Source organism: Actinobaculum suis (genome assembly GCF_900618115.1).
GTDB classification, from domain to species: Bacteria; Actinomycetota; Actinomycetes; order Actinomycetales; family Actinomycetaceae; genus Actinobaculum; species Actinobaculum suis.
On sequence record NZ_UYIO01000001.1, the window covers coordinates 173,015 to 230,685 of the forward strand.

Sequence of the window (57,671 nt, forward strand, 5' to 3'; positions counted from 1 at the left end):
GCCGGAGGATCCTTGCCCGCGGAATGCGAGCTAGGTAGATACGTTCGGGAGGTGGAAATAATGGCCGCTGTTCCAAGTTTCGGCGTGAATACCACAGGGTCACTGGGCGCGATTTTGCCTGGGTGGACGAAACTTTTTTCCGGAAAAATCCGCGATATTTATCGGCCTGCTTCCTCAGGCCCGTATGCCGGTTCCGATGTTTATTTGATTGTGGCAACGGACCGGATAGCCGCCTTCGACCGCGTGATTCCCACGAAAATTCCCGGTAAAGGCAAAATCCTCACGCAGCTTTCGCTGTGGTGGTTCGAAAAAACTGCCGATATTGTTCCCAACCATGTGATCGCGGCAGATAACTCCCCGGGAATTGAAGACCGCGGGATGCTAGTGCGCGGCTTGCAAATGGAACCGTACGAAATTCAAGTGCGCGGCTATGTTTCTGACCGCGTATTGGGCGAATACACCCGCTATGGCACGATCGATCTGAACCCGGTCCCGCCCGGCTTACGTTCCGGAGACCCTTTTGCAACGCCCATTATTGGGGTTCATCTGAAAGGGCCGCTCGGGGAGCGGGACACGCCGATTCCTTGGGATAGTTTCCAGGAACGTGTGGGGAGCAAGTGTGCGGAGCAGATCGAAAGAATAGCGCTGGCCTTGTATGAGCGCGGCCATGATATTGCGGCTTCGCGCGGGCTAATCCTGGCAGACGCCAAATTCGAATTTGGGCGCAATGCGGATGCTGGGAGCGACAAACTTGTGTTTGCCGATGAAGCTTTCACTCCCGATTCAGCCCACTACTGGTTGCGGGAAGATTATGAGCGGCTCCGCCAGAACGGCGAAGTGTTGCGATCCTACGATAAAGAAGTGGTGGGGAAGTGGCTGGCTAGCCCGCAGTCTGGCTGGAACGTGCGTTCGGGTACCCAACCGCCACCAATCCCGGCGGATGTGGTGGCCGATACCTTCGCGCGCTATGCGCGGGTATATCAAATGCTTACCGGCACCCCTTGGTCCCGGTAAAAGCAGCGCGCTTTGGTCCCGGTAAAAGCGGTGCGCTGGGCTCAAAGCAGTGCGCTGGGCTCAAAGCGAGACGGGTAGACGGCGGCGCGAACAGGTAGCGTGGTTGGGAACCGGCGAGCGTGGGTGGGAACCGGTGCGCGTGCCCGTGAATTCTTACGCAATGGAAAAGGTCAGGTAGGCTTTCACTAGCTTCAAAAGCGCGGCAAAATCCGCGTCTGTACATAATCTGTGAGCCGTGGTGGAAACCCCGGGAAAATACATGCTGGATAAAGCTAGGAAAACCAGGGGTTAAGTAAACCTAGAACTTACCGGCCGGAAAGGGAGTGGAGGAATAATTCGTGCTTTTGCTGAGCGCGGGCAGGCGTCCGAGTTTCGAGATTTGCCGGGGGTCGGGCGGCTACGCCGCGGTAGTATCACGCAGTCGGAACGCGTTAGAAGGACGCGGCCGTGGAAACCAACGGAAGGGAAATGCTGATGAAAGATAGCGTCCGTCAGGTCTACGAATCGATTGTCAAGGACAATCCGGGAGAACCGGAGTTCCACCAGGCAGTCGAGGAATTTATTGAAAGTATTGAGCCGGTTCTCGCCGCGCGCCCCGAGTACCGCGAATATGAAATTTTGCGGCGAATTGTGGAGCCGGAACGCACGATTATGTTCCGCGTTCCCTGGGTGGACGACGCCGGGAAGATCCAAGTGAATCGTGGCTACCGCGTGGAATTCAACTCCGCGCTGGGCCCGTACAAGGGTGGCTTGCGTTTCCACCCTTCCGTGAACCTTTCTATTTTGAAGTTCCTTGGGTTCGAGCAGATTTTCAAGAATGCGCTCACGCGCCAGCACATTGGTGGTGGCAAGGGCGGATCGAATTTCGATCCGAAGGGCAAATCCGATAACGAAGTGATGCGTTTCTGCCAGTCCTTCATGACGGAACTGTACCGCCATATTGGGGCGGATACGGATGTGCCGGCCGGTGATATTGGGGTTGGCGGCCGCGAAATCGGTTACCTGTTTGGCCAGTATCGGCGTCTTACTAACCGGTTCGAGGCCGGCGTGCTCACCGGGAAGGGAATCAGCTATGGCGGTTCTCTGGCCCGCACGGAAGCAACCGGGTACGGGGCGGTCTATTTCGCGCAATCCATGCTGGAAGACCGCGGCGAATCTCTGGAAGGTAAGCGGATAGCCGTTTCTGGTTCCGGAAATGTGGCCCTGTATGCGATCCAGAAGGCGCAGCAGTTGGGTGCCACCGTGGTTACCGCTTCGGATTCGAATGGCACGGTTTATGAACCGAGCGGGATCGATTTTGAACTGCTCCAAGACATCAAGGAAAACAAGCGCGGCCGGGTGGCTGACTATGCGGCGCAGCGCGGAGCAGAATATCGGGAAGGGGCACGCCCCTGGGATGTGCCGGTAGATATTGCCATGCCCTGTGCCACCCAGAACGAACTCGCGGAAGAAGCCGCAACCACGCTGATCAAGAATGGCGTGCAGGCGGTGGTGGAAGGTGCAAATATGCCCACCACGCTGGCCGCTACCCACATGTTCCAGGATGCGGGCGTACAGTTCGCGCCGGGCAAGGCCGCAAACGCGGGCGGGGTTGCTACTTCCGCACTGGAAATGCAACAGAACTCGGCGCGGCAATCGTGGGAGTTCGACGCCGTAGATGCTCGGCTCCATGCGATCATGGATGATATTCACGCTTCGGCTTTGGCAGTCGCGGATCGCTACGGGCATCCGGGCAACTACGTGGTAGGTGCCAACGCTGCCGGCTTCGAAGCCGTGGCAGACGCGATGATCGTCCAGGGCGTTATCTAAAACCTGCCCTAACCATGGCTCGCGGGGCCGGGAAGCTCACCGCTTCCCGGCCCCGCCGGCATATAAACACGCTAGCCGCCTAGAATATGTGGCATGGCTTCTCAACGCGCGCATAAACCACGGAAAATTGATGCGGCTACCGGCACGGCTATTTTGCGGCAGGCGGCCGCGGGCGAGGAATTAACAGCTTCTGCTCGCCGCACGGCAGTGCGTTTTGCACTGGAAGAAATCGCGGCTCTGCATCCCGGTAAATCGGTAGAAATTCGCGTGCCCTACGCGGGAGCCGTGCAAGCTATTGCGGGCCCGGCGCACCGCCGCGGCACCCCACCAAATGTGGTGGAAATAGATGCCGACACTTTTATTGCGCTCGCGATTGGCACCCAAAACTGGGAGGAAGCCAAAGCTGCCGGCAAAATCGACGCTTCTGGCATTCGCGCAGATCTTTCCCCGTACCTGCCACTTTTCCGGCTCTAGCCGGCTGAGTGCCGTCCCGGCGCTGCTCAGGCGCGTGCCGCGCGGGTACCAGGCGCCGAAAACCTGCAAGCGCCGGACTGGTCTACTCCTGGGATGCTAGCCGGCTGAGTGCCGCCCGGGCGTTACCCAGGCGCGTGCCGCGCGCGGAGACTACCGAGCTGCGCACCGCGTGCCGCCCACGGGTACGAGAAAGGGGACCCGGTAGGGTCCCCAAAATAACGCCGGGAGCTTAGCGCTCCAGATCAGGTGCGGGATTACCGGCTCTTCTGATCCTTCGAGTCGTCTTCGGCGTCCTCGTATTTATCCGCCCAAGGATCATATTCCGCGTAGTCGTCGTAATACGCCGCGTACGGATCGCTATCCTCCTGGGTCTGCTCGGTATTCGAAGCCCCGCTCTGCTGACGTAACTCACGCTCGAGCGCCGCGTAATCGGTGTCTGGCGTGTAGTACTTGAGATTTCGGGCTACCTTACGCTGCTTAGCCTTCTGACGGCCGCGCCCCATTGGCTCGACCCCCTTCATCTCACTGGGGGCGAGAATCGCCCCGCGTTTACTCTTTCGTGACCTTATCCTAGCGTCCACTATCGGATCGGACCATAAATCATGACGTATATCTATGTGAGCCAAAGGTGAACGCAAATATCTACTTTACACTCGTAGCATTGCTAATGCGAAACCGACAGGCCAGCCTATCGCCGGCCCCGGTCAAACCGCGGATGGGACGTAAACATGCCTCTCCCGCATCCGCGAGCTACCAGCCGCACGCATCGTTACCGCTACCGGTCTCGCCGCAGCAAAGCCTTAGCGGCGCCGGAGCAAAGCCTTAGCGGCGCCGCAGCAAAGCCTTATCGGCGCCGCAGCAAAGTTAGTGCGCCCAAAGCAGCTACGCCCAGGCCTGCAACCACGGCCAGCGCCGTCGGCTCCCCGCGCTTTACGTCGTTGACCAGGCGCTCCGCTTCCGCTTGTAGTGGGTTCGGAGTGGCGGCATTTTCCGTGGTGAACTCGCCGGTTTCCCAATCAAAAGCGTAGGCCTTGGTTTCCCTATCGCCGTCCAAACCCAGATCACCAGCCAGTTCTTCGACCTTGCCGCGCAGTTCCGAAGTTTTTTCCTGGGCGGCCTGCCGCCAAGCGGTGGTTTTTTCCTTGGCGGCGTTGCTCAAATCGGCCGCCTTCTGCTTGGCAGCCTGGCTCAAATCTGCCGCCTTCGAAATGGTGGAAACTGCCAGCCCGCTTGCCTTGCCCCGCGCGTCGTTGGCGAACTGGGAAATGGAAGCTTGGGCGGCGCCTTTGGCTTGGCGCAAGTTTTCCCGCGGGTCTAGCCGGTTCACCAGTTCATTCACGGTGTTTTCGAGCTCGACGCGGGTGCGTGCCAAATCCTGTTCGATCTCTTCCGGGGAACGATTGTCCTGCGTGCTCACTTGGAAATTCCCTTCTTGATAGCATCCACGTCCTTGGCAACTCCGCCCACGGGATTCGCCTTATACTTGCCTGATTTCTTGAACTTGACGAAGCCTATTGCCGCCAAAATCGCGACTATAACGAGCAGAATACCTGCCGTAATGAAGAATCCGGCCCACCAATTATTGCCGCACAGTGCCGCGAAAAGCGCGGACAGCCCGAGGAGTACGAAAAGCAGCAGGTACAGTGCCAACACTCCGGCGCCGGCGAGCAGCACCCCCGCAATACCCAAGTTCTTGACCTTGTGCGTCAACGCTTTCTTCGTGTAGGTCATTTCGTCGCGCACCAGGGAGGAAAGCTGCGCCGTCATCGCCGCTACAAGTTCTCCGATGGTGCGGCGTTGTTCGCCCGCAACTTCCTCGCGCGCTTGGGCGCTGCTGGTTGTGGTGTAGCGAATTCCCGCGCTGGATTCTTCCCCGGAAACGTTGTGCGCTCCGGTACTTTCTGTGTTACTCACTTACTTTCCCCTCACTAGCCCAATATGGCGCTAGTTAAAAATTCTAGGCTTTCCCGCGCTGAAACTCGACGTCCGGAGCTAAATCGCATCCGCCCCGAACTGCGCCCGAGCCGTTTTCCGCGCGGCTCGAAACTTCCCTCCTCAGCATATCTTCCACCGCCGGGTGTACAGCTGCCGTTCCGAGTTTTGTTCCTTTGGGAGGCAGGGTGGCGTTTCTTTAGGAGGCTGATGGAAGGCTGATGGAAGGCCGATGGAAGGCCGATGGGAGGCTAACGGGGGCCGACGCCGAAGCACGCCGGCCAGAACCCTTCCTGGCGCCCAGGTGGATTCCGGCCGGCCGCTACCTAATTCCTAGAGCTAGCGATATGGCTAGCAGCTGCGCATTAGCTATATCTACTAGTCACGAGCGCGGATGAACCACGCCGTGGTATCGGCAGGGATTTGCGCACTGGCAGCTTCGGCGAGCGGTTGCGAGCTGAGCACCAAGGTCCACTCTTCCCCGGGGAAGGGGATGGGTGTATCGAAAGCGGTGATGGCAAGCAGGTCTGGCCGGGCGGCCGCGGCCTGCCCGGCGCGGTTGCAGAAGGCAATGCCGGCCGGCGCGTACTGCTCCGAGCAGTCTGCCAGGCTGCCGCTTCCCAGTTCCCATTCCTTCCGCAAGGCAAGCAGGCGGCGGAAGAATGGCAGGCCGGTAGCGGCGCTGGGCACGGCAGTAAGGCCGGCAACTTCCTGGGCGTCTACCGTGTAGCGCTCCCATTCGGCGGGCTGTGGAAGCCAGGTTTCCCCACTGGCGGAGAAACCGAAGCCGGGCTGGTCAGAGTTCCAGGGCAGAGGTACGCGGCAGCCATCGCGGCCGGCTTCTTCTCCACCGGTGCGGAAGAATGCCGGGTCTTCGCGCACTTCGGCCGGCAGGGCCGTATGTTCGGGAAGTTCGCGTTCTTCCCCCTGGTAGATGTAGTACGAGCCGGGAAGCATGGCGGTGAGCAAATGCCAGGCGCGGGCGCGGCGGGCGCCAAGTTCCACATCCGGTTGCGGATCGGTGGCCGCAATCCCGTTGGGGCCCTTGCCGGTTTCGGCAAGCCCGAGCCGGGTAGTGGCCCGCACGGTGTCGTGATTGGAAAGTACCCACGTGGTAGGTGCGCCTACCGAATCTGCGGTGCGGAAGGATTCTTCCACTACGCGGCGCAGTTCTGCCGGGTCCCAACGAGCAGCCAAATAAATGAAATTGAAGGCCTGCTGCATTTCATCATGGCGAATATACCGGGAAAGGCGCTCTTCATCGCCCACCCAAGCTTCCGCCACGAGCATCCGGTCCCGCCCGTATTCATCGAGTACAGACCGCCATTCGCGGTAAATATCGTGCACGCCATCTTGATCGAACATGGGCGGATTGCCGGCGTCGCCACCGGCGTCGAAACTACTTTCTTCCCCTTCGACCATCCGCACCCGGGTTTCCCAATCGGGGAGGGCCGGGTCTTTTACAAGCCCGTGGGCTACGTCTACCCGGAAACCATCGACGCCGCGATCGAGCCAGAACCGCAAAGTGTCGCGGAACTCGGCGTGAATAGCAGGGTGTTCCCAGTTGACGTCGGGCTGGCCGGGATCGAACAGGTGCAGGTAGAACTGTTCATCGTTTTCTGCCGGGGTGCCTTTCACCCACGGAATGTCTTTGACCTGGCTCCACGCCGGCCCGCCGAATACGGAAATCCAATCCGTGGGAGGCTCGGTACCGTCCGCGCCGCGGCCTTCGCGGAACCAGAACATTTCCCGTTCGGGCGAACCCGGCCCGGCAGCAATCGCCTTGCGGAAAAGTTCGTGTTCCCACGAGGTGTGGTTCGGAACGATATCCACAATTACTTTGAGGCCGTGCGAATGGGCGGTATCGATCAGGTTTTGGGCGTCTTCCAGCGTGCCAAAAAGCGGGTCTACCTGGCGGTAATCGGAGACGTCATAACCGGCGTCGCGTTGCGGGGACTTGTAAAAAGGCGAAAGCCAAATAGCGTCGACGCCGAGGCTAGCGATATAAGCAAGTTTGCTAGTAATTCCCGGTAGGTCGCCCATGGCGCCGCGGGAGGAGGCGAAGGAACGCGGATACACCTGGTAAACAACGGCGTCTTGCCACCATTGTGTACGCGGGCGCGCGGAATGAAGCTCTTGCATTTTACTCCTTTGTGAATGAGAAGCTTTCTGATTCTGAGATGAGGATTCTTCTCAGAGTGCGGAAGCGAATGCCGGCCCTGACCACGCCGCCAGTTCAACTTTGCCTCCCTCAGATTACCAATTTCAGATCAAGGTGCGGAACTGCGCTATCACGGCAGGCTAGGGCCCGTCCATGCACGGCCGCGCCCGTCCGCGCCCGGCCATGCTCCTAAATGCTGGTGCAAGGCGCGGTGGAGCCGCGCACGATCAGTTCGGCGTTGAATTGCATGGGGTTGGGGTCTACTTCTTTGCCGCTGATTTCGGCTACCAGGGTGTTTACGGCGTAGCGGGCGATGGAACGCACGGGTTGGCGCAGCGTGGTGAGCGGGGGATTGGTGACGGCCATGAGCCGCGAATCGTCGAAGCCGACCACGGAAAGATCTTCCGGTACGGAAAGGCCGGCCGTGCGGGCCGCGTGGGCCGCGCCCAAAGCCATCAAATCCGAACCGCACAGCATGGCCGTATAGCCGCGTTCCAGCAAAGAATTTGCCGCCGAAATCCCGCCTTCGAAAGTAAAGAAGGTATTGATTACGCGGGGAGTGGCTTGCGGGGCAAACTTTGCCATTGCCTTCCGGTAACCCTGTTCTTTGCGCCGGGAGGGAATGAAGCGTGCCGGGCCCATTACCAGCCCGATCTTGGTGTGGCCCAAGCCGGAAAGATATTCGACGGCTTGGAACATTGCATCGGCGTCGTTCGTAGAAACATCGGGCGCATTAATGTGCGGGTTGGCGCCATTGATCGTGACGAACGGAGTATCTCCGCGCAAACGCTCATAGCGGCCAGGATCGGCTTCCGTATCCGCATGCAAACCGGAAACGAAAATGATCCCGGAAACTTTTTGCCGCCGCAAAATCGCCACGTACTCATCTTCCGTGGTCCCGCCCGCATATTGTGTACACAGCACCGGCACGAAACCTTCCCCAATCATGGCCGCCTCAATTTCTTGGGCGAGGGCGGGGAAAACCGGGTTGGTAAGTTCCGGAACTAGCAGGCCAATGAGCCCGCGTGTGGTGCGGGTCAAACTTTCGGGCCGTTCGTAGCCGAGCAGGTCGATCGCGGTAAGTACGCGCGCCTCAGTTTCCGGCGAAACCGGGCCGGAATCGTTGAGGACGCGGGAAACTGTAGCGATGGAAACATTGGCCTGCGCGGCAATGTCCACCAATCTGATCTTTTTTCTCATCTAGTTCGTCTTTACCTTTTGACTCCGGATACTTAACTCCGGATGCGCCTGCGGTACGTGTTTCTGGGGTGCCGAAAATCGCGTTGCGGATTTTCCGTACCCGCGGATTTGCCGTGACTGCGGATTTTCCGTGCTGGCGGGATTCTCCGTGCCGGCGAATTTTCCGAACCTGCGGGATTTCGTGTTGCCGGAACTGCGTGTGCGCAACACTGGCAGTGCCGCGCGGCGCGATAGCCACACTGGTACCGTCTTCTGTAAAGTTTATGAAAAAGAGGCGGCTTTGCAAGTGGTGTCCATAATTCTCGACGCCGAAAAAGCAAGGTCACGGCGAAAATTCCGCCGAAAGAACCGGGAAGTGTTACTGAAAACTAGCTGGCCCGCGCCTACTTCACAGGCAAAATGTAACGCTTCCATAACAATCGTGAAACGCCGCTGAAAAAAGCTGAAAATCGCTTGTAAAATTTTGGGGAGGGATCTAGTCTCACTCTTAGCAAGTACCGTAAAGAGGCGGTGCGATGCGTGCGCGATTCGAGGAGGAAAACCATGCGCAAGAGCATTTTCGTGGCGGCTGCCAGCGCAGTGGCACTCATGCTGAGTGCTTGCGGAGGCGGTTCTAGCACTAATTCCACGGCGAAAACTAGCGAAGCACCAGCGGCCAGCCAGTCCGCTGCATCTACCGGCGTCACCCTTACAGTGTGGTCGGATTCGAACCGCGAAGCGGCTCTCAAAGATGCCGCGGCTAAGTTTGAGGCACAAACCGGTAACCACGTAGATGTTGTGGTCCGCGAATTTGGCGATATTCGTGCCGATTTCTCCACCCAAGTTTCCAACGGGGAAGGCCCGGATATTACGGTAGGTGCCAATGATTGGCTGGGTGAATTTGCGGCCAATGGTTTGGTTTCCCCGATCGAACTGGGCGATAAGCAAGACCAGTTCGATGCCACCGCCGTCAAGGCTTTCACCTACAACGGCCAAACCTACGGCGTGCCCTACGCCATCGAAAACGTAGCGATTATCCGCAACAAGGCACTAGCCGATTCCACGCCGGAAAAGTTTGAAGACATGATCGCCAAGGGCAAGGCGGCCGGCACCAAGTACCCCTTCGTTGTGCAGACCACCGATAAGGGCGATCCTTACACCTATTACGCCCTGCAGGCTTCCTTCGGCTCTTCGGTGTTTGCCACCGGGGACAAGGGCGAACTCACCTCCGATCTGACCCTGGGTGATGCCAAGGGCGAAGCTTTTGCGAAGTGGCTCGGCGAACAGGGCAAGGCCGGCGTGTTTGAAACGGCCATGACGTACGACGTCGCCGTGGATGCTTTCAAGACGGGGCAAGCTCCCTACATCCTGGGTGGCCCGTGGATGGTCAAGGACTTCAAGGATGCCGGAATTGATATTTCGGTAGACCCGGTACCTTCGGCCGGCGGCGAGAAGGCCGTACCGTTCGTGGGCGTGCAGGGCTTCTACGTTTCTTCGGCTTCGAAGAACCAGATCGTGGCAAACCAGTTCCTCACCGAATACATGGCCACCGAAGAAGCCCAGCTCGCTATTTATAAGGCGGGCGACCGCTTGCCGGCACTCACCTCGGCGGCGAAGAAGGCTGCGGAAGATCCGGCCACCGCTGGTTTCGCGAAGGCCGCGGAAGGCGCCCAGTTCATGCCGAACATTCCGGCAATGAACTCGGTGTGGACGCCGTGGGGCGTGGCGGAAGCCAAGATTATTGACGGTGCTGATCCGGTTTCTACCTGGCAGTCCATGGTCTCCGAAGTCCAAGCCTCCATCGCTAAGTAGTAGCTAGCGCGATGGCACACCATCAGGGGCGCGGCGCGGCCTAGGCTGAGCCGCGCCCCTGGCGCTAGTGGCGCTAGTGACGCTAGATACGGCTAGAAAGTGGAACGGAACTATGCAGCAAACCAAGCAACCGGCCCGAAAAAAGCGGCCCGCGGAACGGAAGGCCCTGAAAATTCAGGCGCCGGAAGCTCGTAATTGGTCGGCGGGCTTCGTAGTGAAACTGGTGCTCGTGGGGCTGGTAGACGCCCTGGGCATCTACGTGTTGACGCAAACGTTCACGGCCCGTTCGTGGACGCTCTTTGCCATCGTGGCGGTCCTGCTCATCGCCATAAATTACATTTATTTCTCTCGGCGTACCCTCGCTTCTAAATACCTAATTCCAGGGCTCGTTTTCCTGCTTATCTTCCAAGTGTTCGTGATCCTATATACCGGTTATATTGCGTTCACGAACTACGGGGATCGGCATATGCTCACCAAGGAAGCGGCCACGAATTCCCAGCTGGTGCGCTCTTCGCAGCGCGTTCCCGATTCTCCGCAATACCCGCTCAAAGTGGTGGAACAATCCGGAGACTTAGGTTTTGCCGTACTCGAAGACGGCAAAGTGCTGGCAGGTACGGAAACCAAACCGCTCGAAGAAATAAAAGGCGCGCAGGTAAACGGCCAGCAGATTACGGAAGTGCCGGGTTACCAGGTACTTACCCCGCAAGATATTAGCGCCCGGCAAGCCGAAATCATGGCTTTGCGGGTGCCGATTTCGGAAGATATAAACGAGGGCGCGATCGGCACCCAGAATGCTTCCACCGGTTTCGTCTTCCGCTCCACCATGAGCTACGATCCGGCTACGGAAACCATTACCGACCACGCTTCCGGGAAAACCTATAAGGCCGACGATTCGGTTGGTTTCTATGTTTCCGAAGACGGTCAAACCCTCGATACCGGGTGGCGCGTAACCGTAGGGTTCGATAACTTCAAGGATGCCTTTGGCGATTCCCGCTATGCCACGCCCTTCCTGCGGGTGTTGGTGTGGACATTCGCTTTCGCTTTCCTTTCGGTAGCCACCACTTTCCTGCTGGGCATGTTCTTAGCGATCGTGCTCAATAAGGAAGGGATGCGCGGGCGCAAGGTGTACCGCACCTTGATGCTTTTGCCTTACGCTTTCCCTTCGTTCATGACGGCTTTCCTCTTCGCCGGCATGTTCAACTCGAAATACGGGTTCTTCAACGAGGTACTGTTTGGCGGCGCAGAAATCCCGTGGCTTACCGATCCGTGGCTGGCACGCGTGTGCGTGATCGCGGTGAACTTGTGGATGGGCTTCCCCTACATGTTCCTGATCTGCACGGGTGCTTTGCAGTCGATCCCCGCGGATTTGAACGAAGCGGCAGAAATCGATGGGGCTACCGGCCTGCAAAGGTGGCGTTACGTTACCTTGCCGCAGCTCATGATCCAAGTAACGCCCCTGCTGATCTCTTCCTTCGCCTTCAACTTCAATAACTTCAACCTGATCTACATGTTGACCAATGGCGGCCCGCGTTTCGACGACGCCCAGGTGCCAGTTGGCGCTACCGACATCCTCATTTCGATGGTGTACCAGATATCCGGCATGTCCGGCGAAGCTACCCGTAATTACGGTTTAGCTTCGGCGATGTCGCTCCTCATCTTCGTGATCGTAGGAACGATTTCGCTCATCAGTTTCAAGAAGTCGAATTCTATGAAGGGGGCGGAGTAAATGCGCGGTACGAATGCGGCAGAAACGGCTGGCGGAGCAGGTGCAGTTTCGGGCACCGGTGCGGCTGGCGGTGCCGGTATAGCCACCACTGCGGGCACGACGCCGGAGCTGACTACTTTGCCGAAAGAAACTGAGGTGGCGCAAAACCACCAAAAGTTCGGTACGTGGTTCCGGCGCATGGGGTTCCGGCACGTAGTGGGGATAGTGGCGGTCATCTACTCGGTGTTCCCGATTCTCTACGTGCTTTCCGCGGCGCTCAATCCGAGCACCAAAACCACCTTGACGGGTGCGAACAAAATGTTCTCGGAGGTTTCGCTAGCGAACTTCACCGATCTTTCCAATTCCACCCTGTTTTGGACGTGGTTCGGTAACACCTTGATCATCGCTATATGTTCCGCCCTCGGTGCGGTGGTAATGGGCGCGGCCGCGGCCTACGCCTTCTCCCGTTTCCGGTTCAAGGGCAGAGAAATCGGGCTCATGGGCCTGATGGTGGTGCAGATGTTCCCGCAACTGCTGGCCTTCGTGGCGATTTTCTTGCTCCTCACCCAGTTGGGGCAGATCATCCCGCAGCTCGGTTTGGATTCGAAACTCTCCCTGATTTGCGTGTACCTGGGCGGGGCGCTCGGTTCTAACACGTTCCTCATGTACGGGACTTTCAATTCCATTCCGAAATCTTTGGATGAGGCAGCAAAGATCGACGGCGCCACGCACGGCCAGGTGTACTGGAGGATCATTTTGCCACTCGTAGTACCCACCTTGGCTGTGGTAGCCCTGCTGGCTTTCATCGGGGCTTTCAATGACTACGTGCTGGCATCCACCATTTTGACCAGCCAAGACAATTGGACCCTTTCCATCGGCATGAACCTGTGGGTGGGCGGAAACGAAAAGCAGTGGGGTTGGTTCGCCGCCGGCGCGGTAATCGCCGCCCTGCCGATCCTGCTGCTCTTCCTCTTCCTGCAGCGTTACATCGTTTCCGGCCTCACCGGCGGCGCCGTAAAAGGCTAAGCCGCAGAGGCGGAGCAGGGCTCAGCCGCAACGCGGAACATCGCTGCCGCAGAGGCGGAGCAGAGCTCAGCCGCAAGGCGGAGCATCGCTGCCGCAAGGCGGAGCATCGCTGCCGCAAGGCGGAGTCGAGTTCTGCTGCAAGGCGGAACATGTAACTACGCTCAGCGCCCCGGGTTTCCCGGGGCGCTGGGAGTTAAGGCGCCTATTCTGCTAAGAGTTCGGAAGCTTCGCCGGAGTAGGTAATAACCAGTTGATCGCGGGCGCGTGATGCTGCTACGTATAGCAGGGCGCGCTCGCGATTTTCTGCTTCATCGCGCTCCACGTCCCCCAAACCTTCCCGCAGGAAAGGTACATGCCTTTCATCCACGCCCATCATTATCACGTGCGTGAATTCCAGGCCCTTCGCGTTGTGCATGGTCATAAAGGAAACATCGCGGGTATCTACGCCGTGATTGGCGATTCCAGTCCGCACCGTGGTAACTAAGCGGTTCGTACGCACGAGCACACCAATCTGCACGGAAGGATTAGCACCGGTTGCGCCCGCTGCTGCGCTACCTGCATCGTTAGTTGCCGCACTAGTGTGGCCGAGCCAGCGGTTGATATATGCGGCGGCGAGGGAGATTTCTTCGGGCAAGCCGGTGCAGGCAATGATTTGTGGTTCGGGCCCGGAACGGGCGGAACGGTAGCCGGCCAGGTTTTCGCTTTCCCCGGCAGAATCGCGCCAATCGCCACCTTCCAGCAAACGTATCGCGTAGCTCAGGTTTTCCCGCGTAGTCCGATAGTTCAAAGTGAGCCGGCGGGAAGAACCACGCGTATGGATCCCATAGTGGGAAAGCGTGAGCTGGCGGCCGTAAATTCGCTGGTGGGAATCTTCCGCCAAGAAAATATCATTGCGCCCTTCCCGCGTGGCCGCCCGCAAGAACCGCCAATGCGGGGCCGAAAAATCTTGGGCTTCGTCTATCAAAGTGTGGTCGAAAAGTGGTTTGCCGCGCACCAGCCGGGCCGCCAAAATTGCCATCCCGCTCCACGGTAACCGCCCGCTTTCGCTACACAGCCGCAGGTAGGCTGCGCACGTTTCCCACACGCCTTTGCGTTGGCGCCGGTTCAGAGCCCGGCCCCGGCCCGTACGCTTCACCCGCGCATATTCCGGCCACGTAGAAATTTCGTGGCCGAACACAATATCTTCCAGTTCACTACGCAAAAAATCGGTGCTTTGCAGTTCCGGGTTTTCCAATTGCGGGGTGAAAGCCACGGCCTGGTGCCAGAGCTGTTCTTCCGCCTTCGCGGATAGCACTCGCGGCTTATCCCGGAAAGTCACCCCAAATACGCCTGCGCTCGCCGCTTCAATTTCTGCCCGGTTGGCATTATCGACCACGTACCGGGCCACGGCGTCCACCCCCATAATCGTCAGACCGGGCGCGCCGGGCGCGGTAGCACGCGGATATCCGGGCGTGAGGCGGCTCATCTGGTCTTGGAGAGAGTTGGCGAGCGCGCGCGTGAACGTGGTAAGTAAAATCCGCGGGTTTTCTACCGGGCTTTCGCGCAAGAGCCTATCGGTACGGTGAAGTACGACGACGGTTTTGCCAGTCCCGGCACCCCCGGAAACCTTGCTGAGGTTGCCTTCCACTATCCCGCGCTGCGAGGGATGCAGGAAGGTGAGCCAATCGCCGAAATTTTTAGTATCCAGAACGCGGCGCAAAGCTTCCTTATCGTCCTTTTCGAGGAACGTGTAGTGGGCCTGCGCGGCGGGCAGGGCAAAGGAATCAATCACGGCCTGCGAGTTCTGGGGATCTTGCACATCCGGCGGCGTAGCAGACGTTTCGATGCCGAGGGATTCGAGGGTTTCTTCCAAGCTGAGCCCGGCCAGTAGGGAACTAATGGCGTCTTGTTCCCAGGCGGGGCGGGAAGCCAAGATCGCGGTGAGTTCCGGGGCTTGCGCGGAATTAGTGCGCGCCACGATTTCGCGCACGGCCTGGGCGGTAGCCAGGTCGATACCGATACGCTCATGCATAACTTCCGGCTCCGGCAAAGTATCCACCAAACGCGGGCCGGCCGTGGTAGCCGGTACGGTAGCCGGTATGGTAGCCGGTACGCCGGAGGCCGCGGCCGGCCCGGCGGGTGCTTCTACCTCGGTGATTTCTGGGACGCCATTTACCGGGTTGATGGAGATAACAACTCTTTGGGCAATATCGCGCGCCTCTGCTACCGGAAACAGAGCCTCATACACGTATTTTCGGCCGCCGTCTTCCCCCACGAGCTCAAAGACGAGGGAGCGGTAGTTCTCGCTAATAATGCCCAGGCGGGCGCGCGGATCGGCCGCACCCGGCACCTTCTCCATCTGTATTGGGGTTCCAGCGGCGCGGCGTTCTTCCGGCGTGCGCTGGAGCGAAACCAAATAGTTCATGGCCAAAGTGCGGACATCTCCACGTGTATCAGAAGAGACTTTTTTGCCCAAGATAACCTGCCCAGCAGGCGGTTCATAGATTTCCATCACTGCCCCATTCTCGGTAGGGAATCCGGGATATCCCCGCTACTAATCTGCTCCAAGCTGTACCACTGCGCGCCCTGCGTATCCGCGCCCTGCGTATCTCCGCCTTGCGTATCTGCATCCTGCGCGCTTGCGGCCTGCGTATTCGCGCCCTGGGCGCCCTGTGCCCCTGCACCTTGTGTGCCGGCGGCTCCCTGCGTATCTGCGCCCTGCGTGCCTGTACCTTGTGCGGCGGCGGGTTCGGGCGTGTACGCGGCGCTGGCGGGAATGTCTTCCGCGGCAAAGGCGAGGAAAATCCGACCCAGCCAAGAAGCTACGGTGGGGATCCCGCCGATTTCTTCGCCAATCATTTCTGGTGCGGCCACGCCGGCCCGGCGCAAAGCATCCAAAGCTTCCACCACATCCGGCTCGCCTTCGTACTCGGCAAAAGCGGCGTCCCAGGAATCGGATTCTGGTTCGGGAACCGGGGCAAGATCTGGCATAAAGGCCGCGCCCTGGGTGAAAAGCTCGGCGCCGTCATCAAAGCGCACGGTAATAGAATTAGTAGAAGTGTAGAACAGGTTCAGCAGGTGGTGGTAGATAGCCCAGTCTTCCTGTTCGAAAGCATCCGCGATCGAACCATCACTGTTCACGCCTTCCAGGGAAATAACCACCGGGCTGCCCGAGGTGTTGTTACTATTCTCCTTCTTTGGCAAAACCACGCGGCGTTTCCAAGCGGGTAGCGGGCTGGCCCCGCCGCCCTGCACGGAGTCCAGGTTGCTGCTGACCAGGGCTTCTAGCTTGGTGCGGGTGGCTATTACTTGGCGCCGTTGCAAGTTCGGATTGCGCAAGAGGTCAAATAATTGGCTGAGCGGATCGGCGGTAATCACCTGCTCCAATTCTTGGTTGCCAATAACGTTCGGATCGGGATTGTTTTGCACGTCGTAATACCATTCGGGGCGATGGTTGGCAGTATTGCCCCCGGTTTCGCGTACTTCTTGATACCAGTCCAGATCGGCCCAGGTGATCGTCCACGGGATAATCCCGTAATCGTGCAGGGCGTGCCGGTTGCGAATATCGTCCGCAAAAGTTTCCTGCTTGTGGAAAGCATATCCGTCCGTAAATACGGCAATCTGGATCGGTTCACGATCCCCCGAAGCCCAATCGGTAGCTTCGAAGAAGAAATCCGGCTGCACCAGAATATTCGAATCGCGCAATATTTCCTGTTCTCGCATGTGCCAAGTGCTGGTTTGGCCCGGGAACTGGAAAGTAATAGTGCGCTGCCCGTGCGAATTGATAGTGCTTTGCGATGCAATATTGCGGTCTTGCAAACCTTGCCGGAAGTATTCGCGGAAACGCACTTCCAGTTCCGAAGCTGGATCTGGTTCTGGTTCTTCTTCCAAAATGGTTTGCTCATCCCAGCCTTCTGCCGGCGGTTCGGTATCCAGATCCGCCGCCGGATTATCGGTAAGCAACTTGATTAGTGAAGCTTGGGCAGAATAACGGGAAGTGTTGTGGATTTGCCCGTGCAAAGTATAGGGCAGCAAACAGTTCGTGCAGCATCGCCGGCCATCTTCCCCGCAATCGCAATTCCGCAACCGTTGCCAGGTGGAATACAGCAGGTTCCACACGCCGCCAGGTTGTTCAAACTGCATCAAATAGCCCGTACCGCCCGGCACCACATCATGCAAAAGTAGCGCATCAGTAACCCCGGTACTGGCCTGGCTGGGCACCCGCACCGCGGAAATATCTAGATTATCCGGATCTCCCCCAATCACTTCCCGGAAGCCGAGCCGCAAAGCCGCAATCAAAGACGGCAAAGCCTCATTATCCCCGCGCGTAATAAACTTGGGGATCCGCAATAGCACACCTTGCGTGGTCAACTCCCGACCCAAAAAGATAGTGCGTGGCTCCAAATTTAGTTCGCTACGCAAAGAACACCACGGCCGGTGGTCATACCAGTGGTTAGTACGATCATTGGAATCTTCATGCCCGCATTCGGGGCAAACCCGAAAGCCAGGAGCTTCATATTCCTGCCCGCTAATAGCGATTTTTTCGCCGCTCCCGCGCCCCAAATTCAGCCACCGCAAATCCACTTGCGGAAGTACTTGCACACCAAAACCCTTATTCGTGTACCAGTTGCGGCTCACCCGCGCCGAATCAAAATTACAGGTGAGTACCGTATGGAAAACGGTTACCCGCCGCTCGTCACGATCATCGCCGATCGCATTACGAATCCCATCGGCATCCGCGGAAACTTTCCGGAGTTGGACCACCGCGGCCCGCTGGCCGGCGTCGTTCCACTTCGTATCCCCGCACGCCGGGCACACCCGACTCACGTTCGTACCGGTATCGCGTTCCGAATAGCTACAACTCGGGCACAGATGCCACTGTTCAATACGAGAGCTTTCCGGCCCCAAATCCACCGCGGTAATATCTGCACGAATACCCTGGGCATAGAAACTCGCCCCCGGGGCCAGCTCTTGCAAAGCTTGGGCCGCCCCGCGCGTGTAATCGCGCCGTTCAATCTCCCGCTTTTGGGTCTCCTCATCAACCCGCGAAATGCCCACGGAAAGTTCCACCGAATCGTCAAGCAAAGTGAAGTTCGGTAGCAACCCGGTGCGTTCCATACCGGAAATCCAATACTCTTCGTTCCGGTCCACACGTAACCGCATGGCGTGGCGCAAATTCGCATTCGCGGTACGGTACTCAATTTGGGCGCCCGTTTCTTTACCTGCGGCAGCAGCACCTTCCTGGCGTTGCAAAGTAGCCTGTTCACTGGCGCTCAAAGGTTCGAGTTCGGCGCACAATTTTTTGAGCTGCTCGATGCGTTCGGTAAGGCTGCGTTGCTCTTCCGCCCAGTCCAGTTGCTGGGCGGTGAGGGTGCCAATGAGATCGCGCGGGCCATTCCCGGTAGCCCAAGCCCGTAAACGCTGCGCATCTTCCGGGGTAATAAAATCGCTGAGGGTAGCCAAAAAATCGTTGAGCACGCCCTCAATCCCCGCGCCAATACGTTTCTGTATTAGCGGCACCAAATTATTTTCCGCGTACCCAAACACGGAGGGGCTGTGCCGCACGCCCGGTTTTTCCATAGTGTCTAGCAGCCGGGCCAAAAATTGCCGTTCCACAATTGCGGTGGCCCGCAAAAACGCCGTCGGCGCGGTAACGTCACCATCAATCATGGAAAGCGGCCACGCAATTTTCGGCAAAGTTTCCCCGCGCCCCCGCGAAAGCGTAACCGCCAGCGAATTCCCGGTTTTTCGCCCGGCTCGCCCCACCCGCTGCTGGTAGTTTGCCACCGTCTTCGGCAAAGAAGAAAGGAAGACGGTAGAAAGATCCCCAATATCAATACCCATCTCCAAAGTGGGGGTGGCAACCAGCACGTTCGGGGCATCCGGCGCGGCCGGTTCGTTCTTCTTGCCCTTGAACTGGGTTTCCAGGTGGGCGCGTTCTTTTTCGGAAAGCAAAGAAGAATGCTCGGCGGCCATAACGGTACGCGGCGAACGCGAAGTGTACAGATTTGCGTAGTAGCCATCCGCAATATTTTCCTGCCGCAAATAGCCGTCACAATCAGCCACGGGGCAAGCCATGCCCACCAAATCCGGCACCTTCGAAGCGGCCACGGCGAAGGCGGAACGGCACGTATCGCATTCCAGCCCCGGGCGCGGGCGCGAGGCCCCTTCCGGGCGGGTAGCGGTCTCGGTCCGTTCGGCGATCACCAAGTCGGGATCGAGCGCAAATAGTGCTTCTTTACGTTCCTGGTGCGAGGTGGCGGCATCTGCCCCCGCAGGCGTGCCCGAGTGCGGGTGGGAAGCCCAGCGGGAAGGGTTGTAGGCCCGCGCGTTTTGGGGGCGGATTTGGCGTAACAGGCCCCGTTCTGCCAGTTGGTAGGCAAGTTCGACGACGCACCTGCTGGCCTCATGCGGCCCCAAACCTTTAATGTGTAATTGCCGCGCCGTCCACCGCGCGTACCGGCCCTGCGGAGAAGCGAGCGGAGAAACACACAGCCGTTCGGCAGCTTTATTCGAAAAGGGGCGGCCGGCCCGCGGAAATTCGGGGCCCCCACCGGGCGGGAAAGTGGGTATACCTTGGCTGCGGGCCGAACGCCGGTTGAGCAGATACGTATCCGCATTGGCTTTCAGGTAGCTATCGAGCCACCTGTGGTATATCCCGCCGCGCTCGCGAATAATTTCCAGGAAGCCGCGCGCCCATTGGATGAGGGTTTCTGCGGAAATTTCGAAGCCTTCCAGGGTTTCGGGCAGGCCGGCCACCGCGGCTTGCGCGGCGGCTAGAAGGCTCGGCTCGGTGGCATCCACAAAGGCGCCGGCCGTGCCGGTGAGCATGAGGGAGCGCGGCAGGTGGGATCTTTGCCCAAATTCTTGGGCCACGTCGAAGGAGATCCGTTCCCGGGCGAACCGTTCTGCCTTGCGGTGGGCGGAACGGTCTGCTTCCGTATCGGGTTCCCAATAGGGGCGGTAGGCCCGAATTTTGGCGATATGGGCGGGTAATAGTTCGTAGCGGCGCCGGCATACTTGCGCATTGTGGGCTTTTTGTTTTTTACCGGCCACGCTGTTTGCGCTAACTTGGCGGCGTTCGATTTTCCCGGTGCGGTCCATCATTTGCCGGGTGAGTTCGGTTAGGGAAATTCCTTCTTCCGGGATGGCTTGGTAGATCAGGCCGCGGAAGGTGAAAACATGGGAACGGTCTTGCACGAAGGCGGCGCGGTGGGCGGCGTCTTGCACCGAATCCGTGAAAACCAGGGTTTTCTTTTCGGAAGCGTCTAGTTCCGGTAAACCAAACAGGTTCGAAAGCGCTACCGAAAGGAGGGTGGCGATGGAAGAACCGATATAACGGATCGAATCGGGTTCCCCGCAAGAAGGGCAGATTTCTTTATTGGCCCGCTCTTCGCTGTCTTGGTGAGGAGCGTAGGTAACTACGGGAACTACCCGGGCGGTTTGGATGTCTTCTTCGCTCGGTGCGGAGGTGAGGAGGTGTTTATTTTCGGCATCTAACCAGTAGTTGCAACTGGTAGCGTCACTAGTTTTGACGCCGGCAAAGGCCCGGCCTTCTTCCCGGGCTTGCCCGGCCGCGGCCTGGGCGTCCATGAGGGGGCGCTGTTTGCCGCTGTTTTGAGCGCTGGAACGGCGGATTTCGGTGGCGTCTTCTACCAGTTCGGCTTCGCTGCCGGCCCGCAAAGAACCCATCCACCCGGCCCGCCCGCAATGCCGGCAATAGCAGGCAGGAAGCCAAGTGGCAGTATTATTGCTTTCTTCCAGCGGGCCATCATCGGACCAGCGGAACAGTTTTTCTCCGGCTTCCGGTTCGCCAACCAAACGGTCCACGCGGGAAACTTCGCGGATCCATAAATGTGTTTCCACGCCGGGTACGAGCAAACGCAAGGGCGAATCCGCGGCGGTTACTACCGCTCGCAGGGAAGCCATAAATTCTAGGGCGTAGCCCATAAATAGTTCCGGCAGCGACTCCCCGGCCGCGTTTTCCGAACGGGCCGGAATCGCATATTCGGCCACAAACCTTTCGGTAAGCGAAGGCACCGCCCAGCGCTGGCGCCGATCATTTTCCGGTAGCGGTGCCGGCCTTTCCCGCAGCGGGGCCGGCCGGGCCGCCCACTGCAAAATATTCTTGAAAAGCGGGTGGAGCGCGTAGGCGCGCAAGAGCTCTTCCGGCCAAGGAGCAGCGCTGGTTTCTGCCAGGGAGGGTGTGGCGGTGGATTCTGCAGCGCTGGCTTCTGGGGTGCTGGCTCCTGGCAGGTGGGGCAAATGGGGCAGGTGGAGAACATGCCGCGCAAATATTTCTTGTACAAAAGCGGCCCGCAATTCACCCGGGTCGGCAGTTTCTGTGTTTGCGGCCGTGCCGTTTTCGAAAGCTTCCATCGCCGCGCACACTTTGTGCATAGCTTCCCGGGCCGCCGCGGCATCAAACTCGGAAGCAAGCGGCTCCGCATCCGGCGCGGCGCCGGGCGTGCTGTTTTCCGCGCGGCCCGCGGTAGCGGTATTGGGTGCGGTATCGGGAGTAGTGCTGGTAGCGGTATTGGCAGCGAGTTCGGCGCGGAGGCGGGCGGACCACCGTTCATAGTCCATGAGGTTTTCGCCTATTAGCGCCGAATCGGGGAAGGGCGTGCCGAATACGGTGTGTGCGAAATCGAGTACTTCGGAGGCTTTATCACCCAGGGTGGCAGAGGTAGCAACGGGAGTGATTGGCCCGAGCGGTACGTGCGGGTCCGGGAACCTATCGGGAGCGAAATCGCGCAGGCGGAGCCCGAGCCGCCGTAGCAGGAGGGCAACATCGGTGCCTTGCGCGCCGTCATAAGTGTGGAATTCGTCGAGCACGATGTATTGCAACGATTGGGCGGATAGTTCCCAGAGGGGCTGGTCGTCGTCTCGCAACAAAAGCTGATCGAGCATTTTGTAGTTCGTCAACAAAATATCTGGCGGGTCTACGCGCATGGCCGCGCGGCTGCTGATCAAGTGTGTGGAAGTGGCGCGCTGGCGTTGCTGCGTGGTGGCACCCGTATAAATACCGCCGCGAAGGCCGTGCAAACGTTTATCTTCGGCAAGGAGGCGGGCCAGGCGGCTTTCTTGGTCGGCGGCAAGCGCGTTCATCGGGTAGATAATGATCGCTTTGATACCGCCAATGCCGGCGTTTCTGGCGCGCAGCGCGTGGTCGATAATCGGGTAGAGGAAGGCCTCCGTTTTTCCAGAACCGGTACCGGTAGCCACGATGGTCGGCTGCGGGCCGGTGCCGGAAGGATTGGCAGCATCGGAACGCAACCGGGCGAAAGCACGCGCCTGGTGACTGTAGGGCTGGAAACCTTCCGGAAGCCAGCTCAAAGGCTGGGTGGCAGATGTACCGTTTTCTGGGGCGGGCTGGTAGGGCAGGCGGACGCGGATGAAGGGGCCGTGGAACATGCCGTCTACCGGGTCCGTCAGGAAATCTTCCAGGGCTTGGGAAGTGGCCGGATCGTTCAGCGTGAAGGAACTCGTAAGGTATTCGGAGATCCCCGCCTCAATGCTTTTAGCGGCCCCTATCGGATTTAGCATCGCCATAGCTACCGATCACCATCCTCGTTTGGCCTAATAGACGCGTTTGGCTTAGGAGAAAGCAGATTTGCGGGCTGTGCCGCCGCATCTTCTTGCCGTGCCGCCTTGTTTTCTTTCTGTGTGGCAACGCCCTGCCAGTATTCATAAGCTTTTCGCATATCGGCTTCGCGGTCCAAAACCCGGAAAGGATATTCGAATACGTAAGTGACGCCGGATTGCGGGTGCACCCAGGTACGGGCTTCCTCGCTGAGTGTGCCTCCTTCGCCGCTCTCTATAGCGGAACGTTCGGCCCGGGCAATGTTGTTTTCCACTAGGCGGCCATTAGCGTCATAGAAATCAACTTCGTCGTAACGCATCCGCATTACCGGGAACTGGGTGCGGTAAATCGAACACAGCTCATCGGCCGTGACTCCGAAATTGATTGCCGCGATCGCATCAATATCAATTTGCGCCTTCCGGCGCTCTGCCGCATTCCGGATTGGCACCTCTGGAGTCCAAGGCTCACCCGTACAAGCCTCCCAAAGATCCGCATAAGCAGAAGTCAAACAGTTAAGCCGCAAATAAATCCGCGCCGCGTCATCCAGGAGAGGAGAATCCCCGAGGGGGAGGTTTGCGAAATCAGTAGCAGAAATATTGGCGCGTTGCTGAACGCGGAAAAAGAAATCGTCGAAAAGGGAAGAAGCCATAGCACCGGCTCCAGCCGCTCTAATAGAATCCGTAGGGCCGATAGTGGCGACTCCATGGACATGTGCAGTACCCGGGGGAATAATAGCAGGGTATAGAGTACGAAAACCAGTATTTGCTGCCATATATCGCCAGGCAATGCGGTAGAAAGACCGCACGGGTTGCTGTGTGCCGTTGATTTTCCAGGTGCCGTAGTCGGCGGCGTAGGAATCCTTTTCCGGGTCGGGTTGATACCCGGTGGCAGGGATGAAATCGCTTGGAATTGCTTCGATATCGATTTCTGTCCAGTCGAGATTGTTTCGTAGAGTTTCGTTCGGCTGTTTTTGCATGGGCAGGGAGATGCCGAGGTGTGGGCCTTGCAAGATAACGTCTTCCCAAGAATCCGGTACTGCCCAGCCGCGATCAAAATAGCCCTTGGTTTTATCAATCGTTTCATCCCAACCACGCGAAGACTGCAGTTCTAGCCTGCTGATCCGGGGTTGTTGAGCAAGTTTTTCGAGAACATTGGCGGCATCACGGTTAACGGTATAGACCATGCGGGTATCCAAAACCGGGGTTTCCGGGCCTTCCATGACGGCATGCCAAACTTGAAGTTCGTTCTGGTCTACCTGGATGATGCGGTCACGATGGGGGCGCAGATCCCACTTGTTCTCATCATTTTTAATACCGGGAGCCGGGCCAGAACCATCATGCCGCAAAGAATCTACAACAGTTTGCGGGTGGTAGAGGGATACGGCTTGTAGGAAACTAGGGAGCTCTAATGGATTCCCGTAGACATGAACACCGTAGGAAACCAGGTGGTGTATATCAAATAGGGATAGTTCGTTGACGAACTGCCAATGCCGGCGCAGGCGCAAATACGCTTCGCGGCGCAATGCTGCTGCCCCAACTTCGCCGAAGTGGGATTCGGGATGGATGAGCGACACGATGCCAGTAGGTGCCTGGTTGCCCCAAGTGCGTTCCATGAACCCGCGATACAGATCAGATTGTTGATTGACCAGGTGGGGGTATTCAGGCGTGGAAGAAAGAGAGGCAGAGGTAGCAGCGGTTTCCGCCAAGGAATCAACCAGAGCTCGCCTGCCTGCAGGGGTTGCCAAAATCGGTTCGCGCCATTCCCTTTTCTTAGCTTGCGTGGCACGCGTGAAGATAGCGAAACGAGGATCAAATTCGGCCAAAACGCCATCTTCGTCGCTACGGGGCCGCACCCAGGGCGGGTTGCCGACCTGTAGGTCAAAACCGCCGCGCGCAAAAACAGTGGCAAAGTCTAGATCCCAGTGGAAGAAACCCTGCTGAGCGGCAATAGACTCTACTGTTTGCAGCCACGGATGTGCGGCAATAATCTCCGGAACGGAGAGTTGCACGCCGCCGGTAGAAATGGCCAGGCTCTCGGCAGAAGCTAATTCCTCCCAATCCATTCCGGCCACCAGATCAGGCCCAGCTGCACGGTAGTCACGAAGCTGTGTTGGCCTGATATTACGGGCATAATCAGCCTGCCCCAAAATAGCTTCGAGCGTATCCAACCACTCATCTACCGAAGGCGGGGCCGAAACCCGAGAACCAGACTGTTGGCGAACGTTCTGGTTTGCTGCGCCGCTATCGCTCTCTTCCCGATCTTCCTGCGGGTCACCCACTACAGAGAAAAGAGTTCCAGCATCTTTAGGTTCAGCGGTTTCGTCAAGGTTTAGAGGCCAGAACCAGAGAGCACACCACGCGTCCATAACCAGCCGGAGCCGCCCATAAGCACCGGAAGTGTTTTCAAAAAGTTCCGCCTCGATTTGCTCACGGGAAACGGCCTGGGTGTGGGTAGGAGTTTGGCGGCCCCACAAGGGAATATCGCGATGTACTTGCTGTTCGGCAATTTCGATGCGGCGCAACGCGAATCTCCACAGGATCTCCACCCGCTCCGAAAGCCCAGCTAAGCGGCGTAACTGTTTCGCCGTGAATTTGCGTTGCACGCTCCGCCGCCAGGTGCGCAGCTCCCGAATAGAATCTCCGGCATATTTGGATAGACCTTTCGCCTCCACTGCCGAACCCCAACCCTTAGAAGGCAACAAGAAGTGGAAAATGCGTTGAGTATCCGAATCCCCGCTCACCAAATCTTCAGTATCAAGCCTGGCACCACTATCAGCATCACTACCGCCAGCGGCTAATTCTTGCGGGCTACCAAAAGTGAGGCGCGAACGCTTGGCCGGCTCATGCAAATAAGCTCCGCTAACCACTTGAGAAGGAGCATATGTTGCATGCAAAGCACCGATTAGAGAGTTACCGCGCCGCAAACGCAAACCAAACCAAGGCGCTTGCAGACCCGCCGTCATCGTATCTAACCAGAGCGAAATTTCGGCAAGCTCTACCGCGGTGGCATTCAAATCCACCCCGTACACCTGATGCAAGGCAATATAGGATTTCACTTGCTGAAGTTCGCGCGTATAAGAATCTGCCGGAATGGATTCGCCCAGCTCTTCTTGCCGAAGGTCTAAATAGAGGGTGGCAAGCTGGCGTACCGCCTCCACGGCGAAGGCCCCGCTCCCGAGCGCTGGTTCGCAAATATCAAGCTGAAGAATATCTTCAGCCCGCGTGATCGTACCCGCGGCCTGGAGTTCCGCAATAGCTTGACCAACCGTGAACTCGGTGAGCACCTGCGGGGTATAAAACGAAGCCGAACGTTCCCGATCGCGAGAAGACTGCCGGAACACGAAACTGCCCCGCCGGTGAATCCGCCGGGTAGAAACCAGCTCCCCAGCAGAAGACCGCTGGGTGGACATAACAATCGACTCTTCTGGCAAATCGTCGATTTTGTCCAGGCTTACCAGCCACGACCCCTTATCGGCTTCCCCATTCGGAGCAACTTCTACGAGGTCTTCTGCGGCCACCAACCCCCGGTAAGACATGAGGCCTTCATACACTTGGCCAAGCTCGGAAACCCCCAGGGACGCATAAGAAATAAACCCGCGGTCTTGTTTGGCTGTTTCCGGAGTGAGCAATAGATTCGTGAGCACATCCGTAAGTGCCCGGTTAGAAAGCTTGACCCCATCAATCAGCGGAGTAGCTGCAGGCAAAAACAGATCCGCCGATAGCGCCTCGAATCGCAAACCCGGCAAGGAATCATCCGGGCTGGCCGGGGAAGAATTATTGCCCTCGTTGACGAGGCGGAAAAGAATTTGCAGGGAATCATACAAGTGTGTGCCCTGCTCTTCTGCCACCGAAGCAGGCGGCTCCAGAATCAAATCCCGCAACCGGGAAAGGCTATACCCGGCCTGATAGTCCGGATCGCCCACTGGCAAAATCTGCAATTCCGGGGAAGCTTCCGCAAACAGCAAGAACAAAATCCGGTACAAATACCGCAGGGCCTGGCGGGCCAAATCATCCCCATCCACACTGGCCGGATCTGGAAGCACAGTAGCGCTGCCAACGGAATCCGAAAGCGCGCTAGTAGCGTCGGCAGAAGTAGCGCCGGCAGGATTAGCGTCGGCAGGATTAGCGTCGGCAGGATTAGCGCCGGCGGAGACACCAGCGCCAGCGGAGATAGCAGCGCCGGCGGCAGGGCGGTGTTGGTCACGGAGGCGGTCAAGTACGTCATTGCCGATAATCTCAATCGAATCCCGTACCGCTCCGCGCAAAGACTCCGAAACTTTCATGGAGTGGTTCACCGCGGCCTCCCGCGCCTGCGACCACCAGCAATTACCTTCCGCATCCTGGGAAGTGTTTTCAAAGGCCAGGGCGGCCACTACGTGCCGCAATTCGCCTTTCACGCGTTCGTCTTGCCGCTCCACCGCCAAAGCCACATTGATAGCCAAATATCGGCCCTGCGCCCAAGTTTCCCGTTCCCCTAAAACCACCCACTGGCCGGCAAACAAAACCGCGAAGGCCGGTTCCAAATCAGACAGAAAGGCCTGCCCCACAGCTTTGAAAACGTCTTGATAAACAATATGCGGGCTGTCTTTTTCCCGCACCGGCAAAACCAGACTGCCCAAAGCTTCCGGAGTATCCAAGAACGGCAAATTTACCGCCAAAACGCCATGCCGATAACTGCCCTGCATGGTAACCAGTTGGCCCGGTGCGCTAAACCTAAGCGGTTCCTGGCTTTCCGCATAACCAAAAGCGCGGCGCAATAACCGGTTAGCCTGCGCCGTGCCCGGCTGCTCAGCATCCCCGGCCGGTACCGGGCTTTCCGGGCCGGTATTTATACCGACGTGGGCAACGGCGTCGTTCCGTTCTTCAACCTGCGGTAACACTAACGCCAGCTCGGAACGCACCGCAGAAAACCGCTCCCACGGATTACCCGGATACTCTTCCCACTCCCTGCGGCGGGCATTTACCAGGTTTTCGAAAGTTTCCCCGCGATCAGAAGTGGTGAGGTAGTAGTCGGAAATCCATTCGTCGATGTTTGCGAAGGAATCAAAGCTAGCCAAGGTGTACCTCCGGGTAAAGCAGAAGCAGGGGACGGACCGTGAGCCGGTCAGGTTGTAAAGAATCAGCCAGTTCGCGTTCGCGCTGGATCTCCTTAGCGGTACGAATCACGCGCTGCGTACTATGACCCGCACGTTGAACTTGCCAAGCATCAGCCCGTGCCCGCCACGAATCCAAGCGCTTTTGCGCATTTTTCTGGTTCGCCTCCAAAGTATTATTCGCCAAAGTTTCAGCGCTCCGCACGGCCTGGATGATCAACTCTTTAGCCCCGGCCAGATCTTCCGGTGCAAGTTCGCCCGGGTTCACCGCTTCCTCAGAAATTTCGTGTTCGCGCAACCAGGAATATGGATTGGAAATCGTTTGCGGGAACACCGTGCCGGCGTAGCTCTGCGCGGCCACAAAAGAACGTGCCACCACCTGGCCCAAACGGTTCGAAATCGTGGCTACCAAAAGCACGCACGGTTCCGAAATCTGCGGACTCACCGCCGCGGTAATCGTTGGCTTGGTAGAAGCATCGGAAGCCAAGGCACGATCGGCCGCCCATTGGGTTACCGGATGCAAAGGCCCCAGATAATGCACGGCCGGCCAGGTGGTATGCGAAATACCTTCCCGCGCCTCCCGCAAAGAAGCATTCGCACGGTCGGGCCGGGTAGCCAATGCAAGTTTCGTTTTCACCCCGCGCTCAGCCACATAGTCTTGCGGCAAAAAGTCTAAACGCCGGGCCAAATCACGCGGCGGGGTCAAAGAAATAACGCCCTCCTGTGCGTGAATCTCCAGCCCCACCCCGCCCTCGCTGAGCGGCTTGCGGGAAACCTGGTCAAAACCTTCCTCCAAAGCGCTCACCAAATAATCGGCTTCCGTGCGGTACAAACTGCGCGGCACCGGGCGCGCAAAAGATTTCGACGCCGCCGGCTCGGCTAACCCCGCGGCGGGCGCGGGCGAGGCGGCAGTGGCAGGTTGAGCGGCGGCTGGTTGCGCGGTGGCAGTGGCCGGTTGCGGGGCGGCAGTGGGTGCGGTGGGCGTGGGCGTGGCGGGTGCGGGCGCGGGCGTGGGCCCTTGCGGGCGGTCTTCGGGGCGCAGCAAAGACAGCAGGAAAACATCGGGGTCCTGCGTGGTAGTACCCACGGTTTCGCAGGCTTTGGCCACGGCCTGTTCCGGATCGGGTACGGCCTCATCCAGATCTACTTCTCCGGCCAGGACCTGCCGTATTTCTTTTTCTTCGGCCTCTACCGAAGTTTTCCCCATGAGCAAGGATGCATCGCCAAGCACGCGCGTGGCTTCATGTTCGCGTTCGATAAGCCGTTCAAAAACGCGTAGTTCGCCGACCAGGGAATCATCTGCAGGATCGAGCAGGAGGGCGGCGATGCGCGGGGATTCGAGCTGGCCATAACGGTCGATGCGCCCATTGCGCTGCTGGATGCGAATCAGCGACCACGGCACGTCGAAATGAATCAGATCGTGGCAGCGCAGGTGCAGGTTCACGCCCTCGGAAGCAATATCTCCGGTAACGAGCACGCGGATGGGCGAATCGGCGCGTTTGAAATCATCAATAATCCGCATTTGCTCTTCATCAGAAAGCCCGCCGTGCATGATCTCCACGGCGCCTTTCCCCAACTTGAGCTGCTTTTCCAGATTTTCTTGGATCCACCGCAAGGTAGCGTTACGTTCCGAAAAGACCACGGCCCGGGTTTCTTTGCCGCGGCCCACCCCGATCTCTTCCAGATAAGTAATGAGCCGTTGCAACTTCGCGGACTTATCCGGCGTTACCTGTTCCGCCACAGCACGCAAATCTGCCAAGGCCTGGCGTTCTTCCGGATCCTGGGCGGCCTTGCGGCGATTATCCACCGTTTCGATGAGCGCAGCCGGGGAAGAGAGCGCGGCCTTAAACAACGTCCACGGGAAAAGCCTTTCCACCCCGGAAATACCGCTGCTGCGAGAACCAGTACGTGAAGCGGGCAGCCAGCGTTCGGAAAGTTCGCGCAACACGGCGTTTTCTTCCGGAGAAGCGGGGACGAGGATATTGCGCGGTTCGGAGCGCGGCGCCCAGCGCGAGCCGACCTCACGGGCCACTTCCGGGCTATTGCGATGCCGGCGCACGATCAGCTTGGAGGCTTCTTCCACTTGGATGGAACCGTTTGGGAGTACCACCATGGAATCGAGCATGGAAAGAATTTCGGTGAAGGAGCGCGGGTCACCATTGTGCGGGGTGGCCGAGGCGAGGATAAGGGCGTCTGTGCGGGAGGCGATGAGGCGGGCCAGCTGGTTGTTTTGGGTGCCCGGATTGGAAGCATTGTGGATTTCGTCGATCACGGCGGCATCCCACCGCACTTTGCCCAGCTGGGCGCGGTAGCGCGGGGATTTCAAAGTATCGATAGAAACGATTACGCGCGGATAGTAAGTGAAAGGGTTACGGGAGGCGGGCAGTTTTTGCCGCACCCGCTGAATCCCCGCAGAATCGAGCCGCACCAGCGGGATCGCAAACCGGGCCCACAGTTCTTGCTGGGTTTGTTCCATCATGTGTTTCGGGGTCACCACGATAATTCGTTCCCCGCGCCCGCGCGCAATCAGCTCGCCCAGGATCATGCCGATCTCGATCGTCTTCCCCAGGCCCACGGCGTCGGCCAACAAAATACGGGGGCGGATCGAATCCGAATCGAGAATTTTTTCTACAGCCGCGAGCTGGTAATCGAGCGGATCGGCAAGCATCCGGTCCGCCACCGTGAAGGAGCGTTCATCGAGGGGAACCGGGATTTGCCGCAAAGCAGATTCGACGGCGAGGCGCGTGCGGCGAAAATGCGGGGAATTATCGGCACGGATATTGACGTCATGCGGGTCGATAGGCGTGACCTGTTCGAGGTCGGTGAAGAAAACTACTTCCTGATCGCGCACGTAATCGGAAACCCCGCGCGCTTCCAAACGCCAGGCACCGCCGCGGGCCCGTTGCACGCGCTGCACAATCCACCGCTCAGACCGCGCAATGATGAGAGAACCCGGAGAAAATTGGGCCTCTGGAACCGTATCCACAGAATCTGGAACCGCATCCGCGGAAGCAGGTACCTGCATCATTGCTCCATCCTCACAAAAACTTCGAACCTTACGCCCGTGCCCGTGCCCGTGCCGGTGCGTGGCGGCGGTTTGCCTGGGCCGCGGTTTGACTGTGCCGCGGTTTGGCTGTGCCGCGGCCTGGTTAGGCGTATGCCCGGGTGGGCTTCTGCCCTGCCTGAGCCACGGCCTGGCTGTGCCGCGAACCGGTTGTGCCGCGAACCGGTTGTACCGCGGTCTGGCTGGGCCGCGAACCGGTTGTACCGCGGCCCGTTTGGGTTACCGGCGACAGTAGCAGTGTAGTCGGGCGGCGCCGCGGTTGCTTTCGAGTTTCGTCCAAGGCCTTTATTTGCTGCGGTAAAGGTGAGTTTTGTGCGCTGGATACGGCGAAGGCCGGCCGCGGAGTGTTTTCCGCGGCCGGCCATAGTTGCGATAAAACCCGGGGCTGTTTACTGGGCAGGTGCGCCTTTTACTGGGCGGGTGCGCCTTTAGGCGAGCATGCCGCCGTCGACCCGATATTCGGAACCGGTAACGAAGGAAGAAGCATCCGAGGCGAGGAAAAGCACCACGTTAGCTACTTCTTCGGGCGTGGCATAACGGCCCAGTGGGATGCCTGCCGCCATTTGATCTCGCGGCGTATCGCTTTCTTTCTCCAGGTAGGAGATCATGTCTGTATCGGCCGGCGAGGGGTGTACCGAATTGACCCGCACGCCGTGGGGTGCCGATTCTTGCGCGGCGAGGCGCGAAATACCGGTAATGCCGAACTTGGAAGCCACATAGGGTGTGATCGGGCTGGGCCCGGCAATTAACCCGCCAATCGAGGACATATTGATCACGCTGCCCGAACCTTGCTCCCACATAACTCGCAGGCCGTAATGCATTCCCAGCCAAGTGCCGCGTAAATTGACGGCAATTACCCGGTCGAAATCGGCGGGATCGATTTCCGTGATCGGGCTAACCGGCCCTGAAATGCCGGCATTGTTTACCAGGATGTCGATCCGACCCCAGGCTTTAACGGTGGCGTCCACATAATTTTCGACGTCGGCGGCCTTGCTTACATCTGCGGGCACCAGCAGTACTTGGTCGGAGCTGGCGCCGAGATCCTGCGCGGCTGCTTCCAAAGCCTCCTGCTCCAGATCAACGAGAGTTACTTTCGCGCCATTAGCGAGCAGTTTTTCGACGATTGCTTTCCCTAAGCCGCGGGAAGCTCCCGTAACAATGGCGATCTTTCCTTGCAAATCTGCATACATATCCGCTTCTACCTCTTCCCTGTGGTTACGGAGATGCGGAGGGGAAGTACGGCGGTGATGAGTAAATACGTGTGCACCTAGCTCGTACTTCTGCACTACCGACCACGCATACCATTCTCCCATTCGAAATGGCGTTAATTCTGGGATGCGTGTCCCAAAAATAGTGAATTAGCGCCGAAAGAAGGGTGTGGGGAGATGATAAGGACGGTTTGGGGAGGTATGGGTAAGATGAGGGCACGAAAGGTGGGTGACGAGATGTCTATGTCTGAGGAACTTGTCGCCTTGGTAGCCCTCCTGCATTATGGATCTTTTCAAAAGTCGCAGATGGCATTGAGGCAACGGTTAATCGATGGCGATTTGCCGAGCCTGATTCTTGCTGAAGAACCTGACTCCGAACGTATCCATACCATTGCTCTTCGGGACGTTGAGCAATGGATTGCCGCTGGTGAACGCCCACTTTCTTGGCTTGATCCCGATTATCCCCAGCAGCTGCGGGAGGTGCATGACTTCCCTCCGGTGATCTTCGTTCGTGGCAAACTTGTCCAACCCGATCACGGCATCTGCATTGTTGGCTCGCGTGAGGCGGGACGGGCGTCAATCGAGGCGGCGCGGGAGATGTCCCGACTCGTCGTTAGCAAAGGTGGAACCGTCGTCAGTGGTTTGGCGAAGGGTATAGACGCTGCTGCGCATTCTGAGGCACTTGCTTGCGGGGGACGTACGGTTGCGGTGATCGGCAATGGTATCGATCATTACTATCCGGCAGAGAACCGTCGGCTTCAGCATGCGATTGAAGATCGTGGCTTAGTCCTTTCACAGTTCTGGCCCGGTTCCGCTCCGACAAAGTTCTCTTTCCCTATGCGTAATGCCGTCATGTCGGCCTATGCGAATGCCACAATCATCATCTCAGCAAAGGAAAAATCGGGAACTCGGCATCAAGCGAAGCAGGCTGCGGCGCACGGGCGCCCATTGGTTGTTTCGAGATCGGTATATGAAAACACGTCCTGGGGTCGCAAGCTGGTTGATGATCCTAGCGTTTTAGCTCGTGTTGCCTACAGTGTCGAAGAATCGGTATCCATTGCGATGGAGATGGCAACTTTCAACATTTCTGACCTTGTGTCTCTGTAGGTGCCCTCGTGAATAGTCATGATCTCGAGCAGTGGTTGGTGGCTCGCGTTGGCTATCACGCGAGAACAATTCGGAGAGGATTTTCCTTTCCTGAGGGTGCGCTGTTTTCATAAGTTGCGGTGTGTTCCGTCTGCTGCGGGCCGATTGAGACAGGGTATTCGCGATGCTATTCGTGCCATGAACGAGCATCGACTTTTAAGGATGAGCTAGCCGATGGGTTCGACCACCGTGTCCACTTCCCGGGGGTCGAGCCCAGATACGTTACAGTGCGGGTGCGCACGTCACAGTAACGGGCGTGGCCTTGTCCTGTATTGTTGTGGTTAGGAGGGGAGGGAATCGTGCTAAGTGTATTTGACATTGCGCCACAGTTTATTGACCGTGCTGGTGGAACAATTGAGGCCGTTAAGCTCGAAAAGTTGTGTTTCTATGCTTTCGGCTGGTATGCGCACCTTACCGGCGAACCATTATTTAGCGAGCGGTTTTACGCCATGCAGCACGGCCCTGTTGTAGGGGACCTCCTCACCGCTCATGCTGGACTCAAAGAGGTTGACCAGGATGTTTTGTCCTCGCGGTTCGCGCCTTGGGAAACAGAACGCGAGGAGCCTGGTGGCTACATTAAAAAGGTAATCGACTGCGTGTGGGGCACGTACGGATCACTCGATGCATTTGATCTCGCTGAGTATTCACACAAAGAAAAAGTTTGGCAAAAGGCTTGGAAACGTAGGCCCAAGGGAAAAAGACGAGCCGATCTTCCGCACGAGGATCTGATCCCTTATTTCCTCGCCCGTGAACCTCAGTCCGATGAAGTCCCCGATTTGCCGCCTGCGATGCTGACTGTGGTCAAACAAGAGATTCTCGACGCGGCTGAACGTAGCTCGTCAGTTCATCACCCATTCATTGAGGCGATCAGGAAACAACGCGCGGCATGACCGATGAGAAGCTTACGGGATTTCTCTCCGAGAAAGGCCTTTGCCTGCGCTTGTTGGATGACGAGCACATGATCGACTGGTTTGATTGTGGGCGAGATGAGAAAATGAACTCGTGGTTATCCAGGCACGCTCGCAAATGGCAGGCCGAGCGCCTGTGTCAAGTTTGGATATTATCTTATAGCGAGACCCCAGGAGATCCGATCGGGTTTTTCACCTTGTCCGCACACCAAGTCGCGCCAGCATTCGTTCCCAAAGGTCATCGCGCAGACGCAGGAGAGAATAAGTCCTGGGTGAATAATCTGGACACTGCATTCCCCGCGTCATTACTCGGGAAGTTCGCACTTGCTGCTCATGCTCAAGGAAAAGGATTGGGCAACACCCTCATGCTATGCGTATACGCTCAGCATCTGAGGGCAGCCGAATATCAGGGCAGTAAGTTCCTCGTTCTGGATGTGCAGAACGATAGTCTTGCCAAGTACTACCAGAAACGTTTCGGATTCATGCGCCAAAAAGGTAGCAAGCGCATGATCAAGTCGACGGAGACGATTCTAGCCGAATTGAAAGCCGCGCTCTGACTACACTTTCTCGTGGAACATCGAACCTCCGCGCTTGTCTGCACCCGACAACTGGCGGGGTAAAGGGTATTACGCGGCCGTTGTCGATCGTAAACTTTGCCGATATTGTGTATGCAGGGACCGCGAACGAAGACTATTACGATCGCCACCCCAGAACCCGCAGCTGCTACGGCATAGATTCGGGCCGCCACGCGCCGGCCCGCGCCGCCACGCGCCTATTCGCCGCGGAGTTTTTTGAGGAAGCGGCGCGTGCGTTCGGCTTCGGGCTGTTCGATGAGCTGGCGGGCCGGGCCTTCTTCCAAAACTGTGCCGTCGTCAATAAATAGGGCGCGGTCTGCTACTTCGGCCGCGAAATCCATTTCGTGGGTAACGATCACCATCGTCATTTTTTCGCTGGCCAGTTTGCGAATAATCGCCAAAATTTCTCCGGTCAGTTCCGGATCGAGCGCGGAAGTGGGTTCGTCGAAGTAAAGCATGCGGGGATTGCGCGCCAAAGCCCGCGCGATCGCAATCCTTTGCTGCTGCCCACCAGAAAGTTCTCCCGGGTAAGCATCGGCTTTTTCGGACATCCCCATGCGTGCCAAAAGTTCTTCGCATTCGCTACGCACCTGCGCGGCCGGGCGTTTTTGCACGCGTACCGGGGAATCCATCAGGTTGCGCATTACCGTCCAGTGCGGGAAAAGGTTGAAATTCTGGAACACGAGCCCAAACTCGTGCCGGAATTGCCGTTCATCCCCGCGGGAAGTTTTCACGCCGTTTTCGCGGCGCAAAGCCGTTTCCCCAAAATAGTGGATCTCTCCGCTGTCCATTTCTTCCAAGAAGGTGGCGCAGCGCAACAGCGTCGATTTTCCCGAACCGGAAGGGCCGAGAATTGCCAGCACTTCCCCTTCTTGTACTTTCAGGTTGATGCCTTTGAGCACCTGGTTAGACCCGAAAGCTTTTTCCATGCCAATAATTTCTAAAGCTGCCATAAGAACCCCCGTGCGGCGTCGTCGTGAAGAATACTAAATCGTGTAGGCGCCGAGGCGCTTTTCCAGGCGTTCCATAACGAAAGAAACCACCAGGTTGAAGACGTAATAGTAGAGGCCGGCGGCGATGAATGGGGTCATCGAGGCGCTGGCGGCGGCAAGCTGTTTCGCTACCGTAAACATTTCCGCGTAAGCGATGGCGAAGGCGAGGGAAGTGTCTTTCACCAAAGTGATCACTTCGTTCGTAATAGAAGGCATTACGCGGCGGAACATTTGCGGTAGCAGGATCGAGAAGAACGTGCGGCGGCGCGAATAGCCGAGCACGAAAGCCGCTTCCCGCTGCCCGTTCGGGATCGACTGGAAACCGCCGCGGTAAATCTCCGCGAAATAGGCCGCATAGTTCAGCGCGAAAGCAATAATTACCGCGTAGAAACGGTAGGAAGCGGTAATTTTCATTCCGAAAATGTAGTAGGGGCCAAAATAGACCACCATGAGCTGCAAAATCAGCGGCGTTCCGCGCATCACCGAAATATAGAACTGCACCAGCCACGCCAGCGGCCTAATCCGCGAAACGCGCCCGGCATACACCAACAACCCGAGCGGCATGGAAAAAATCAGGGTGAGGGCAAAAATGATGAAAGTGCGGACCATGCCGTCCGCCAACTGTTGGAAAATCTCTAACATGTGGATAACCGTTCAGGGTGGAACCGTTCAGGGCGGTTTGCAAAGTTTTTCGTACGACGCCGGCTGCCGGGCTTGGTGCGGTCGGGCCGGTGTAGCTGGGCTGATGCGGCCGGGGCCAGCAAGAAAAGTATGCCGGATTCTCGGAAGCTGGGCACGGGTTGGCCGGTTGCCGAGCTGGTGCGGCCGAGCCGGTGTGGCCGGGCCGTGTGGCCGGGCCGTGTGGCCGGGCCGTGTGGCCCAGGCGCGGTGAGAATGCCTGGGCCACACGGTATTAGCTTGCCATAAGCTGGCTACTGTTTACTTGGTGATGACGGAGTTTTCGAGGCCGTACTTCTTGGCCAGCTCCATGAAGGTGCCGTCGGCGTAGATTTCGTCGAGAGATTCTTGCACCTTATCGCGCAGTTCCGTGTTACCGAGCTTGAAGCCCACCGCGTAGTAGTCGTCTACCAGGTTTTCATCGAGCACCTTGAAAGTACCCGGGGCGCGCGATTCGATCTGGAAGTCGGCCACGCCAGTATCCACGACCACCACATCAGCTGCGCCGGATTCCAAATTCATGAAAGCCGAATTGTATTCGGGCACTTCCGTGAGCGAACCGAAAGTATCGGCAACCTTCTTACCGTCATCCGTCTTGAGCGCGGAAAGGCCGGAGGAATCCGCTTGCACAACCACGTTCTTACCAGCCAGATCAGCCGGAGTGTTGATTCCCGAATCAGCCTTCACCACGTAGACGATCGCATTATCTACATAGGGCTCGGAGAAAGTGTAATTACCTTCCCGGCCGGTGGTGGAAAAGCCATTCCACAAGCAATCGATCGTGCCCGAATCGAGTTCCATATCCTTCGAATCCCAATCGATAGGCTGCTTGACGAGCTCCCAACCCTGCCGTTTGGCAACTTCCGCGGCCAGATCAAGATCGAAGCCTACGTACTCGCCGTCTTCTTGGTAACCGTAGGGCGGGAAATCGGCGTCGAACCCTACCGTGAAGGTTTGCTTTGCACCGGAGGTCGCGGAGGTATCGCCCGCCGCCTGGTGATCGTCATTGGACCCGCAAGCGGACAACGACGTGACCATTAGGGCGCTAGCAAGGAGCGCGAGGAGCTTCTTCATGGCGATAGACCTTTCTTGGTTTTCCTAGTGCGGGGCGGTGCCGTTTTTCGGCAGTAGAACGCTTACCGCGAGCCGGCCTTCCTGACCGACAGAGTTGAGCATACAGAAAAATTCACTCCAGCGCTCTAAAGCGATCGAAGTGTGAAGCAATGCATTAGTGGAGTGGGGTGTTTGTAGCGGGGTGGGGAGGGGCTTATGCGGGGTGGGGAGAAGCTTGTGGCGAGATGGACGGAGGGGTAGCGGAAGCGGGGGAGTGGGCGGTAAAAGTACCCTTGCCGAGCAGAACGCCCTGCTAGATGAGTCTTAGGTTGGCGCTAGGCAAGCGGCGCAGACTGGACGATGCGCATTGCGGCCGCGCGCATTGCTTCCACCAGGGAGTCTCGCAAATCCGGGGAGAATCGTTCAATCGGTACCGAGCAGGAGATCGCATCGCGTACGGGGTCCGTATAGGTAAGCGGAAAGGCAACGCAGACCAGCCCGAGGGTGTTTTCTTGGGCGTCGAAGGCGTATCCCACTTGGCGCGCCTCTTCTAGGTTCGCCAAAAGCTCCTCGCGGTTGGTTAAAGAGTGTGGCGTGCAAGCGGGTATGTCTTCCGGAACTCGTTCTGGTTGACTCATGAGGATTGCTTTCCCGAGTCCGGTAACGGCGGCTGGGAGTCTGCGACCCACGCGAGAGTAGGTGCGCATGTCCCGCTCGGATTCTTGTGTGAGGAGGTAGACGACGTCGTTGTGGTCAAGCCGTCCCATATGGAAGGTTTCGCCCTGCGAGCGGGCTAAATCTGCCAGGGTGGGGCGCGCGATGCGTACGTATGGATCGGCGTCGATATAGGCAGTGCCAACCGTTAGTGCGCGAATGCCGAGGGAGAAACCTTCCCCGTTATCTGTTACCCATTCGGTGGCGACTAGGGTGCGCAGTAGCGCATGTACGGAAGAGCGTGGAGCATCCAGGGCCTCGCAAATCTCGGAAAGGCGTGGGGGATTGGCTTTTCTCTCCGCCAGGAACTCCAGCACTTCGATCGTTCGCAAGGCGGACTTTACGTGCCGCCCGTCGGCGCTTTTTCTCTGAGCCATATAGTTCCTGTATTCCTATCTGCGTAGGCCGTGCGTACGCGCCTACAGCTTTTTCGTGTGCCCGAATCACGCTTCGCTGGAAGAGTGCGGCGGTTGTCGCAAAATTCCGCAGTGCGTGGCCGAAAGCTTGTTATTCGTACACATTACCTTCGCAAATTATAGACGCGTGTGCTTTCTCTTGGTTTTCGGCCTCTGAATGTTTGGCGCGCTACCGCTAGTGGAAACTGCGTTTTTGTTTTCCGCATCTATAAGCCTTAAAGCCAAAGTTAGGGAATTAAGTCCTGCGTGCCGGTCGTGAATTCGGTATGTAATACATACCGTACACATACGTGAACGGCGGTTCACAACGAGAGCCAATAGTTCGAAGGTGAACTAGTGGAGGACAATATGAATTTCAAACCACGGGGCGTGATTCCCGCTTTAGTCACCCCGCTGGATCGAGACGGAAATCTACTGGAGCAAGGGCTCCGTGATCTCCTGGAATACGTTATTGGCAATGGCGTACACGGAGTTTTCGTACTCGGTTCTTCCGGTGAAATATATGGGCTATCTGCAGCGCAGAAGCAGCGCGTGGTAGAGGTAACGGTAGAACAAGTAGATGGCCGCGTACCGGTGTACGCCGGAGCTTCGGAAATTACCACGCGCGATTGCATCGCCACCGCACACATGGTGCAAGAAGTGGGCGGCGTGAGCGCGCTTTCAGTTCTCACTCCGTATTTCATGACACCCACGCAATCAGAACTCGTGGAACATTTCCGGGCAATCGCAACGGAAACCGATCTACCTATTCTGATGTATTCGAATCCCGGGCGAACTCAGGTGCCGGTAGCCCTTGAGACCGTGCTCAATTTGGCCGCAGTGCCAAATATCGTGGGCATTAAGGATTCTGCCGGAAACATGACTCTCACCGCCGACTATCTGCGGGAGTGCCCCGAGGATTTCGCCGTCATTATGGGCCGTGACACGCTTATTTTCCCGGCCTTGTGCATGGGCGCGCAAGGAGCTATTGCTTCCACTGCCAATATCGCCCCGCGGTTGGTTTCCGAGATTTATAACTCCTTCCGCCGCGGCGATGTGCAGCGTTCTCTGGAACTGCAAAACGCGCTCTCTCCGCTGCGAAATCTAGTGGATAAAGCAACCTTCCCAGTGGTCCTGAAAGAGGGGCTGCGTATGGCTGGCATTGACGCCGGTTATTGCTTCGCACCTGCTCGCGAATTGGATCCCGCCTACCGGCCAGCCCTACAACAGGCTGTTGCACAGGTAACTGCTGCGAGCCTGTAACAGGCACGTCACACAAATTGCGGAATTAAAGACCAGACCCGGATCGGTTATCCGGCTAAGAGAACGCGACCCGGGCTGGTTTCCCTGGCGGTTTCTCGCCAAGAAAAGGAAAATCATGCCACTTTTATACCTCGCCCTTGGCATCGCGCTTTTGCTGCTCTTGATGCTCAAATTCAAGGTCAATGGCTTCATCTCCCTGATTATCGTATCTGTTGTCGTAGGCATGCTGCAGGGAATGCCACTACTAGACGACCCAGATAATAACGTGACCGGACTCCTCAACGTCATCAAGACTGGCGTGGGAGGCCAAACCGGAAAACTCGTATTGCTCCTTGGTTTCGGTGCCATGCTTGGAGTTTTCATGGCGGATATGGGTGCCGCAAATCGGCTTGCCACCACCATGATCAATAAATTTGGAATCAAGCACGCCCAGATCGCAATTATTATCGTGGCCTTCCTGGTGGGCGTAGTGCTCTTCTGGGAAACGGCCTGGGTAATCCTTATCCCCATCGTATTCGCGGTGTGCCGTTCCTACAAGATTCCGATTATGTGGTTGGCAATGCCGCTGGCAATTGCACTTTCCACCATGCATTCCTTCTTACCTCCGCATCCGGGCCCTTCCGCGGTTGCCGGAATCTATAACGCTTCCATTGGCGCAACTTTGATGTGGGGTTTGGTTATCGCAATCCCGATCGGGGCGGCGACGGCGTTGATCTGGCCGCGCCTTCCCTTCGTCAAGAAGGTTATAGCCAAGCCGCCGGCGGGCCTAGTTTCTGAAAAGGAATGGACCGAGGATGAAATGCCTCCCTTCGGGATCTCACTACTGATTACGGCTTTGCCAGTGTTGCTTATTGGCGGGCATGCAATCATGGAGGTTACGCTCGGCCACGATAACCCGGTAACGAAGGTGTTTACCTTTATCGGACACGACTGGTTCGCGCTCATGATTTCGCTGATTTTCGCCATTCTCTACTTCACACTGGTGCGCAAGGTGCCGATGGACAGCATTATGAAGTCCTGCACTGGGTCAGTGAAATCGATCGCCATGATCGTGTTCATCATCGGCGGTGGTGGTGCCTTTGCCGCAGTGCTGAAGGGCGGCGGGATTTCCGATTACATTCTGCAGATCACGCAAGATCTTCCGCTTTCGCCGATTCTGCTGGCGTGGGCAATTGCGGCAGTAATGCGCGTGGCCTTGGGCTCGGCTTCGGTGGCGGTAGTGACTGCTGCGGGGATTGCGGCGCCTCTGGTAGCAGCCGGTTCGGTAAGCCCAGAAGTAATGGTGCTAGCTACTGCGTGCGGCTCTGTTATGGCTTCGCACGTGAACGATCCGGGGTTCTGGATGTTCAAAGAATTCCTAGGGCTTTCGGTGGCCGATACTTTGCGGGTGCGCACTGGTTACACCACCGTACTGTCCTTCCTTGGCCTAGCCGGTTGCTTGCTCCTCGGCCTCGTGGTGCCGGCATAAAAACCGTACTGGGTTCGCGGCAAAACCCAAGATATAGCCGTTGGTGCCAGGGCTACGGCCCGTCCACTAATGGAAATTAGTCCGCTAAGGGAAAACCGCTAGCGGATAGCAAGGGAAAGACGAGAAGGAAAATGGCTGTACCGACAGTAGTTCGTGGCCGGGTTTACCCGGTGGCCGGGTACGATTCGATGCTCCTGAATTTGGCTGGCGCGCACGGCCCATATTTCACGCGTGACGTCGTCGTACTAGAAGACTCCGCAGGAAATCTTGGTATCGGAGAGGTGCCCGGTGGTCCACGTATCACCCAAGCGATCGAAGATGCCTTGCCCTTGGTGATTGGCCAGCCGCTCAGCCGGTGGCGCCGTACTGTGCAGCAGGTGCAAAACGCTATGCAGGGCCGGGACGCGGCAAATATTTTCTGGACCTACGAGCAAACAGCAATTCACGCGATTACGGCCATCGAAACTGCCTTGCTGGACCTCTTCGGGAAGTACCTCGGAGTGCCGGTATGCGAACTACTGGGCGATGGTCAGCAACGCGAACGCGTGCCTGTTCTCGGGTATCTCTTCTTTGTGGGAGATCCGGATGGGACACCGGCGCCCTATCAACGCGAAAAGGTTCGCACAGATGGAATACCGCAGGCGGAGAGTAGTGCTCATGCTGCCTGGTACGCAATGCGGCGGGAAAAAGCCATGGATAGCGAAGCTATTGTGGCTCAAGCCAAAGCTGTGGGGGAGGCCTACGGGTTCAGAGATTTCAAACTGAAGGGAGGAGTTCTTTCCGGACAGGAAGAAATCCAAGTACTTGCAGCCTTGCGGGAAGCTTTCCCAGAAGCGCGACTCACTATAGATCCGAACGGCGCTTGGTCTCTTGCCGAAAGCGTGGAACTACTTTCCGGTTGGCAAGGAAAAATAGCCTATGCGGAAGATCCGTGCGGGGCGGAAGGAAAGTTCTCCGGACGGGAAGTATTGGCGGAATTCCGCCGGCTCACCAATATTCCCACCGCCACCAATATGGTGGCCACGAACTGGCGTGAACTAGCTTCCACGCTATTCCTGCAAGCCGTTTCGATACCGCTTGCGGATCCCCATTTTTGGACGATGAGTGGCGCGGTGCGAGTGGCACAACTGTGCCATGATCTCGGGCTCACGTGGGGATGCCATTCGAATAATCATTTCGATATTTCCTTGGCTATGGCCGTGCAGTGCGGGGCTGCCGCACCCGGCCCAATTAATGCCTTGGATACACACTGGATTTGGCAAGAGGGGGCCGAAAGGCTCACTGTTGATCCGCCACGCATTCGCGGTGGGTATGTAGAGATTGGCGCCAAGCCGGGGCTCGGTGTGGAAATAGATATGGAAAGGCTGGCGGAAGCACACGAACTATATCTTGCAGCAGATTTAGGGGCACGCGACGACGCCGTAGGAATGCAATCCATAATTCCTGGCTGGACGTTCGATCCCCACCGACCGGCTTTGGTCCGTTAGGCGTCGGTCGGAGCTGAGCGGAGCTGGGCTGTTAGGAACCAACCGCACTGCGCCGGCCGCGCTATATCAGTACAAGTTGTTTCGACCACTACGGTCATAACATTTTTGAGAGAAACGAATAAGGAGATAACAAATGAAAATCGGGTTCATTGGTCTAGGAATTATGGGGAAGCCGATGGCAAAAAACCTCATCAAGGCCGGGCACGAACTATTCGTCACTGACCATAAAGAGAATTCGGTGGCGGAACTCGTAGCAGTAGGTGCCACTGCGGTTGCCAATGGGAAAGAAGCCGCGGATCAGGCCGAGCTAGTAATTACTATGCTCCCCAATTCTCCGCACGTGAAAGACGTGGCTTTGGGCGAAGGAGGGATCATCGAAGGAGCACACCCCGGTTTGCTATATGTTGATATGTCCTCGATCGCCCCACTCGCCGCGCGTGAGGTTGCGAGCGGCCTGGCAGAAAAGGGTATCCCCATGCTCGATGCACCAGTTTCTGGCGGGGAACCGAAGGCAATCGACGGTAGCCTTTCCGTGATGGTTGGCGGGGATGAGGCCATATTCGAGAAGGTGAAGGACGTATTAGAGGCCATGGCCGGAGCGGTCACCTACGTGGGTCCGATTGGTGCAGGCAATATCGCCAAACTTGCGAATCAGGCAATTGTGGCGATCAATATCGCTGCTTGCGCCGAAGCGTTTACTCTGGCACAAAAAGCCGGGGTTGATCCGGAAGCGGTGTACAAGGCGATTCGCGGTGGGCTGGCTGGTTCCACCGTGATGGATGCGAAGGTACCGATGATGCTGGCCCGCAATTTCCAGCCCGGATTCCGCATTAACTTGCACATCAAGGACCTCAACAACGTGATGGAAACCGGGCACGGGGTGGATTCTCCGTTGCCGCTCACGGCAGCCGTCCGAGAAATGATGTCTGTGTTGCAAGGAGATGGCCACGCCGTCGAAGACCATTCTTCGCTAGTGCGGGTTTACGAAAAGCTCGCGAACACTGAGCTACATCCGGGTCTACCGGAAGAGTAAAAACCAGGAAGGTAAAGGACAATGGCGTCGATTCCCACAATCAAGAAGATCGATGTATATCCCGTAGCAGGCCGTGACTGTATGGAGCTTAATCTCTCCGGTGCCCACGGACCGTATTTCACTCGCAATATCGTTGTCATGGAGGATTCTTCTGGCAATGTAGGTGTGGGTGAAGTGCCGGGCGGCGAGAAGATCACCAAGACCATTGAGGATGCTAAAGATATTGTGCTCGGCCGCTCACTTGCCGAGTACAAGAACTTCCTCAACGAGGTGCAAACTCGTTTCCGTGATCGCGATGCCGGTGGCCGTGGATTGCAGACATTCGATCTGCGGACCACGGTACATGCCGTAACTGCTTTGGAAGCGGCAACTCTCGATCTTTTCGGCCAGTTCCTCAATGTTCCCGTAGCGGCATTGCTTGGGGATGGCCAGCAGCGAGAGAGCGTGCGCGCCCTTTCCTATTTGTTCTACGTTGGTGATCCGGATAAGACTGATCTGGAGTACTACCGGGAACCTGATTCGGACGTAGATTGGTACCGGTTGCGGCACGAAGAAGCTCTCACCCCGGAGGCGATTGTCCGCCTGGCCGAAGCTACCCATGATCTCTACGGGTTCCAAGATTTCAAGCTCAAGGGTGGGGTTCTTTCCGGTGACGAAGAAATGGAAGCAATTCTTGCTCTCAAGAAGCGTTTCCCGGATGCCCGGATTACCTTGGATCCGAACGGTGCTTGGTCTTTAGCTGAGGCTGTCCGCCTGTGTAAGGACAAGGTTGGAATCCTCACCTATGCGGAAGACCCGTGCGGGGCAGAGAATGGTTTTTCCGGCCGTGAGATTCTGATGGAATTCCGCCGGGCAACGGGTCTACCCACCGCAACCAATATGGTGAATACCGATTGGCGGCAGATGATGCACTCAATCATGTTGCAGTCAGTAGATATTCCTTTGGCTGATCCACACTTCTGGACGATGCAAGGTTCCGTAATGGTAGCCAAGCTTTGCCATGAGTTTGGGATGACGTGGGGTTGCCATTCCAATAATCACTTCGATATTTCTTTGGCCCAGATCGCACACTGCGGCGCGGCGGCACCGGGAGAATACAACGCGCTAGATACGCATTGGATTTGGCAAGAAGGAATCGAACGTCTCACCGTTGAGCCACTCCAGATCCGCGATGGCAAGATCACGATCCCGCAGAAGGGCGGGCTCGGTATCGAACCAGATATGGAGCAGATCCGCGCAGCCCACGAACTCTACCTGGAAAAGATCCAAGGAACTGGCGGCCGGGATGATTCCATCGGCATGCAGTACCTCATTCCGGGGTGGACTTTCGATAATAAGAAGCCGGCGCTAGTGCGCTAGTTCCCAGCTGGAATAGCACCGTAGTTCCCAACTGGAATAGCACCGTCCGGAAACAAGCATTATTTCCGGATGAAGCTTCGAGCTCGAAAACCGATGTTAGCTGTGCTTCTCATAGCGCAACTAATACTGGGCTGGGTTGTAAAAGCAGCTGATGATTATGTTGGCAAGTGTGGGCCGGCCGCAACCACAGATGTTGTGACCGGCCCACACCCGCACAGGTAACGCTAAATAAGTACATTTGCTGGCGTGCAAACTCTTTAGAATCAAACGAACATAGCTGAAACGTGCCAGACTAGCCAGCTCGCGAAAAGGTCAGCTTGCTGTGCAGTGAAAAACAGGGGCTAGGCAGCAAAGCAGGGGTAAGGAAGCCGATGAAAATTCTGTGTGTTCCCGATAGTTTCAAGGAATCGATGACGGCCGGGCAGGCCGCCCGCGCCATGGCGCAGGGCGTGGCGCGCGTGTTTCCGCAGGCCACTTGCGTGGAAATCCCGGTGGCCGACGGCGGGGAGGGCTTCACCGCCGCCATGGCCCAAGCCTTGCAAATGCCGCTGCGAGAAGTCTCAGTAACAGATCCGCTCGGCCGGCCCACCACGGCTAGCTTCGCCAGCGACGGCCACCGCGCCGTCTTAGAAATCGCGGAAGCTGCCGGAATTAGTAAGGTCACGCCCGCCGTGCGCCGCCCGCGCCACATGCACACCGCAGGTGTTGGCGAGCTAATCAAAGCCGCGCTCGATACCGGCGCCCGCGAACTAATTATTGGCCTCGGCGGTTCAGTAACTACCGACGGCGGGGCCGGGATGCTCGCCGCTTTGGGCATGAAGTTCTATACAGCACCCGAGCAAACTATCGCGCCCGAACAGGCCACCGCAAATGCCGCCGAGCTTCCCGCCGCACTTCCCGCCACCCCGGAATCTTTGGCGCGCCTGGTCCGCGTGGATGGAACCGGCCTAGACCCGCGCCTCGCTCAAACACAAATCACCGTGGCCTGCGATGTGGACAACCCGCTCACCGGGCCGCGCGGAGCGGCCGCGATTTACGGCCCGCAAAAGGGCGCCACCCCGGCCGATGTGGCTTTCCTTGATGCCGCGCTCGCGAACTTCGCGCAGGTGAGCGAGCAAGAGCAGGCCGCCAACGAGCCCGGTTCCGGAGCTGCCGGAGGGCTCGGTTTCGCCTTCCGGGCTTTTCTGGGCGCGCAGTTGCGTTCCGGAATCGAGGTGGTGATAGACGCCGTCCAGCTGCGCCGGCATGTGCGCGAGGCAGACGTGATACTCACCGGTGAGGGAAGTATTGATGCGCAAACTTTGATGGGGAAAACCTTGGCGGGGATCGCGCGCCTGGCACAGCAGCTCGCGCAAGAACAAGATCGCTACTTGCCAGTGTTGGCTTTTGCCGGCAAGATTTCTTCGGATCTGCAAGGCGGGAATCCTTTGTTTGCGGCGCTGGTGCCGATCGTGGCAGAGGTTTGTACTTTGGAGGAAGCTCTCGCAAACGGTCCCGCAAATTTAGCTGCGGCCGTGGAGCGAACGATGCGGGCGATCCAGCTCGGCCAAAAACTTAAGCAATCCGGGCCCCGCAGAAACTCGCACCAACATCTGCGGGGCCCGGGCGCATCGCCGGAAGCGATGCCGGAAGGGTGAGTGGGCTGGGCGGGAAAGGAGAACCGCCACTAGCCGAGGCTGCGGACTAGACACCGCCGCAACCTCTGCGCCGGCACCCACCTCATGGTTCATATGAAATTTTCTGATGCCCGGCAGGAGAGCACCCGCGGCTAGGAGGCCGCGGGCCGCCGTGGCTGTGCTGCCAACCAGATGCTAGCGAGAGCCGTGGCCGCGCCTGGCATCCGGTTGCCACGCCTAGCAACCAGCGGATGCTAGCGAGTAGCGCCGCTAGTCGTTCCAGCTCCAGATATCGTCCCCGCGCAGGGACGCATCGCAACCGCCGTCCACGTAAATCGTTTGGCCGGTGCAGTGCGTGTTGCTTTCTTCGGTGAGCCAGATGAGCGCATTCGCAATGGTCTCGGCTGGCTGGAAGCCGTTGAGCGGCATCGGGGTGGACTTAGCCAACAGTGCCCGGCCTTCTTCCGTATCTACCAGGCCCTTCGTCATCGGCGTGAGCACGGCGGCAGGTGCCACCGCGTTGACGGCGATGCCAGCACCCGCGTACTCATCGGTGATGCAGACGCGGCGCACCCAGCGCGAAAGCGCACGCTTAGAAGACGGGTAGGCGATGTAGCCGGCCATCTGATCGTTTTCATCCAGGAAGCTCGCGGCAATTTCGAGTGCCTTAGCTTCATCGCCAGCCAGCATGGCCTCAACCATTTCCGGAGAAACAGTTTGCAGGGTTGCCATGGAGGAGACGACGGAAATACGCGGCGCCTCCGACTTTGCGAGAGTTGGGCGCAGCTTCGCAATCAGTTCCACGACGCCGAAGAAGTTGATGGAAACCGTCTTCGGGATCGGGGCGGAAATACCGGCGCAAGCAATAATGGCATCAATCTTGCCGTCAGAAAGCTCGATCGCCTTGGCAGCAGCCGCCTCCCGGCCTTCCGGGGTGGAAAGATCAGCCTCGATCTCGCCGCCCTTAAGATCAATACCTACAACTTTGTCACCACGTTCGCGAAGGAGTTCGGCGGTTTTCTTGCCAATACCGGACCCAGAACCAGTTACCACATAGGTGCGCGACATTGCTACTCCTTAAAATTGTATTTGTTTTACTATCTCTAACTCCGTAGCGACATTGGCAGGGGTTAGAACATATAGCTCTAACATACTCCAAAAGACTTAAAGATAGAACGAGTAAAATTGCTTGATAAATACGCAAGACAGTCCGTCGTTTTTTGCATGACGCGTATGTCAGTTGCATGTAAGCACAATGACGGTTGCGTGTATTTTTCCTGTTTTATTTAGCTAGAAATCGACTACCACCTTCAAAGCCTTGCACGCGTCGTCGCGCTCATTGCGTCTTTCCGTACGTGCATCGCCACTGCTAACGTAACTCACGTTACAGGACTAAAGACCTATGTGCAAGGTTGGTGACATTGTGTATCGATACACGCACCGATAGGCGCATGCCTGTGCGGGTGGCCGTTGTGCATGCGCGGTAGAAGGCCGCCACGGGTGCTCTGATCGGGCGCTTCGAGCAGGCGTGGCGCCACTGGTGTGAGCGGATTCTGGGGGTCGTGGTATCATGTAGGTAATCGTTCAGCCCGCTTCGACCACTAGGTTGGAGACGGGCTGGATTTCTATCTAGGAAACAGTGGCCAATACACCGCGGGCGTGCCGATCAGGCGGCCAGGTATGCAAAAACCCTTCCCGAAGAACAAGATGCCTAGGTGTTTCGAGCTAGCGCTCGAAACTTCCTGTTCTGGGAAGGGTATTTATTTCGTGGCTCCGACCGGCGTCGATCCGGTGACCTTTCGATTTTCAGTCGAACGCTCTCCCAACTGAGCTACAGAGCCAGATAGATAAAAACCCGGTTTCCCGGGATTTTCATCGCGACCCTGACGGGACTTGAACCCGCGACCTCCGCCGTGACAGGGCGGCGCGCTAACCAACTGCGCTACAGGGCCAGAAGGGAAACAATCTTCCGTATTCCTCCGCGAAGCTTACCAGAGATCCGATCGAAAGGATCGGCATCCAGTAAATCTCACGGTGCAAACCGCAAAATTGTTCACCGTACCCCCAACGGGATTCGAACCCGTGTTACCGGAGTGAAAGTCCGGCGTCCTAGGCCACTAGACGATGGGGGCCCTTGCGTTTCTTTCCGCAAGTTTCCCGTCAAGGGAACGAGGTATAGCTTACGAATGAATTGGCGTTTACGCAAATCAAAACGGCGTGCCGTGCGTCACGATCCTAAAAACCTGCTTTTTCGCGGATTGGTGCCTCCTCCACAACTCTTATCGCCCTCAGCAATCATGAGCGCAGCGGCACGCTCGCAAAACTCTCGCGCCGCTTACGATAGAAGCATGCTTTCTGCCCTTGCCTTTGCCCCGCTTCTGGTGGCTGGCCTCGCCCGAGCTTCCGGGGAGGAAACGCCTCCACCCACCCCAGATCCCGCACTGCCAGATCCGAGTAGTTCGCCCAGCCCCGCCAATCTGGAAGAGGCCGCGGCGAACGCGGTGGAAAACACGGTAGAGCTAGGCCAAGTGGTGGGCATGATCCTGCTTGGTGCTTTCGCGGGTCTAGTGGTGGCCGTGATTACGGTAGCGGTGTTGGCCGGCGTCGTGCGCCGCAACCGGGCGCTCGTGGCAACCGTGCGCGGGATTCGCGTACCCACCTTCGCGCTGCTTTCTTTCCTGGGCGCGTGGTTGGCCTTGCGGATTTATGGGCAAGGGTTGAGCCCAGCGGAATTGCCGAGCTATTACGATGGTCTGCTCCATATTTTGCAGATCCTGCTGATTTTGAGCATGGGCTGGTTGGCGGTGGGGGCCGTGAATGGTTTTTCGCGCGGCTACCTGGAACTCGTCAAAGAAATGGCGGAAACCCGCTACCGGCGCACCCAAACCCAGTTGCAGATCCTGCGCCGGCTGGTCAACGTGATTATCGTGGTGATCGCGGTTTCGGCAGCCTTGCTCACTTTCCCGACGGCGCGCGCGGTGGGTGCCTCGCTACTTGCTTCGGCGGGGCTGATTTCGGTGGTCGCTGGTATTGCTGCCCAGTCCGCACTCGGGAACGTGTTCGCGGGGTTGCAACTCGCGTTCTCTGATTCCTTGCGCGTCAATGACTATATTGTGTGGAAAAACACGAACGCGACGGTCGAGGAAATCACGCTCACTTACGTGGTGCTCAAGGTATGGAACGGGCGCCGCCTCATTGTGCCCTCCTCGGAAATGACCACCACCACCTTCGAGAACTGGACGCGGCGCGTGCCCGAAATGACGGGCACCGTGGAATTCGACCTGGACTGGCGGGTGCCGATCGCCGATCTGCGCGCGGAGTTGGACGCAATTTTGGAATCTACGGACCTGTGGAACGGGGAGACCGGAGTGCTGCAGGTGAAGAGCGCGGATAACGGGATCGTGCGCGTCGCCATGCAGGTTTCCGCAGATAGCGTGGGGGAAATGTTTGACCTGCAGTTTTATGTGCGCGAGCAAATGCTGCGCTGGTTGCAGGATTATTCGCCCGAATCCATGCCGCGCCAGCGCATCTCCGTCGTCTCTCCCCGAGAGCTTCCGGCAGGAACCGGCGAAGCGGAAACGGAAACCGAAACCGAACCGGGGGTCATGCGCGCCACCACCCGCCGCCCGCACGTGTACGACCTCAGCACCGATAAAGAAACCGCTTTTGTGGATGCGGAAGAGGCCGGTACTGACGCCGATGCGGGGGAGGGGAGCAGCGCGAGCGTTACCGATAGTGGGGAGGAAGCCCTCGATGCTTCCTGGCACCGCAAGATTTGGAAACTGCGTGGCGATACGCTCGACGACGCCACCGCCGCCGATCCAGCAACCATGGATATCGGTTTGGGCTCGGATATGGAGGATACGGAGCAACGCCAACGCCTGCGCCAGGCGAATCGAAACCGGGCCCGCCAAGCGCGCGAACGGCGCCGGCAGCGCGGCAAAAAGGCGAAACCCGCAGGGAAACAAAGTGACCGCGCGCGCAGGCAGGGCACTACCCGGCAAGCTGAACCGCGGCGGAGCTTTACTCGAAGTACGACGACGGCGGAAACTCGGATAATGCGGCCCGCGGAAATTATGGCGGCCGCGCCGAAGCGGATTCCGATCGCCGAGCGGCAAATGCCGAAGGCCTATGCGCCGGGAGAAAAGCCGGTTACCGGGGCGCGCGAGCCCGTAAAACCCGGCCACGAAGCTTCGCTGTTTACCGGTTCGGCACGCAACGAGAGCCGCGGGCGAGAATTGACCGGGCCCGGGCCGGCCGTGTTAGCAGAACGCGAACGCGCTGCCGCCCGCGCCAACGCAGCTGCGGCTACGGCGCCCGGTGCAGGTTCTACAATTGCGGAACCGCAGGCCGCTACCTCCGCAAATAAGCCTGAGAAAACCAACCCAGAGAAAAACAACTCTCAGAAAAGTAACTCTGAGAAAGATAACTCTGAGAAAAACAAGCCTGAAGAAGCGAAGAATTCTAAATCCGCTACCGCAAACCACAAAAAGGACAAAAAGGAATCGAAAAATGGTGCAAACTCGCAAAAAGATGCTCCCGCAAACTGAGGAAGAGTGGGCGCAGGTGCTCACGCCCGCAGAGTTCCAAGTACTGCGTCAGGCTGGCACGGAACGTCCGTTTACGGGGGAGCTGCTCGCAGAAAACCGCGAGGGCGTCTACTCGTGCAAAGCCTGCGGAGCGGAACTGTTTCGCTCGGATACCAAATTTGAATCCGAGTGTGGCTGGCCAAGTTTTTATGATCCGGCAGATACAGACGCGGTGACCACGCGGGTGGATTATGTGCTCGGCTATCCGCGAACGGAAGTGCTGTGTGCGCAATGTGGCTCGCATCTTGGTCACGTTTTTGCAGATGCGCCACAAACTCCGACCGGACAGCGATACTGCATGAACTCTGTAGCACTTTCCTTTAAGGTTAAAGATAGTGGTGAGGTGGAGCAGTAGAGAAGCCGCTCTATCCACTACCTGGCGCGAACGCGGGCGGTACGTAGGGGCCTGGCGTGGCGCTGCCGGAACTGACCAGGCCGGATACTTCCCGGAACCAGTGCGGGCCGGAATCTGCGGGCACAAAGGGGGCCGGCAGATCCTCAGGATTCTAGAAACGCGTAGCAGGTAGGTAGCTTGAAGAAGGAGCACGGGAGGCACGCTCTGCCCGAAAATAAAAAGGAACGCCGGAATCAGTTGCGGGCAACACCAATATGGCCGGCAATAGCAACATCGCGCACGGTTCTCGCCCAAACTGCGGAATCCGCAGTAGGAGTGGCGCCCGCAGTAGGAGTGGCGCCCGCAGTGGGAGGGGCGCCCGCGCCCACAGCAGCTGCGCCCGGGCGGCGCGCTGCTAACGCGGCGCCCGCTGCGGCCTCCACAGTGCTCGCTGCTGCCTCCGCAGTGCTCGCTGCTGCCTCCGCAGTGCCCGCCGCTACCGTGGCGCCCCGCCGGCGCGGCGCGCGAACCGCTAGGATTGAGCCGCGTGGTAAAACAAATTACCAGGTCAAAGCGGTGGCGAAAGCGGCTCCGGCGCGGGAGCGGAAACCAACCGCAACAACCGAAAATCGGGGGCGAGGGCATATGGCAAGCATTCATGTGGTAACCGCACAGCTAAATGACGGCCACCCTACACGCAAACCGCGCGGCGGCTATACCAGCGTGGAATGGCAGGCCAGCCGCATTGAGCGCGCCTCCCAAGTACTTGCCGCATGTGATCCAGGCGTGCTCGCTTTACAAGGCGTGCGGGAACGCGCCGCCGGCCAACCTTTCCTTGCCACAATTCTGGCTGCTGGTAACTACCAGGAAGTTATTTTTGTGCCCGAATGTGCGTGCCCGATACGCCGACGCTGGTGCAAAGCTGGCAAGCACGGTAACTCGCGCGGTATCGCGCTGGCCTCGCGCTATCCGCTGGGCGCGCGGGACGTAATCGAACTCCCGGCTCGCAATCCGCGGGGCAACTGGTTTGGGGCGCTGCGAGGCAAGCTCGGTTTGGGCGCGGAAAAACCTCGGTATGCGATCCTCGCCCAGATTAATACGCCGGGCCGGCCGGTACTCGTGGCCACTGCCGAACTGAGCCCGCTTCCCAGTTTGCGAGAGCTGCAATTGCAAACCATGGACGCCGCCTTGCACCGCTTTGCGCAAGCCCGCGGCCTAGAAAACCTGCCGCGGGTGATCCTCGGTGATCTGGCCATGCCGATAACGCGCGCTCGCGCGGCTTTGCGGCGGAGCGGTTTTAGCGGCGCCGCGAAGGCGCCCACCATGCCCGCGCTGGTACCCACCGAGCAAGAAGACCACATTTTGGTGACCGGCGGGCAAGTACGCCATGCCGAAAGTGCGCTATTGGATATCTCCACCCACCGCGCTTTGCGAGCCAATATTACTTACTAGGGTCTGCCGGCTACCTACCAGGGTCTGCGCCGGCTACCTACTAGGGTCTGCCGGCTTTGCAGGTATGAAGCCGTGGCCAAAAGGCAACCGTAAAGGCAACCTTAAAAGGCCGCCACAAAAGTATGAAGGCGCAGCCATAACGCCTTACAATAAGAGCGTTATGGCTAGCGTACTCCTCTCCTTCTGGGTCATCATTTTTTGCATTCTCGCCGGTTATCTACTGGCGCGGGCCGGCGTCGTCGCACCCGGAACCGATAGGACCCTCACCCAGATCGCCTTCAACTCCACCCTCCCCGCACTGCTATTTATGACGGTGGCCGAATCCGAACCTGCGGCCTTCTTTAGCCGCGGCTCCCTGGCGAACGTGCTTTCGGCGAGCCTTATTGCGATCCTGTACTGGGCTTTGGGGCGGTACGTGTTGGGCATCCGCGGCACCAAACTGACCATTGGCACCCTTGCCGCGTGCTACACGAACGTTGGCAACTTGGGGATTGCGCTCCTGGTAGCCATCACCCAAGACGCTTCTACGGCCGCACCGATTTTGCTGTTCCAGATCGGCGTGCTGGTACCCGTCTTCTTCGCGATTTTGGACCGGCAAACCGGGCAACCGGGCCGCGGACTGTGGCATACGGTGATCTCCCGGCTACGTAACCCGCTCTTGCTGGCAGTGCTGTGCGGGCTGGTGTTTTCCCTGGCCGGCTGGCAAGTGCCGGCGGTGATCGCCGCACCGGCAAATATGTTAGGCCAAGCCAATGTGCCCATTATTTTGATTGCCATGGGGATTTCGATCCGCGGGGCACGCGTGCCGAAATTCGACCGCGAATCCTGGGCGCTGATTTTGGCGGTTTTCATGCGCTGTATCTTGGGGCCGCTTACCGTATTCCTGCTCGGCTGGGCAATGGGCGTGACCGGCCATACCTTGCTTTCGATTACTATTGTGGGGGCTTTCCCGACCGCTAATAATGTGTTCGTGTACGCGCATCGCTACCAGTCTGACGTGGCCCTCGCGCGCGATGCGGTGCTCATTACTACCGGTTTATGCCTGGTGGTAATGCTCGCGATCGCTACCATGTTCCATGCCGTGGGCATCGTGTAGCGTAAGACGGCGTAAGCCCGGGCCACGGCAGCTCGTTCCCAGTACGGAAATTTGCTCCGGCAAAACCGCGCCCGCGCCGCGAAACAAAACCAGGAACTAGTACTGAGACAATCCGAAAACTGCAAGAAAGAGGGAAGTTAGGCAGGCATGGAGGCACGCGAATCTGCCACGTCACAGCACCAGCCAGCACCCGGCCCGGAAGGTGCTGGCGCAGGTAGCGCCAACACCGGAAACGCTGCGGGCGCGCAACCGCCGCACCGCTCCCGCCTAGCCAAGTGGGCGCCGGCCATGTTTTTGGGCGAAGGCCTGGTGGAATATATTGGCGCCGGCCTGGCCGTTTTGCTTTTCGCTACGGCAAGTTCGCTTTCCGTAGCTTGGGGGCGGATCACGATTTCGGCGCTGGTTTTATTGCTGTGGCGCCGGCCTTTCCCGAAACACCGCGACGGCCGGCTGGATTGGCGGCTTATCGGCGGGGCTGCGGTATTTGGGCTGGCCTTGGGCGCCATGAACATGACTTTTTACTGTGCCATTGAACATATCCCGTTGGGGACGGGCGTTGCCCTCGAATATTTGGGGCCGGTAGCAGTGGCCGTGCTGGGCGGACGCGGCTGGAAGAGCTGGGCGGGCGCGCTTTTCGCTATCGCCGGTGTGTTCTCAATTTCTTGGGCGGGCGTTGACCTATCCGACCCGCAGGTACGTACGGGCGTGGGTTTCGCCCTTGCCGCCGCGGTTTTCTGGGCGCTCTACATAGTGTTGGGCCGCCGCGGCGCCGCCCAAGGTAACGGGATCGACCGTCTCGCCATCGGCATGGCGGTTGCCGCTATCGTCTACGCGCCCATCGGTGCACCCGGCGCCGGCCCGCTCCTTTCCGACTGGAAGGTTTTCGGCACCCTAGTTTTGGTGGCCCTAATGTCTTCCGTGGTGCCGTTCACGGTGGAACAGATTATTTTGGGTGCCCTGCCCGCCTCCACTTTCGCCCTCCTCGCCTCGCTCCTGCCCGCCACCTCGATGGTCGCCGGCATTATCACCTTGCGCCAAATTCCCAACCTCGGCCAATTCGCGGGGCTTGTTTTCGTGTCAATTGCGGTGGCGCTCGCTTCCATGCCTTCCGAAATCACGCGGCGCGGAGAACACCGCCGCCGACGCCGCTAACCCGGGCACTGCGTGCACCCGCTGCGCGTTGGGGACGTATCCGGCCCGTATCCTTCAACCCGCCCGGCCGGCACGTGTAGAGCGGAAGCTTGGCACACCACGGCCGGCCGTATCCTTCACCCGGCCGGCACGTGTAGAGCGGAAGCTTGGCACACCACGGCCGGCCGTATCCTTCACCCGGCCGGCACGTGTAGAGCGGAAGCTTGGCACACCACGGCCGGCCGTATCCTTCACCCGGCCGGCACGTGTAGAGCGGAAGCTTGGCACACCACGGCCGGCCGTATCCTTCACCCGGCCGGCACTCCAATATGGCGGCCAGCCCCCGAACTAACCGCATCCGGCGCGCGCCCGGCCGGCACACTCGGAGCCAGACGGCCCAGCACCTCGGCAAACACGGCACGCCCCGCGCGAGACGGCGCGCGACGCCGGCGTCGCCAGCCCGTAGGATTGCGAGGTAACCGAAAAATCGGAACAAGTGGCTGCCCGAGGCAAGTAGCCGCCCACAGAGAGGATGCACCTTGCGATTTATAGCCAAGCTACGCGAGGTAATCGCGGAAAAAAGTAAAACGCGCACGGCCGCGGAAAGCGGCACGCCGGAGGGCCTTGCCCCCGCGCAAGATCCCGCGCAAGAATCCGTGCGAGATCCCGGGAGCCCCGCACCCGCCGCGCAGTCCGCAGCGCAACCAGCGCTACATTCTGCGCCACAGCCTGCGCAAGCGCGCCCGGAAGTGGAGTTTTTGCCGCGCGGGGTGAACCGCACGCTCGTTTCCTGGGGTGTATCGGCATGGCTGCTCATCGGCGTCTTTATTGCTATTTGGGGAATTTTCCACATGGCGGCGGCCGTGCAGTGGGTGCTCATAGCCGTGTTCTTTGCGGGCGTGATTACGGCTTTGCTCAATCCGGTCGTGTCTGGCCTTTCCCGCGTGATGCCGCGCGGGGTGGCCACCGGGGTTTCCCTGGTGGGTTTCGTGGCGATTTTCCTGGGCGCGATCACCTGGATCGTGGATTCGGTAATCAACCAGTGGGATATGCTCGCCGTACAAATGAGCCGCGGCCTGCGAGGCATTCTTGAGTGGCTCGCCAACGGCCCCCTCCCGATCGACCGAAGCGCAGAAGAGCTCTACCAAGAAATGGGCGAGCTGATCGACCGCGGAATCGCATGGCTCCAAAGCAATGCCGGCACTATCGCCTCCAGCGCGCTCTCCCAAGCTTCCTCGGTGGTCCTCGGCTTTTCAATCTTGGCACTGGCAATTTTCTGCGCCATCTTCTTCATGGCCAGTGGCAAAAAGATGTGGTTGTGGTTCGTGAACCTTCTGCCCGCAGACGCCCGCCACCGCACCCATGCGGCAGCTAGCGCCGGCTGGAACACTTTCTCCGGTTATGCGCGCGGCACCATTATTATCGGCGTGTGCGACGGCGTTATGGCGCTCATCTTGCTCCTCATTTGCGGGGTGCCCCTGGCAGCCCCGCTCGCCGTTCTCGTTTTCATTGGTGCTTTCATCCCCCTCGTTGGGGCCCCGCTCGCCATGATCGTTGCCGCCCTGGTAGCCCTAGCCACCAAGGGACCGATTATTGCCCTCGTGGTACTCATCGGGGTTGCGCTCATCGGCCAAATTGAAGGCCACATCCTGCAACCGATTATTATGGGCCGCCAAGTTTCCCTCCACCCGGTAGTAATCGCCGTGGCCGTTACCGGCGCTACCTTGGTGGCCGGTATCCTCGGAGCGATCCTCGTAATCCCGATCATCTCCATGATTTGGGAGGTCTACAAGGTGCTACGCCCAGAACCCGAACAGCCCCTCACCGGACTACCCCAGCTCGCTTAAACGCTGTGCCCGGCAGAGCCGCGTACACCAACGACGCCGCCCGGTAACGACGCCGCCCGGTAGCGGTGCCGCCCGGTAACGACGTCGCTCGGTAACGATGCTGCCCGGTAACGGCGTAGCACGCCAACGCCGTCGTACACTTCCGGGAATCTATGCCGGCAGATACTAAGCACGCCGGGAACTGCTGCCACTAAAACGGGCCCTGCGGGGAAGCCGCATTACCCTTCGTGGTTATCCACAGGTGATGCGATTCCGCTGGCAGGGCCCGGGTGCGCCGCAATGCAACCCGGCAACTAGCTGCGGCGATTAGCTGGCAACTATCCGGCGCGAACCGGTATCGCTGTCCTATTGCTTTCTATTGTTCTACGTGCGGTAGCCGCTTAGTTACTCGCGGGGTTCGGTATCCGCTTACTTGGCCGCGGGCCGCTTTTGGATGCGGCGCAGATAGTCAGCGAGCTCTACTTTCACGCCCGTGTAGAACGGGGTATCGACGTCGA

38 protein-coding genes and 3 tRNA genes (1 of these 41 cut by a window edge) are annotated in these 57,671 nt (G+C 58.3%); 21 read left to right on the plus strand and 20 right to left on the minus strand.

The window, feature by feature from the left end:
* Nucleotides 1-60: 60 nt before the first annotated feature.
* The 3 genes from H8274_RS00730 to H8274_RS00740 all read left to right on the plus strand — a co-directional run bounded on the left by H8274_RS00730 (nt 61) and on the right by H8274_RS00740 (nt 3,297).
* Nucleotides 61-1,014: a phosphoribosylaminoimidazolesuccinocarboxamide synthase gene (locus H8274_RS00730; protein ID WP_049619731.1), complete on the plus strand. Its 954-nt coding sequence runs from the start codon at nt 61-63 to the stop codon at nt 1,012-1,014.
* Between the two features lie 474 nt (nt 1,015-1,488).
* Nucleotides 1,489-2,823: an NADP-specific glutamate dehydrogenase gene (gene gdhA / locus H8274_RS00735; protein ID WP_185933566.1), complete on the plus strand. Its 1,335-nt coding sequence runs from the start codon at nt 1,489-1,491 to the stop codon at nt 2,821-2,823.
* Nucleotides 2,824-2,916: 93 nt separating this feature from the next.
* Complete coding sequence (locus H8274_RS00740; RefSeq protein WP_185933567.1) at nt 2,917-3,297, plus strand: sterol carrier family protein; 381 nt, start codon at nt 2,917-2,919, stop codon at nt 3,295-3,297.
* Nucleotides 3,298-3,551: 254 nt separating this feature from the next.
* Here the strand turns inward: H8274_RS00740 and H8274_RS00745 are convergent, their stop codons facing one another.
* From H8274_RS00745 to H8274_RS00765, 5 genes are all read right to left on the minus strand, one after another.
* Nucleotides 3,552-3,800: a DUF3073 domain-containing protein gene (locus H8274_RS00745; RefSeq protein ID WP_049619769.1), complete on the minus strand. Its 249-nt coding sequence runs from the start codon at nt 3,798-3,800 to the stop codon at nt 3,552-3,554.
* 341 nt (nt 3,801-4,141) lie between these two features.
* Nucleotides 4,142-4,714: a DUF3618 domain-containing protein gene (locus H8274_RS00750; RefSeq protein ID WP_185933568.1), complete on the minus strand. Its 573-nt coding sequence runs from the start codon at nt 4,712-4,714 to the stop codon at nt 4,142-4,144.
* Entirely contained in the window at nt 4,711-5,211 is a 501-nt protein-coding gene (locus H8274_RS00755) for a phage holin family protein (protein ID WP_074661023.1), read from the minus strand. Before H8274_RS00755 ends, H8274_RS00750 begins: the two co-directional genes overlap by 4 nt.
* Before the next feature lie 396 nt (nt 5,212-5,607).
* Nucleotides 5,608-7,371, minus strand: a complete 1,764-nt coding sequence (locus tag H8274_RS00760) for a glycoside hydrolase family 13 protein (protein ID WP_185933569.1) — start codon at nt 7,369-7,371, stop codon at nt 5,608-5,610.
* 208 nt (nt 7,372-7,579) lie between these two features.
* The gene (locus tag H8274_RS00765; RefSeq protein WP_185933570.1) at nt 7,580-8,590 is read right to left on the minus strand and encodes a LacI family DNA-binding transcriptional regulator; all 1,011 of its coding nucleotides are present in this window, start codon (nt 8,588-8,590) and stop codon (nt 7,580-7,582) included.
* Between the two features lie 543 nt (nt 8,591-9,133).
* Between H8274_RS00765 and H8274_RS00770 the strand changes: the two genes are divergently transcribed.
* From H8274_RS00770 to H8274_RS00780, 3 genes are all read left to right on the plus strand, one after another.
* Nucleotides 9,134-10,381, plus strand: a complete 1,248-nt coding sequence (locus H8274_RS00770; protein ID WP_049619740.1) for a sugar ABC transporter substrate-binding protein — start codon at nt 9,134-9,136, stop codon at nt 10,379-10,381.
* Nucleotides 10,382-10,493: 112 nt separating this feature from the next.
* On the plus strand, nt 10,494-12,107 hold the full coding sequence (locus H8274_RS00775; protein ID WP_185933571.1) for an ABC transporter permease subunit: 1,614 nt from the start codon (nt 10,494-10,496) through the stop codon (nt 12,105-12,107).
* 177 nt (nt 12,108-12,284) lie between these two features.
* Nucleotides 12,285-13,112, plus strand: a complete 828-nt coding sequence (locus H8274_RS00780; RefSeq protein ID WP_231583117.1) for a sugar ABC transporter permease — start codon at nt 12,285-12,287, stop codon at nt 13,110-13,112.
* Between the two features lie 202 nt (nt 13,113-13,314).
* Here the strand turns inward: H8274_RS00780 and H8274_RS00785 are convergent, their stop codons facing one another.
* The 5 genes from H8274_RS00785 to H8274_RS00805 all read right to left on the minus strand — a co-directional run bounded on the left by H8274_RS00785 (nt 13,315) and on the right by H8274_RS00805 (nt 32,143).
* Nucleotides 13,315-15,603 carry a UvrD-helicase domain-containing protein gene (locus H8274_RS00785; RefSeq protein ID WP_244924598.1) on the minus strand — a complete coding sequence of 763 codons (2,289 nt, stop codon included), beginning with the start codon at nt 15,601-15,603 and terminating at the stop codon, nt 13,315-13,317.
* On the minus strand, nt 15,603-22,643 hold the full coding sequence (locus H8274_RS00790) for a DEAD/DEAH box helicase (RefSeq protein ID WP_185933573.1): 7,041 nt from the start codon (nt 22,641-22,643) through the stop codon (nt 15,603-15,605). Before H8274_RS00790 ends, H8274_RS00785 begins: the two co-directional genes overlap by 1 nt.
* 2 nt (nt 22,644-22,645) lie before the next feature.
* A complete protein-coding gene (locus H8274_RS00795) occupies nt 22,646-27,730 on the minus strand; it encodes a DNA methyltransferase (protein ID WP_185933574.1) in 5,085 nt (1,694 codons plus the stop codon).
* Nucleotides 27,723-30,794 carry a DEAD/DEAH box helicase gene (locus H8274_RS00800; RefSeq protein WP_221884746.1) on the minus strand — a complete coding sequence of 1,024 codons (3,072 nt, stop codon included), beginning with the start codon at nt 30,792-30,794 and terminating at the stop codon, nt 27,723-27,725. The genes H8274_RS00795 and H8274_RS00800 overlap by 8 nt, the downstream gene beginning before the upstream one ends.
* 464 nt (nt 30,795-31,258) lie before the next feature.
* Nucleotides 31,259-32,143, minus strand: a complete 885-nt coding sequence (locus H8274_RS00805) for an SDR family NAD(P)-dependent oxidoreductase (RefSeq protein WP_221884747.1) — start codon at nt 32,141-32,143, stop codon at nt 31,259-31,261.
* A gap of 120 nt (nt 32,144-32,263) precedes the next feature.
* Here H8274_RS00805 and H8274_RS00810 point away from each other — a divergent pair, with 120 nt between their 5' ends.
* The 3 genes from H8274_RS00810 to H8274_RS00820 all read left to right on the plus strand — a co-directional run bounded on the left by H8274_RS00810 (nt 32,264) and on the right by H8274_RS00820 (nt 34,649).
* The gene (locus tag H8274_RS00810; protein ID WP_185933575.1) at nt 32,264-33,145 is read left to right on the plus strand and encodes a DNA-processing protein DprA; all 882 of its coding nucleotides are present in this window, start codon (nt 32,264-32,266) and stop codon (nt 33,143-33,145) included.
* 338 nt (nt 33,146-33,483) lie between these two features.
* Nucleotides 33,484-34,074, plus strand: a complete 591-nt coding sequence (locus H8274_RS00815) for a Panacea domain-containing protein (protein WP_185933576.1) — start codon at nt 33,484-33,486, stop codon at nt 34,072-34,074.
* Complete coding sequence (locus tag H8274_RS00820; protein WP_185933577.1) at nt 34,071-34,649, plus strand: GNAT family N-acetyltransferase; 579 nt, start codon at nt 34,071-34,073, stop codon at nt 34,647-34,649. Before H8274_RS00815 ends, H8274_RS00820 begins: the two co-directional genes overlap by 4 nt.
* 215 nt (nt 34,650-34,864) lie before the next feature.
* Here H8274_RS00820 and H8274_RS00825 read toward each other — a convergent pair whose 3' ends face one another.
* From H8274_RS00825 to H8274_RS00840, 4 genes are all read right to left on the minus strand, one after another.
* The gene (locus H8274_RS00825; protein WP_185933578.1) at nt 34,865-35,620 is read right to left on the minus strand and encodes an amino acid ABC transporter ATP-binding protein; all 756 of its coding nucleotides are present in this window, start codon (nt 35,618-35,620) and stop codon (nt 34,865-34,867) included.
* Nucleotides 35,621-35,653: 33 nt separating this feature from the next.
* On the minus strand, nt 35,654-36,301 hold the full coding sequence (locus H8274_RS00830; protein WP_049619748.1) for an amino acid ABC transporter permease: 648 nt from the start codon (nt 36,299-36,301) through the stop codon (nt 35,654-35,656).
* A 297-nt stretch (nt 36,302-36,598) separates the two neighbouring features.
* Complete coding sequence (locus H8274_RS00835) at nt 36,599-37,411, minus strand: amino acid ABC transporter substrate-binding protein (RefSeq protein WP_185933579.1); 813 nt, start codon at nt 37,409-37,411, stop codon at nt 36,599-36,601.
* A 314-nt stretch (nt 37,412-37,725) separates the two neighbouring features.
* A complete protein-coding gene (locus H8274_RS00840) occupies nt 37,726-38,481 on the minus strand; it encodes an IclR family transcriptional regulator (protein ID WP_049620261.1) in 756 nt (251 codons plus the stop codon).
* Nucleotides 38,482-38,868: 387 nt separating this feature from the next.
* Between H8274_RS00840 and dapA the strand changes: the two genes are divergently transcribed.
* The 6 genes from dapA (at nt 38,869) to H8274_RS00870 (ending at nt 46,746) form a co-directional block, all read left to right on the plus strand.
* Nucleotides 38,869-39,762 (plus strand): 4-hydroxy-tetrahydrodipicolinate synthase, encoded by an 894-nt coding sequence (gene dapA, locus H8274_RS00845; protein ID WP_049620262.1) that lies wholly within the window; start codon nt 38,869-38,871, stop codon nt 39,760-39,762.
* A gap of 115 nt (nt 39,763-39,877) precedes the next feature.
* The gene (locus H8274_RS00850) at nt 39,878-41,230 is read left to right on the plus strand and encodes a gluconate:H+ symporter (RefSeq protein ID WP_049620263.1); all 1,353 of its coding nucleotides are present in this window, start codon (nt 39,878-39,880) and stop codon (nt 41,228-41,230) included.
* 131 nt (nt 41,231-41,361) lie between these two features.
* Nucleotides 41,362-42,717 carry an enolase C-terminal domain-like protein gene (locus H8274_RS09840; RefSeq protein WP_185933580.1) on the plus strand — a complete coding sequence of 452 codons (1,356 nt, stop codon included), beginning with the start codon at nt 41,362-41,364 and terminating at the stop codon, nt 42,715-42,717.
* Between the two features lie 133 nt (nt 42,718-42,850).
* Nucleotides 42,851-43,750: a 2-hydroxy-3-oxopropionate reductase gene (gene garR, locus H8274_RS00860; RefSeq protein WP_185933581.1), complete on the plus strand. Its 900-nt coding sequence runs from the start codon at nt 42,851-42,853 to the stop codon at nt 43,748-43,750.
* Between the two features lie 21 nt (nt 43,751-43,771).
* Nucleotides 43,772-45,109, plus strand: coding sequence for an enolase C-terminal domain-like protein (locus H8274_RS00865; protein WP_185933582.1), 1,338 nt, complete (start codon nt 43,772-43,774; stop codon nt 45,107-45,109).
* Between the two features lie 371 nt (nt 45,110-45,480).
* The gene (locus tag H8274_RS00870) at nt 45,481-46,746 is read left to right on the plus strand and encodes a glycerate kinase (RefSeq protein WP_185933583.1); all 1,266 of its coding nucleotides are present in this window, start codon (nt 45,481-45,483) and stop codon (nt 46,744-46,746) included.
* 249 nt (nt 46,747-46,995) lie between these two features.
* Here the strand turns inward: H8274_RS00870 and H8274_RS00875 are convergent, their stop codons facing one another.
* The 4 genes from H8274_RS00875 to H8274_RS00890 form a co-directional block, all read right to left on the minus strand.
* Nucleotides 46,996-47,793 (minus strand): SDR family oxidoreductase, encoded by a 798-nt coding sequence (locus H8274_RS00875; protein ID WP_049620268.1) that lies wholly within the window; start codon nt 47,791-47,793, stop codon nt 46,996-46,998.
* Between the two features lie 700 nt (nt 47,794-48,493).
* Nucleotides 48,494-48,566: transfer RNA gene (locus H8274_RS00880), tRNA-Phe, on the minus strand.
* 37 nt (nt 48,567-48,603) lie between these two features.
* A tRNA-Asp gene (locus H8274_RS00885) sits at nt 48,604-48,677 on the minus strand.
* A 107-nt stretch (nt 48,678-48,784) separates the two neighbouring features.
* Nucleotides 48,785-48,857 (minus strand) — tRNA-Glu (locus H8274_RS00890).
* A gap of 216 nt (nt 48,858-49,073) precedes the next feature.
* On the opposite strand from H8274_RS00890, the gene H8274_RS00895 reads away from it, so the two are divergent.
* The 6 genes from H8274_RS00895 (at nt 49,074) to H8274_RS00920 (ending at nt 57,174) form a co-directional block, all read left to right on the plus strand.
* Nucleotides 49,074-51,275, plus strand: coding sequence for a mechanosensitive ion channel family protein (locus H8274_RS00895; RefSeq protein ID WP_185933584.1), 2,202 nt, complete (start codon nt 49,074-49,076; stop codon nt 51,273-51,275).
* Entirely contained in the window at nt 51,238-51,669 is a 432-nt protein-coding gene (gene msrB / locus H8274_RS00900) for a peptide-methionine (R)-S-oxide reductase MsrB (RefSeq protein ID WP_185933585.1), read from the plus strand. Before H8274_RS00895 ends, msrB begins: the two co-directional genes overlap by 38 nt.
* 624 nt (nt 51,670-52,293) lie before the next feature.
* Nucleotides 52,294-53,100: an endonuclease/exonuclease/phosphatase family protein gene (locus H8274_RS00905; protein WP_185933586.1), complete on the plus strand. Its 807-nt coding sequence runs from the start codon at nt 52,294-52,296 to the stop codon at nt 53,098-53,100.
* Nucleotides 53,101-53,260: 160 nt separating this feature from the next.
* A complete protein-coding gene (locus H8274_RS00910) occupies nt 53,261-54,196 on the plus strand; it encodes an AEC family transporter (RefSeq protein WP_049620272.1) in 936 nt (311 codons plus the stop codon).
* A gap of 147 nt (nt 54,197-54,343) precedes the next feature.
* Nucleotides 54,344-55,348, plus strand: a complete 1,005-nt coding sequence (locus H8274_RS00915) for an EamA family transporter (RefSeq protein WP_244924484.1) — start codon at nt 54,344-54,346, stop codon at nt 55,346-55,348.
* Nucleotides 55,349-55,866: 518 nt separating this feature from the next.
* On the plus strand, nt 55,867-57,174 hold the full coding sequence (locus H8274_RS00920; RefSeq protein ID WP_244924485.1) for an AI-2E family transporter: 1,308 nt from the start codon (nt 55,867-55,869) through the stop codon (nt 57,172-57,174).
* Here the strand turns inward: H8274_RS00920 and H8274_RS00925 are convergent.
* Nucleotides 57,171-57,365 carry a hypothetical protein gene (locus H8274_RS00925; protein ID WP_221884748.1) on the minus strand — a complete coding sequence of 65 codons (195 nt, stop codon included), beginning with the start codon at nt 57,363-57,365 and terminating at the stop codon, nt 57,171-57,173. The two genes, H8274_RS00920 and H8274_RS00925, sit on opposite strands and share 4 nt — an antisense overlap.
* 217 nt (nt 57,366-57,582) lie before the next feature.
* Nucleotides 57,583-57,671, minus strand: the end of a protein-coding gene (gene hemQ, locus H8274_RS00930) for a hydrogen peroxide-dependent heme synthase (protein WP_185933588.1). 847 nt of this gene lie beyond the right edge of the window; the window shows 89 of its 936 coding nt (coding positions 848-936); its start codon lies off the right edge, out of view — the gene reads right to left on this strand; it ends in the stop codon at nt 57,583-57,585.

What these genes read in the sequence shown, in the direction of transcription:
- H8274_RS09840 (WP_185933580.1), top strand. Translation starts at nt 41,362, where the DNA reads ATGGCTGTACCGACAGTAGTTCGTGGCCGGGTTTACCCGGTGGCCGGG.
- H8274_RS00790 (WP_185933573.1), bottom strand. Translation starts at nt 22,643, where the DNA reads ATGGCGATGCTAAATCCGATAGGGGCCGCTAAAAGCATTGAGGCGGGG.
- H8274_RS00775 (WP_185933571.1), top strand. Translation starts at nt 10,494, where the DNA reads ATGCAGCAAACCAAGCAACCGGCCCGAAAAAAGCGGCCCGCGGAACGG.
- H8274_RS00760 (WP_185933569.1), bottom strand. Translation starts at nt 7,371, where the DNA reads ATGCAAGAGCTTCATTCCGCGCGCCCGCGTACACAATGGTGGCAAGAC.
- gdhA (WP_185933566.1), top strand. Translation starts at nt 1,489, where the DNA reads ATGAAAGATAGCGTCCGTCAGGTCTACGAATCGATTGTCAAGGACAAT.
- H8274_RS00780 (WP_231583117.1), top strand. Translation starts at nt 12,285, where the DNA reads ATGGGGTTCCGGCACGTAGTGGGGATAGTGGCGGTCATCTACTCGGTG.
- H8274_RS00740 (WP_185933567.1), top strand. Translation starts at nt 2,917, where the DNA reads ATGGCTTCTCAACGCGCGCATAAACCACGGAAAATTGATGCGGCTACC.
- H8274_RS00765 (WP_185933570.1), bottom strand. Translation starts at nt 8,590, where the DNA reads ATGAGAAAAAAGATCAGATTGGTGGACATTGCCGCGCAGGCCAATGTT.
- H8274_RS00730 (WP_049619731.1), top strand. Translation starts at nt 61, where the DNA reads ATGGCCGCTGTTCCAAGTTTCGGCGTGAATACCACAGGGTCACTGGGC.
- msrB (WP_185933585.1), top strand. Translation starts at nt 51,238, where the DNA reads ATGGTGCAAACTCGCAAAAAGATGCTCCCGCAAACTGAGGAAGAGTGG.
- H8274_RS00820 (WP_185933577.1), top strand. Translation starts at nt 34,071, where the DNA reads ATGACCGATGAGAAGCTTACGGGATTTCTCTCCGAGAAAGGCCTTTGC.
- H8274_RS00835 (WP_185933579.1), bottom strand. Translation starts at nt 37,411, where the DNA reads ATGAAGAAGCTCCTCGCGCTCCTTGCTAGCGCCCTAATGGTCACGTCG.
- H8274_RS00800 (WP_221884746.1), bottom strand. Translation starts at nt 30,794, where the DNA reads ATGATGCAGGTACCTGCTTCCGCGGATGCGGTTCCAGATTCTGTGGAT.
- H8274_RS00865 (WP_185933582.1), top strand. Translation starts at nt 43,772, where the DNA reads ATGGCGTCGATTCCCACAATCAAGAAGATCGATGTATATCCCGTAGCA.
- H8274_RS00830 (WP_049619748.1), bottom strand. Translation starts at nt 36,301, where the DNA reads ATGTTAGAGATTTTCCAACAGTTGGCGGACGGCATGGTCCGCACTTTC.
- dapA (WP_049620262.1), top strand. Translation starts at nt 38,869, where the DNA reads ATGAATTTCAAACCACGGGGCGTGATTCCCGCTTTAGTCACCCCGCTG.
- garR (WP_185933581.1), top strand. Translation starts at nt 42,851, where the DNA reads ATGAAAATCGGGTTCATTGGTCTAGGAATTATGGGGAAGCCGATGGCA.
- H8274_RS00895 (WP_185933584.1), top strand. Translation starts at nt 49,074, where the DNA reads ATGCTTTCTGCCCTTGCCTTTGCCCCGCTTCTGGTGGCTGGCCTCGCC.
- H8274_RS00840 (WP_049620261.1), bottom strand. Translation starts at nt 38,481, where the DNA reads ATGGCTCAGAGAAAAAGCGCCGACGGGCGGCACGTAAAGTCCGCCTTG.
- H8274_RS00785 (WP_244924598.1), bottom strand. Translation starts at nt 15,603, where the DNA reads ATGGAAATCTATGAACCGCCTGCTGGGCAGGTTATCTTGGGCAAAAAA.
- H8274_RS00850 (WP_049620263.1), top strand. Translation starts at nt 39,878, where the DNA reads ATGCCACTTTTATACCTCGCCCTTGGCATCGCGCTTTTGCTGCTCTTG.
- H8274_RS00910 (WP_049620272.1), top strand. Translation starts at nt 53,261, where the DNA reads ATGGCTAGCGTACTCCTCTCCTTCTGGGTCATCATTTTTTGCATTCTC.
- H8274_RS00745 (WP_049619769.1), bottom strand. Translation starts at nt 3,800, where the DNA reads ATGGGGCGCGGCCGTCAGAAGGCTAAGCAGCGTAAGGTAGCCCGAAAT.
- H8274_RS00905 (WP_185933586.1), top strand. Translation starts at nt 52,294, where the DNA reads ATGGCAAGCATTCATGTGGTAACCGCACAGCTAAATGACGGCCACCCT.
- H8274_RS00875 (WP_049620268.1), bottom strand. Translation starts at nt 47,793, where the DNA reads ATGTCGCGCACCTATGTGGTAACTGGTTCTGGGTCCGGTATTGGCAAG.
- H8274_RS00805 (WP_221884747.1), bottom strand. Translation starts at nt 32,143, where the DNA reads ATGGGAGAATGGTATGCGTGGTCGGTAGTGCAGAAGTACGAGCTAGGT.
- H8274_RS00770 (WP_049619740.1), top strand. Translation starts at nt 9,134, where the DNA reads ATGCGCAAGAGCATTTTCGTGGCGGCTGCCAGCGCAGTGGCACTCATG.
- H8274_RS00870 (WP_185933583.1), top strand. Translation starts at nt 45,481, where the DNA reads ATGAAAATTCTGTGTGTTCCCGATAGTTTCAAGGAATCGATGACGGCC.
- H8274_RS00915 (WP_244924484.1), top strand. Translation starts at nt 54,344, where the DNA reads ATGGAGGCACGCGAATCTGCCACGTCACAGCACCAGCCAGCACCCGGC.
- H8274_RS00825 (WP_185933578.1), bottom strand. Translation starts at nt 35,620, where the DNA reads ATGGCAGCTTTAGAAATTATTGGCATGGAAAAAGCTTTCGGGTCTAAC.